Origin of the sequence: Pseudomonas asturiensis, assembly GCF_900143095.1 — a bacterium.
GTDB lineage: Bacteria > Pseudomonadota > Gammaproteobacteria > Pseudomonadales > Pseudomonadaceae > Aquipseudomonas > Aquipseudomonas asturiensis.
The window spans coordinates 1-48,625 of the sequence record NZ_FRDA01000015.1 but is presented as its reverse complement, the minus strand read 5'-3'; the positions used below and the strand labels follow the sequence as shown (position 1 = coordinate 48,625).

The following is a 48,625-nucleotide window of genomic DNA, read 5'->3' as shown; positions in this document are numbered from 1 at the left end:
GAAGCGACATATGGGTGACTGAACGGACGCCATCGCCGGCAAGCCGCCTCCCACGGGGACTGCGTTCAGTCAGATACTCTCCAGTCAGCCCCTTTCGCTCTGGCCCCGTTTTGCGTCTTCCAGGCTTGTGTAGAACGATGAGCGCGGAGCGTAGGCACGATCAGTCGCTGTTCAAATCCCCGACAGGCATCCGCTCAGATCATCCGCCAGCTTCTGCAACACCTGCTCGTAACCCTGTGCGGTCGCGGCCGTGTAACCGCCCAATGCGTCCAGCTCAGCCAGTTTGACCGGCAGTCCGGCGCTCAGGGTTTCCGCCAGGCGCGGCCGCAGCGGGGGTTCGCTGAACACGCAGGTCTTGCCGGCTTCTTTCAAGCGCTCACGCATCGCCGCCACATGCTGTGCGCCGGGCTGGATTTCAGCCGCGATGGCGAACACGCCAGCGTGCTTGAGGCCGTAAGCCTCTTCGAAATAATCGAACGCTTCATGGAACACGAAAAACGGCTTGCCGGACACCGCGCCCAGTTGAGTCTTGAGGCGACTGTCCAGCGCATCCAGACGCTTGGCGAAGGCCTCGGCGTTGCGGGTATAGCGCGCCGCGTTGGCAGGATCGGCTGCGCCGAAATCGGCCGCCATCTTCGCGGCGATCACCCGGGCGTTGACCGTCGAGAGCCACAGGTGGGAATCCAGGCTGCCGGGCATGTGATCGTGGTCGTGCTCATCAGCGCCCTGATCGTCGTCATGATCGTGATCATCGTGAGACGCGTTGTCCTCGCCGAAATGGCGCAAATGCATGCCCGGCAAGGTCTGCACAGCCACCGATGGCAGACTGCGGCCTTGAAGGACACGCGGCAGGAAGGTTTCCATGTCCGGACCGATCCAGTAGAGCAACTGAACGTCCCTCACACGCCGTACGTCGGATGGCCGCAGCGCATAGTTATGGGGCGACGCGCCGGGCGGCAACAGCACCTCGGGCGAACCGACGCCATCCTGCACAGCCGCGGCAATCAGTTGCAGCGGCTTGATGCTGGTGAGGACTTTGACTTCGGCCTGAGCGAAAGGAACGACCAGCAGACTGGCCCACAAAACGACAAAAAGGTTAAGAAGACGGCGCACGTAAAACACTCATATCGGGCGGGAACAGGTAACATAATAACGTCTCTGGCAAATATCGTCGCTGCTCATGCCCAATACTCCCCTGGCTAGTCGCCCCCATGATCACTCCCACTGCGTGCATTCGGCCCTCGCCGAAGCCGATGCATTGTGCACCCGACAAGGCCTGCGCCTGACGGCGTTGCGTCGCCGCGTGCTGGAGCTGGTCTGGCAAAGTCACAAGCCGCTGGGTGCCTATGACATCCTCGCGGTCCTGAGCGAAGAAGATGGTCGTCGCGCTGCACCGCCGACGGTTTACCGCGCCCTGGATTTCCTGCTGGAAAACGGCCTGGTTCATCGTATTGCCTCGCTCAACGCTTTCACCGGCTGCAACCACCCGACCCACGCGCATCAGGGCCAGTTCCTGATCTGCCGCGAATGCCACGCCGCCATCGAGCTGCAGCACCCGGCCATCAGCAATGCCGTCGTCAATGCGGCCGTCGAAGTCGGCTTCGACGTCGAAGGCCAGACGGTCGAAATCGTCGGAATCTGCGCTGGCTGCAAGGCCGCCTGATGAGTGATGCGCTGATTCGTCTGGAACAGGTTGCCGTCACGTTGTCCGGGCAAAACGTGCTGGACAACATCCAGCTGAGCGTCAAACCCGGCGAGATCGTGACCCTGATCGGCCCCAACGGCGCGGGCAAGACCACGCTGGTGCGTGCCGTACTCGGCTTGCTCAAGCCTGACTCCGGCAGCGTGTGGCGCAAGCCTAAACTGCGTATCGGTTACATGCCGCAGAAGCTGCATATCGACCAGACCCTGCCGTTGTCGGTGCTGCGCTTTCTGCGCCTGGTTCCCGGCGTGGACCGCACAGCAGCGTTGGCCGCACTGGAAGAGGTCGGCGCCGAAAAGGTTATCGACAGTCCGCTTCAGGGCATTTCCGGTGGCGAGATGCAGCGTGTTCTGCTGGCGCGCGCGTTACTGCGCGAGCCTGAACTGCTGGTGCTCGACGAGCCGGTGCAGGGCGTCGATGTGGCGGGCCAGGCCGAGCTGTACAGCCTGATCACCCGTTTGCGCGACCGTCATCGATGCGGCGTACTGATGGTGTCTCACGACCTGCATCTGGTGATGAGTACGACCGATCAGGTCGTGTGCCTGAATCGCCATGTCTGCTGTTCCGGGCACCCCGAGCAGGTCAGCCACGACCCGGCGTTCGTCGAACTCTTCGGCAAGAACGCGCAGAGTCTGGCGATCTATCACCACCATCACGACCACGCCCATGATCTGCATGGCGAAGTCGTGAGTGATGCCTCCACCCCGGCCGCGCATTCCCACACTCATGTTCATGGAGACGGCTGCAAGCATGGCTGATTTTCTACTGTATGCCTTGCTCGCAGGCGTTGCCCTGGCCGTGGTCGCTGGCCCCCTGGGGTCGTTCGTGGTCTGGCGGCGCATGGCGTATTTTGGCGACACCCTTTCTCACGCCGCCTTGCTGGGCGTTGCGCTGGGCTTTCTGCTGGATGTCAGCCCGACCATTGCCGTGACCTGTGGCTGCCTGCTGTTGGCGGTGGTGCTGGTTACACTGCAACAGCGCCAGCCACTGGCGTCGGACACCCTGTTGGGGATTCTTGCGCCCAGTACCTTGTCGCTTGGCCTGGTGGTGCTCAGCTTCATGCATGAAGTGCGTATCGACCTGATGGCGTATCTGTTCGGCGACCTGCTGGCGATCAGTCCGACCGATCTGGCCTGGATTCTGGGCGGCAGCGCCCTGGTGCTGGTGATGATCGTGACGCTGTGGCGACCGTTGCTGGCGGTGACCGTGCATGAAGAACTGGCAAAGGTCGAAGGCTTGCCGGTCGCTGCGCTGCGCATGGCGCTGATGCTGTTGATTGCGGTGGTGATCGCCGTGGCGATGAAAATCGTCGGTGTGCTGTTGATTACCTCGCTGCTGATCATCCCGGCGGCTGCGGCACAACGTCACGCACGCTCTCCTGAGCAGATGGCACTGGGCGCGAGCCTGCTGGGCGTGACGGCGGTGTGTATTGGGCTATCGTTATCGTGGTTCAAGGACACCCCGGCCGGACCGTCTATAGTGGTATCCGCTGCGGCGTTGTTCTTGCTCAGCTTTGTTCTCCCCAAGCGAGCGGTGTAGACTTGCTCGTTTTTTGCGCAAACTAGAGAATCGCAGGAATGAAGCCGTTCGCCCCACGCCATCTGCTGCTGATCGCCTTTTCCATCCTGTTGGGTGCCTGTCAGAGTGCGCCAACAGTCGATACGCCTGTGGCCGAGGCACCGCTGAGCGGCTTCGCGCAGCTTGATCAAAGCATCACCAGCAATGAGCTGGCGACCGCCGAAGACCAGCTCGCTGCGTTGCAGGCATCGGCGCCTACCGACATTCGTCTGGAAGCCTTTCAGCGTCGGTTGGCCGAGGCCTATCTGAGCCGCAGCCAGATCGGTCTGCAAAAGGGTGACATGAATGCCGCGGCCAATGCCTTGAGCCGCGCCCGTGCCTTGATGCCAAAAGCGCCAGCGCTTACCAGCGGCGTGAATGGCGCCATCGCGCATGCACGCAAGGCCGAGCTGGAAAAAGCAGAGGCTGAACTGCGCGAAGCCGAAGCGCGTCGCGTAGCGAAATTGATTGATCCGTCGGCACTGAGCACCACCATCGACCTGAAGATCGGCGACATGCCACAGTTGCGTCGGCAACTGGATGACATCGCGGCAGATACCGTAGCGTTCAATTGTCAGGTGCTGCTGGTCGTCCCGCGCACAGATGATTATCCGTGGCTGGCAACGCTGTTGGCCAAGCGCGTGGTGAAGATCAATCCGGATTTCGAACTGGACATGAGCCGCCAGATCAATCGCAAGGAACAGGCCTACATTGTGCTGACACCCGCCAGGTCCTGATCACGCCCTTGAGGCCCTACGCGGAATGCTCCACGTAGGGTCATGAAAAAACCCGCGCTGTGCGCGGGTTTTTTCAGCGGGCTAGATCCTCAAGCCGGAACAGCCTTGGCTTTTGGTTCACGCGCCCAGACACGGTGCTGTGCCATAGCGTCAAAGAACGCTTCGAACGAAGCACTATCCGACACACACAGCAGACCCGCATCTTCTTCCAGGCGCAACAGCTTGAGCAGCTCTTTGGCCTCCGCCGACAGCGAGATGGCCTTGAGGTGCTTGTAAGCTTCCAGGATGAAGTGCAGCGCTACACCGTCGGTGCTCAACGCTTCCACCGATTTAGCCCCGCCCGGCACAAACACGGCGTCGAACGCCACAGATGGCAGGCCTTCGGCTGAGGCGTCGACCGGCAGGTCTTTGCCATCGGCCGTTTTGACCGGTGCAGAGGTCGGACCAAGCACCTTGGCGTGTGCGCCTTTTTTCTCCAGTGCAGCTTTCATGGACTCCACAGCCTTGCCGTCCACGCCATTGGCCACCAGGATTGCAACCTTGCGCGAAACGATATCGCCCGACAGCAAATTGTCCTGGCTCAGTGCTGGCGACTCTTTCAACGACGTCTTGCGCGCAGCAACAGTGCCTTGGGTCGGCGCGTGCAGACCCAGGTTCGCCGCCACTCGGCTGGCCAGCTCAAGATCGATGTTGGCCAGAATCTCGTTTACCTGACGGGCACGGATGTACTCGCGCTCGACCTTGCCCAGCTCGAAGCTGTAAGCCGCGATGATGTGCTCTTTCTCGTGGTGGCTCATGCTGTTGAAGAACAGCGTGGCCTGGGAGAAGTGATCACCGAACGACTCGCTGCGCTCACGCACCTTGTGCGCCTCGACGCGCTCCGGATACGTCTCGAAACCGCCATCCACAGCGGCAGCAGGCGTTTCTTTCGGCCAGCCGCCGTCAATGGAGTTCGGCTCGTAGGAGGCGCGGCCCTTATTGATGGTGGTGCGATGCTGCGCATCACGCTGGCCGTTATGGTTGGGCGAAACCGGGCGGTTGATCGGGATCTCGTGGAAGTTCGGTCCACCCAGACGGCTGATCTGCGTGTCGGTGTAGGAGAACAGACGGCCTTGCAGCAGCGGATCGTTGGAGAAGTCGATGCCTGGCACCACGTGGCCCGGGCAGAACGCGACCTGCTCGGTCTCGGCAAAATAGTTATCCGGGTTGCGGTTGAGCACCATCTTGCCCAGCGGCGTTACTGGCACCAGCTCCTCGGGAATGATCTTGGTCGGGTCCAGCAGGTCGAAGTCGAACTTATGCTCGTCTTCTTCGGACACGATTTGCACGCCCAGTTCCCATTCCGGGTAGTCGCCCATCTCGATGGACTCCCACAGGTCGCGGCGGTGGAAGTCAGTGTCCTTGCCGGCCAGCTTCTGGGCTTCATCCCAGACCAGCGAGCAGACGCCGAACTTGGGCTTCCAGTGGAACTTCACGAAGCTGGATTTGCCTTCGGTATTGATCATGCGGAAGGTGTGAATACCGAAGCCCTGCATGGTGCGCAGGCTTTTCGGAATGGCACGGTCGGACATGGTCCACAGCACCATGTGCGCGGATTCCGGCACCAACGAGACGAAGTCCCAGAAGGTGTCATGCGCCGAGCCACCGGTAGGGATTTCATTGTGCGGTTCAGGTTTCACGGCATGCACGAAGTCCGGGAACTTGATGGCGTCCTGAATGAAGAAGATCGGCATGTTGTTGCCGACCAGGTCGAAGTTGCCTTCGTTGGTGTAGAACTTGACCGCAAAACCGCGCACGTCACGCACGGTATCACCGGAACCGCGCGGCCCCTGCACCGTCGAGAAACGCACGAACACCGGGGTTTTCTGGCCCGGATCACGCAGAAAACCTGCCTTGCTCAGCGCGCTCTGGTCTTCGTACGTCTGGAAATAACCATGCGCCGCTGTACCGCGGGCGTGGACGATACGCTCGGGAATGCGCTCATGGTCAAAGTGCGTGATCTTTTCACGCATGATGAAATCTTCAAGCAGCGATGGGCCACGGCTGCCGACTTTGAGGGTGTTCTGGTTGTCGGCAATCTTCACACCCTGATTAGTGCGCAGTGCCTGTTGGGTTGCGTCGGAACGGAACTGCTCAAGGCTGTCCAGCTTGGCATTGGTGTTGCCACGATCCAGGGTGTCGGTGCCGGCCAGTTCGCTTTTGGGCGTTCCAGTAACCGGTGTTTTCTTGTCAGCCATCAGAAAAAATCCTCATTTTCGACCCAATCATTGAGTTGGGTTCGCTGAATACGACCTCCCTGACGTGCGCGGGAAATCACGGTATCCCTAAAGTGACCGGGGTAAAAAATAGCCGTTCCGTTTATTTTTTGACCTTTGGCACCAGTGGTCGCGTTATGTCCATTAGGCAGGCTGACCCGCAAATTAATGCTAAGCACAGCCGGCCGGACACGCTAAAATGCGCGCCCGGCTCAATCCGGCCGAGGTAACGAAGCAGGCGGGCACTGTCCGCTGCGCTGATTTTTTAACGCGCCCCCACAAGGTTCGCTCCGTGATCGAGTTTCATAACGTCCACAAAACCTATCGGGTGGCAGGCAAGGAAATTCCGGCCCTGCACCCCACCAGCCTGCGCGTCGAAGACGGCCAGGTGTTCGGTCTGATCGGCCATTCCGGTGCGGGTAAAAGCACCCTGCTGCGCCTGATCAACCGTCTGGAAACGCCCAGCGGCGGGCAGATCGTGGTTGACGGTGAAGACGTCACCGCGCTCGACGCCAATGGCCTGCGGCGTTTTCGCCAGCAGGTCGGGATGATCTTCCAGCACTTCAACCTGCTGGCCTCCAAAACCGTGGCCGACAACGTCGCCATGCCGCTGACGCTGGCAGGCGACATGCCGCGCAGCCAGATCGATCAGCGCGTGGCCGAGTTGCTGGAGCGGGTGGGATTGTCCGATCACGCCAGAAAGTACCCGGCACAATTATCAGGCGGCCAGAAACAGCGCGTCGGCATCGCCCGCGCCCTGGCCACCAAGCCGAAGATTCTGTTGTGCGACGAGGCCACCAGCGCGCTGGACCCACAGACCACGGCATCGGTCCTGCAACTGCTGGCCGAGATCAACCGCGAACTGAAACTGACCATTGTGCTGATCACACACGAGATGGACGTGATCCGTCGTGTCTGCGATCAGGTGGCGGTCATGGACGCTGGCGTGATCGTCGAGCAGGGCAACGTGGCCGATGTGTTTCTGCACCCGCAGCATCCCACCACCAAGCGCTTCGTGCAGGAAGACGAACAGATCGATGAAAACGAACAACGCGATGACTTCGCTCATGTCGAGGGCCGCATCGTGCGCCTGACCTTCCAGGGCGAAGCCACCTACGCGCCGCTGCTGGGCACCGTGGCGCGGGAAACCGGCGTCGATTACAGCATCCTGGCCGGTCGTATCGACCGCATCAAGGACACGCCTTACGGGCAATTGACGCTGGCCATCACCGGCGGCGACATGGACGCTGCCTTCGCCCGCTTCACCGCCGCGGATGTTCACATGGAGGTGCTGCGCTGATGGACGCTTTTCTGAACCTGTTCTCCAACGTCGACTGGTACGAGATCTGGGTCGCCACCGGCGACACGCTGATCATGCTGAGTATTTCGCTGGGCTTCACCATCCTGCTCGGCCTGCCGCTGGGCGTGCTGATGTTTCTGACCTCGCCGCGCCAGTTGCTGGAACACAAGCAGCTGTATGCCACGGTGGGGTTGATCGTGAACATGCTGCGCGCCTTGCCCTTCATCATCCTGCTGATCGTGATGATGCCGCTGACCGAGATCATTACCGGCACGTCGCTGGGCATTCTCGGCACGCTGCCGCCGCTGATTGCAGGCGCCACACCGTTCTTTGCGCGGCTGGTGGAAACCGCCCTGCGTGAAGTGGATCGCGGCATCATCGAAGCGACACAGGCGATGGGTGCCACGACCCGACAGATCATCCTCAAGGCGCTGCTGCCTGAAGCGCGGCCTGGCATTTTTGCGGCAATCACGGTGACGGCCATTGCCCTGGTGTCGTTCACGGCCATGGCCGGTGCGGTCGGTGCGGGCGGGCTGGGTGATCTGGCCATTCGTTATGGATACCAGCGTTTTCAGAACGATGTGATGTTTGTGACGGTCGTATTGTTGCTGGTGTTGGTGCAGATCCTGCAAACCGTCGGCGACAGACTGGTCGCGCACTTCACACACCGTTGATCGAATCAGTTGGCATTGGCCTGCCTCAGGCGGGCCTCAAAGGAGTTGTTGCATGAAGAAGCTATTGGCCGTACTGGCCGCTGTAACCGCATTGTCCGCACAGGCCAACGAAACCCTGACCGTTGCGGCCTCGGCCGTGCCGCACGCCGAGATCCTGGAGTTCGTCAAACCGACGCTGGCCAAAGAAGGCGTGGACCTGAACATCAAGGTCTTCAACGATTACATCCAGCCGAACGTGCAGGTGTCGCAGAAGCGCATGGACGCCAACTTCTTCCAGCACCAGCCGTACCTGGATGAGTTCAACAAGGGCAAGGGTACTGATCTGGTGGCCGTGACCAAGGTTCACGTCGAGCCGTTCGGTGCCTACTCGGACAAGTTCAAGAAGCTCGAAGAGCTGCCAAACGGTGCCAACGTTGCGCTGCCCAACGACGCGACCAATGAAGGCCGTGCGCTGTTGCTGCTGGCCAAGGCTGGCCTGATCACCTTGAAAGATCCGACCAGCATTCTGTCCAAGCCGTCGGATGTGGTGAACAACCCCAAAGACCTGAAATTCCGCGAACTGGAAGCCGCCACGCTGCCGCGCGTGCTGACCCAGGTCGATCTGGCGCTGATCAATACCAACTATGCGCTGAGCGCCAAGCTGGATCCGACCAAGGACGCGCTGATCATCGAAGGTGCCGAGTCGCCTTACGCCAACATTCTCGTTGCCCGCCCGGACAACAAGGATTCGGACGCCATGAAGAAACTGGTCGCCGCGCTGAACAGCCCGGAGCTTAAGGCCTTTCTGATCGAGAAATACAAAGGCGCCGTGGTTCCGGCGTTCTGATCCGTACGCCCCCGACCGCTGCATGCCAACGAGCAGTGGGAGATACCGCAGCCTTTTCGGGGCTGCGCTGTCTTGCAGCAAACACGGGGGATGTGGAAGACGGCTTGCCGGCGATACTTTTTCTGAAGCCACCTATCGGTGACTGAACTGACGCCATCGCCGGCAAGCCGCCTCTTATCAAACAGCGTGTAACCCACTGACGAGACTATATTTTGTGGGAGCGGACTTGTCCGCGAATGCTGTCGTTCAGTCGATGAATATTCGTCGGATTTAATGGCCTTTTCGCGGGCAAGCGGAACGCCGCCCGGTCCGCTCCCACTGAGTTTGATGCGCGACAGCGCTACGTCGAAGACGTGGTGAGGCCTCCCACAGGGCATTCACTCACCTCAATCCCGCTCCAGCAACCCCGGTAACTGCGCCACCAGCTTCTGCAAGTTCAGGGGTGAGCGGATGAAACCGCGCTGCCTGCCGTCCGGGCCGATCAGGGCCAGATTGCCGCTGTGATCGACCGTATAACCCGGCTTGCTGGTGTCTGCCGGAATGAACGGGATGCTCAGCGCGCTGGCCAGTTTCTGGATATCCGCCACCGGCGCAGTCAGGCCGATGTAGCGCGGATCGAAATAACCCAGGTATTGCTTGAGCTGCTGCGGCGTGTCGCGGTTGGGGTCGACGCTGACCAGCACCACGCGCATGTTGTCGACGGCCTGCTGAGGTAGCCGGCTCCTGATGTCACGCAACTGCGCCAGCGTGGTCGGGCAGATGTCCGGGCAATAGGTGTAGCCGAAGAACACCAGTGTCCATTTGTCCTTCAACGCATTGACCGCCAGAGGCGCGCCGTTCTGATCGGTCATGCTCAACGCTGGCAGCGTGCGGCTTTGCGGCAACAGGATCACGCCTGCATCGATCAGCGCCGTCTGATCGCCCGGACCTTTGCCGGACAGCACGCGGTTGATGGTCAGGCCCATGATCAGGGCGACGACAGCGACAAGGATAAAAACGGTTTTCTGGGTTCGGGTCATGGCATCAACAGTCAGTAATGATCGGCGAGCAGCGCGATGAACAGCAAAAACAAGTACCACACAGAGTACTTGAACGTGCCGATCGCGGCGTGCGGTCGAGTGCCACGGTACAGTACCCAGCTCCATTGCAGGAAGCGCAACCCCAGCACCAGCGCGCACAGCAGGTAGAGCAGACCGCTCATGTGAATCACATACGGCAGCAGACTGACCGCCAGCAGCATGCAGGTGTACAACACGATGTGTACTTTGGTGTAGTGCTCGCCGTGAGTCACCGGCAGCATCGGGATATCGACGCGGGCGTACTCGGCCTTGCGATGAATGGCCAGCGCCCAGAAGTGCGGCGGCGTCCAGGCGAAGATGATCAGCATCAGCAGCAAGGGCTCGGCGCTGACGTGCCCGGTGACCGCGACCCAGCCTAATAGCGGTGGCGCGGCCCCGGCCAGCCCTCCGATGACGATGTTCTGTGGCGTGGCGCGCTTGAGAAAGCCGGTGTAGACCACCGCGTAACCTAGCAGCGACGCCAGCGTCAGCCAGGCTGTCAGGGCGTTGATAAAGATGAACAGCAGCGCCTGACCCGACAACGCCAGCAGCAACGCAAAGCCGAGTGCCGCAACCGGCGGTACGCGGCCCTGAGCGATGGGCCGATGGTGAGTACGTGCCATCTGCGCGTCGATCCGCCGGTCCACCACATGATTCACCGCAGCCGCGCCCGCCGCGCACAGGCCAATGCCCAGATTACCCAGGATCAACGTGGTCCACGGCACCGCGGTTTCTGTGGCCAGCAGCATGCCGATCATCGACGTGATCAGCATCAGCAGAACCACCTTGGGTTTGGTCAGCTCCAGGTAGTCCTGCCACAGGCTGTAAAGCGACCGCTGGCGCGTCAGTGACGTCATTTCAGTGCATCTCTGGGACTCAGGCCCGTGCTGGCGATCGTCGTCAGCGCGTTGTGCTCGATACGCGGCAATGGCCACGGCCGCGCGACGCGATAATTGATCAGGGTCATGCACAGCATCAGCGCAGCACCGCCCAGGCTATGCGCAACAGCCAGGACCAGCGGCAGGCTCAGCAGCACGTTGCCCAGCCCCAGCGCGATCTGCACGCCCAGCGCCGACACCAGCAGCACTGCCAGCCTGCCGAGACCGGCACGCTTTAGCTGCCAGGCCAGTACGAGCAGGGTCAAAGAGACGACCAGCGCGCCCAGGCGGTGTGCGAGGTGAATCGCGGTGCGCGCCTCGCTGTCGAGATGACCGCCCTGGTAATTGGGACCGATACGCTGGGTCAGATGAAACGCATTACTGAAATCCGCCTCCGGCCACCAGTTGCCCTGGCAGGTCGGCAAATCGGTGCAGGCCATTGCGGCGTAATTGGCACTGACCCAGCCACCGAGCGCGATCTGAATACTCACCAGGATCAGCCCGAGTAGTGCCAGCCGTTTCAGACGCGCAGGCACACATTGTGGAGCAGGACAGGCACCACTCAGGCGCAACGTCAGCAGGAACAGCAGGCTCAACGTCGCAATGCCGCCCAGCAGATGTCCGGCGACAACCTGAGGCCAGAGCTGCAGCGTGACGGTCCACATGCCGAACGCCGCCTGGGCCGCCACGATGCCCAGCAGCCCCGCTGCCAGCTTGAGCGGATGCCCCGAACGATGCCGATGCTGCCAGGCCTGCACTGCCAGCAGCAGAATGATCAGCGTCAGGCCACCGGCAAAATAGCGATGCGTCATCTCGCTCCAGCCTTTGTCCGCCTGCACCGGCATGTCGGGAAAATTAAGTTGCGCATGCTCAACCTGTCGTTCAGTGCCGGGCACGCCGATGAAGCCGTAACAGCCCGGCCAGTCAGGGCAGCCCAGCCCCGCGTGGGTCAGTCGCGTGTAGGCACCGAGCATCACGACCACCAGCGCGAGCACGGTGGCCAGTAATGCGAGACGAAATCCGGGACGGGCCATGGCCTTCTCCCTTCCTAACCGATGTTCGAAAGTTTCAGCAGACGGCGCAGGTCTTCGAGCAGGTCCTTGCCGTTAACGCCTGCGTCGTAACGCAGCACAAGATTGCCGTGCGGGTCGATGATCCACAGATAGGGCGTGCGACGATCAGGTGCGGGCGCGCCATAGCGCGACAGGTCCAGCGAATACCGCAGCAGGCGCGGATACTCGCTGTTCAGTTTCGCGGCATAGTCGCCATCCAGTGGTTGCCCGACCGCCAGCGCATGACTGGCGCGCGCGGCGTCACGCCCCAACCCGATCTGCACCTGCCGCGCCAGATACACCAGGTGCTGACACGCCGTCTCGCAGGGGGCGGGCGCGCTGACCAGCAATTGCCAGCGACGCTCTTGGGCGGTTACGCCAAGGTCGGCGCGGCTCTGTCCATTGCCGATCAGATAACCGTGATAGCTGCGACCCTCCGGCACCCAGAAGCCGAATACGTACATGCACGTCGCCAGCACCATCGGCGCAAAGGCAATCAGCACCACCAGCAGCAATTGCAGACGACCTTTGCGCCGACGCTGCGGATCAGCCATGTCGATGGGGTTCATGGCGGCTCCCATGCTCATTCTCCTGCACTGTTTTACCGAGCGCCCGGCCCCGGTACAGGTAAAGGCCTATCAGCGTGGCGGACAACGCAAACCACTGCACGGCATAGCCCATGTGCTTTTCAGGGCTGATCGCAACCACCGGCCAATCGACCCGATACGCCGCAGGTCCCGGTTCAAGCCTCAGTTCATCGGGATGACCTTCACGCCCCAGTTCGCTCCACACGCGGGCGGCAAAGACCGCGTTCACCAGCCTTGGCCAGGAACCTTGTGACGCATCAGGTTCCAGCTGAAAGGGCGCACGGACAGGCACGTAGACCCACGCATCAAGCTCCAGCACGTCACTGGGCGTATTGAACACCGGCGCTGTACGTCGATCCCGCCAGGGCAGCCAACCACGATTGACCAGCAACCAGAGCCCACTGGCATGATCGATAAACGGCTGGAGCAATTCGACCCCGGCACGCCCGTCACGGATGCTGTTGTCCAGAAGAACGCTGTGCGCGGCATCGAACCGCCCACGCACATGCACGCGTCGCCAGGCGGCATCTTCGTTGTACAACAGCTCGCCAATACTGACCGGAACAGCCGTACGGCGCTCGGTGTACTGGCTGAGCATCGAGCGCTTCTGGTCGCCGCGCTCCAGTTGCCAGAAACCCAGTGACACGAGGACTGGCAGCAACAGCAGCACGATCAGCGTCGGCCACAGCCCCGGTGCGAAGCGCTTCATCACAGCCTCCGGCCTGACCGTGGGGCCAGACCTATACTCCACTGCATCATCACGATTGCTCCTGGAGTCCAGACATGCTCAAAGCGGCGATTGTTTTCATGCTGGCTGCCACCGTCGCCAGCCTGTTCGGCGGCCTGTTCTTTCTGGTCAAGGACGACGATCACTCGACACGCCTGCTCAAAGCCCTTGCGCTGCGTGTCATCCTCGCCGGCCTGACCCTGATACTGATCATCTGGGGTTTCTACAGCGGGCAACTGCCCTCACCCTGACAAAATATCCGCTGCGCAGGCGCAGTCGTGCGCAGCTAAATCACGTACACGAACACAAACAGCCCGACCCACACCACGTCCACGAAATGCCAGTACCAGCTTGCCGCTTCAAAGCCGAATTGATGCTCGGCGTCGAAGTGCCCACGCAGAATACGGATCAGCATCACCAGCAGAATGATCGTGCCCATGGTGACGTGCGCGCCGTGAAATCCGGTCAGCAGGAAGAACGTGGCACCGTAAATGCCGGAGCCCAGTGTCAGGCCCAGTTCCTGATACGCATGGATGTACTCTTCGACCTGAAAGAACAAAAAGGTCCAGCCCAACAGGATGGTCAACGCCAGCCAGCGCTTGAGCGCAACACGATGCCCGTTCTTGAGGGCGTGATGCGCAAAGGTGATCGTCACGCTGGAGCTGACCAGCAGCACCGTGTTGAGCAGCGGCAGCTTCCAGGGATCAACGATGCCACCGGGCGCGGGGTAGCGTTTCGGGTCCGGCGTGTCGAGCATCGGCCAGCGAAACTCGAAATCGGGCCAGAGCATGTGGGAAATTCCGTTGGCGCCTTCACCGCTCAGCCACGGCCCGACCCAGATGCGCACGTAGAACAGCACAAAGAAGAACGCCAGAAAGAAGCTCACCTCGGAAAAGATGAACCAGGCCATGCCCCAGCGAAACGAACGGTCCATCTGCGCGCTGTACAGACCGGCGCGACTCTCCCGGACCACTGTGCCGAACCAGCCATACATCATGTACACCACCAGCAGCGCGCCCATCGAGAAGATCAGCGGGCCGTGGGAGTCGGGCCGGTGCGCTTTCATGTCATTGAACCAGGTGCCCAGACCGAACATCGTGATCAACAGCGCCACGGTGGCAATGATCGGCCATTTGCTCTGAGCCGGAACGTAGTAATGCTCATGGGGCGTTGCCATTTCAATCTCCTCTGACCACCGCTCTTTCCAGCCTTTTGGCCACCGGCACAGCAGGCTTCTGGTGATCGGTGATGTCGAACAGCGTGTAGGCCAGCGTCAGGCTCTTCACTTCCGAGGGCAGGTCGCGATCGACAATGAAACGCACCGGCATCTCGATGCGCTCGCCCGGCTGCAATAGCTGCTGGGTGAAACAGAAGCACTCGGTCTTGTGAAAGTACGATGCGGCCTGGCCCGGCGAAATGCTCGGCACCGCCTGGGCTTTCATCGGCCTGTCGGTCGGATTTTGCGCGATGAAAATCATCTCGTTGATCGCGCCCGGATGAACCTCTACCTGATCATTCATGGGGTAGAACGCCCAGACCATGTCGGCCGCATTGGACGACAGGAACTGCACCTTCACCTGACGTGTGTCATCGATGACTTGCGTGCCCTGGTACTGATCGCCGGTCTTGCCATTGATGCCGAACGCCTTGCACATCACGTCGTACAGAGGCACCAGCGCGAAACCGAACGCAAACATCACTACTACCATCAGCAGAAGGCGGGTGATCAGGCGTTTCTGGGAGACAGGCTGATTCATTCGCGACTCACTCCACGTGCGGTGGCGTACTGAAGGTGTGATAGGGCGCAGGCGAGGGCAGGCTCCATTCCAGTCCCTCGGCACCGTCCCAGGGTTTGGCCGGTGCTGGCGGGCCGCCCCGGATGGTCTTGATCACGATAAACAGAAACAGTAGCTGGGTTGCGCCAAAGGTGAAGGCACCGATCGACGACAGCATGTTGAAATTGGCGAATTGCAGGTTGTAATCCGGAATACGGCGCGGCATGCCCGCCAGACCGACGAAATGCATGGGGAAGAAAGCCAGGTTCATGCCTGCGAAGGACAGCCAGAAATGCAGCTTGGCGAGGGTTTCGTCGTACATGTGCCCGGTCCACTTCGGCAGCCAGTAATACGTCGACGCAAAGATCCCGAAGATCGCTCCCGGCACCAGCACGTAGTGGAAATGCGCCACCACGAAGTAGGTGTCCTGATACTGGAAATCAGCAGGCGCAATCGACAGCATCAGCCCGGAAAATCCACCGATACTGAACAGGACCACGAACGCCACGGCAAACAGCATCGGCGCTTCGAAGGTCAGCGATCCCTTCCACATGGTGCTGACCCAGTTGAACACCTTCACCCCGGTGGGCACCGCGATCAGCATGGTGGCGTACATGAAGAACAGCTCGCCCACCAAGGGCACGCCCACCACGAACATGTGGTGCGCCCAGACGATGAACGACAGAAACGCAATGGCCGCGACTGCGTAGACCATCGAGGTGTAGCCGAACAATGGCTTGCGCGAGAACGCCGGGATGATCGAACTGACCGCGCCGAACGCCGGCAGGATCATGATGTACACCTCAGGATGGCCGAAGAACCAGAACACATGCTGGAACAGCACCGGATCACCGCCGCCTGCCGCATTGAAGAAGCTGGTGCCGAAATGAATGTCCATCAACATCATGGTCACGCAACCGGCCAGCACCGGCATCACGGCGATCAACAGAAAGGCGGTGATCAACCAGGTCCAGACGAACAGCGGCATTTTCATGAGGGTCATGCCGGGCGCACGCAGATTGAGGATGGTGACCACCACATTGATCGCGCCCATGATCGAGCTGATACCCATCATATGGATGGCAAAAATGAAAAAAGTCACGCTTTCGGGTGCATAGGTGGTGGACAGTGGTGCGTAGAAGGTCCAGCCGAAGTTGGGACCGCCGCCGGGCATGAACAGGGTGGACACCAGTAGCAGGAACGCGGCGGGCAGCAGCCAGAAACTGAAGTTGTTCATGCGTGGCAGCGCCATGTCCGGCGCGCCGATCATCAACGGAATCATCCAGTTGGCCAGGCCGACAAAGGCAGGCATCACCGCGCCGAACACCATGATCAGGCCGTGCATGGTCGTCATCTGGTTGAAGAACGCAGGCTCGACAATCTGCAGGCCCGGCTGGAACAGCTCGGCGCGAATCACCATTGCGAACGAGCCGCCCAAGAGGAACATCGTGAAACTGAACCACAGGTACATCGTGCCGATGTCCTTGTGGTTGGTGGTCAACACCCAACGCATCAAGCCCTTGGCAGGACCGTGGGCAGGGTCATGGCCGACGTGGCCTGGGTTATCGATCACTGCACTCATGTCGGCCTCCGGTGGCGAAGGATTTGCTGAATGGACACTGCCTTTGTGGGAGGCGGCTTGCCGGCGATGCGGTCTCTCCAGCCCCTGTCAGCGACTGAACTGACGCCTTCGCCGGCAAGCCGCCTCCCACAGTCATTTGTTTTCTGCAAGACAGCGTCCTGTCGTTGAAGAACGCAGGCTCGACGATCTGCAGGCCTGGCTGGACCAGCTCGGCGCGAAGGTTGAGGGTCAACAATGTCGGCCTCCGATGGCGAAGGATTGGCTGAATGGACACTGCCTTTGTGGGAGGCGGCTTGCCGGCGATGCGGTCTCTCCAGCCCCCTGTCAGCAACTGAACTAACGCCTTCGCCGGCAAGCCGCCTCCCACAGTCATTTGTTTTCTGCAAGACAGCGTCCTGTCGTTGAAGAACGCAGGCTCGACGATCTGCAGGCCTGGCTGGACCAGCTCGGCGCGAAGGTTGAGGGTCAACAATGTCGGCCTCCGATGGCGAAGGATTGGCTGAATGGACACTGCCTTTGTGGGAGGCGGCTTGCCGGCGATGCGGTCTCTCCAGCCCCCTGTCAGCAACTGAACTGACGCCTTCGCCGGCAAGCCGCCTCCCATGGAATTTGCTGCGCGACAGCGCTGCGTCGAAGAGGTGGCGGGGGCATACACCGTCTCGTGTTCGCTGCAAAACAGCACTCGATTCATGGCTGCGCCTGCTTGAGCGTCAGCACGTCTCTGGGCGTAACCATGTCGCCCTGGTTATTGCCCCAAGCGTTGCGTTCGTAGGTCACGACTGCCGCGATATCGACCTCAGACAGCTGCTTGCCGAACGCCGCCATGGCCGTACCCGGTTTGCCGTTGACGACGATATTGAGGTGATCGGCAATCGGTCCGGTGGCGATTTTCGAACCCTTGAGCGCCGGAAACATCGGCGGCAGGCCTTGCCCTTCGGGCTGGTGACAGGCCGCACACACCGTGTGGTAGACCTTGTCGCCCTGAGCAATGAGTTCTTCGCGGGTCCAGTCTTTGCTGGTCAGCTCCTTGAGCCGAGCAGCTTCCTGTTTGCGTTCGGTCAGCCAGTTTTCATAATCGGCAGGCGAACGGGCGTCCACCACAATGGGCATGAAGCCATGGTCCTTGCCGCACAACTCCGTGCATTGGCCGCGATAGATGCCGGGCTTTTCGATGCGGGTCCAGGCCTCGTGGATGAACCCCGGCACGGCGTCGCGCTTGACCGCGAACGCCGGCACCCACCAGGAATGAATGACATCGGCACCGGTGACCAGAAAACGGATCTTCTCGCCCACCGGCAACACCAGCGGCTGATCGACCTCCAGCAGATAATGCTCGCCCTTGTCGTCGCGGTTATGGATCTGGTGGGTGGTGGTCGCCAGGTTGCTGAAGAACTCCACGTCCTGTCCCAGATACTTGTAGTGCCATTTCCACTGGTAGCCGGTGATCTGGATATCGACGTCCGACTCACTGGCGTCATACATGCTGATCAGGGTACGGGTCGCCGGAATCGCCATCGCGACCAGGATCAGAAGCGGAACCACGGTCCAGAGAATCTCGACCGTGGTGTTTTCATGAAAGTGAGCAGCCTTCTGCCCCCTTGAACGTCGATGCGCAAAGATCGACCAGAGCATGGCACCGAACACCACCAGCCCGATTACCACGCAGATCCAGAAGATGGTCATGTGCAGATCGAACACGGCACCGCTGACCACTGACGCGCCGGGTGACATGTTGGTCGTCCAGGCTGCGTGTGCCTGCTCGATCGTCGACCACAGCAACAGGCCTGTCCAGACCCTTGGATGCCGCATCTCGGGTTCTCCCACACACTCTTGTTCTGCGCGGACCGTGCCGCGGGCAAGGAGTGGGCCACCGACTGCAAGACCATGACCATAAGGGTCACAAGCCGACTTCCTCAGAGGTCGAGTATAGACAGCGATCAGGTCACGCAACGTGGCGCCGGATGAATGTCCTTCCGATAACCCGTGTGCCGATTTTCCTGTCAAACCGTCGAAGCAGGCCAAAATGGATGTTTTAAGATCCAATCCATATAAATATGAAACGGTTATGACAAAAACGTCTGAGGCATTTAGTTAATCAAGCTAACGTATGACCTTGATCAATGAATCCTCCCTGGTTATATGCTTTCAGGAGCCCCCACCGTCATGAACACGGCCGCATTGCGCGAGCAGATACAACGAGCACAACAGCACGAGGCCGAGACCGGTCATCTGCTGCAACAGCTGAAAACCCAGCTTCCGCACCTTCACCCTGCCATTCACCTTCCCGAAGTTGACGCACAAGGCGCACTGACACGTTTCGTCACCGCCTACATCGATCTGGTCCCTGACCTGCTGGACGCCGCCCACGAGGTTGCAATCGAGGCGGGTATCGAAGGACAGATCAAACCGGTACTCAGGATTGCCGAGCAGTTTTTCACTGCCCCTCCTGACATCATGCAGGGCCATGAAGGGCTCGACAGCCTGCTGGATGAAGCGTATCTGGCGCATCGTCTGGTCGAGGAAGTCAACGACCTGTACATCAAGCACTTCGGCCAGCCGCTGATTCCGTCCAACACCACGGTGGCCAGCGTGATCGCTCACCAGTTGATCGGCGAACAGTTCGCCAACCAGCTGGACGAGGCCGTCCACCATGCAGTGGATCAATTGCTGGATGATGAGGATTTCGCGCTCGACTCGGTCGAAGCCTATCGCGAGAAACTGAGCAGCCCTGACACGGAAGCCGCCTGGAAGCGCTGGCCAAGCCTGTCACGTCAATTGGGTATCGGTCTGGAACTGGAACGTTCCGTGGTCTGATACGTCGCCGAATTTCATGTCTTCGCCGCAACGGAAGGAGCCGGATGGTGCTCCGCTGCTACGCGAAGACCCATCCGGCCCTTGGGCAACCCATCAACCGCTGATTGAATCAGGCAACGCCTGAGCCGATCCCCGTGTTGGTGTACACCCTTCCTTCGAGTCGACGCTTCAGGCCCCGAGGCTCGATCACCAGCTTCGTACCGTGAGCGGCATTGGCACGTCCCCAGTCTTCCAGCAGCTCCAGACAGGAGTGATCAATGTAAGACAGATTGCTCAGCGGTACATGCAAGGTGCTGCCCACTGGCACAGTGCCCAGAACCTGAGTCAGCGCAGGCACCTTGAGGAAGGTGGCCGCCCCGACCAGACGCAGCTCGTACTCGCCCTTGACCGGCAGCTCGACCAGATTGATCTTCAGACGCGAAGCCTTGAGCGCCAGCTTGACCAGCGTCAGACCGAAGCCGACCAGGACACCGGTCAACAGGTCGGTGAAGATGATCGCGCCGGCCGTTGCCGCGTACGTGAACATCGGCATGCGGCCGTAGCGACCCAGCCCCTTGAAGGTCTTCAGATCGACCAGCTTCAGGCCGGTATACACCAGAACACCTGCAAGGCTCGCAACCGGGATGCTCTGCAGCACGCTGGACAGCAACAGGACGAACGCCAGCAACCACAGACCATGAAAAATCGTCGAGAAGCGCGTCGTGGCACCGGCCTGAACGTTGGCCGAGCTGCGCACAATCACGCCCGTCATCGGCAGGGCGCCCAACAGACCGCACAGCATGTTACCGACGCCCTGGGCACTGAGTTCCTTGTCGAAGTCCGAACGCACGCCGCTGTGCATGCGGTCGACCGCGGCGGCAGAGAGCAATGTTTCGGCACTGGCAATGAAGGCCACGGCAATGGCCGCTATCAGGATCGCAGGATCGGCCAGGTTCATCAGATCGGCAGGGCGCAGCCAGTCGATGGCGTCAGAGAGGTTTTCAGGCACCTGCACACGTTTGACGTCCAGCGCCATGAACAGGCTGACGGCAGTCGCGATACCCACGCCGAGCAGGGCACCCGGCACGAAGCGCAGCGACTTGGGACGAAGCTTGTCCCAACCCCACATGATCAGAATCGTGCCCAGGCCCAACATACCGGCCTGCATGCCTGATCCCGGACCAATGGCCTGAACCAGCGTCGCCGGGAAGCCGACCAGGTTGTCCAGCCCGGAAGGCTTCGGACCGCTGTCGAACATCACATGCACCTGTGACAGAACGATCAGAACGCCGATACCGGCGAGCATGCCGTAGACCACGGCAGGTGCGGTAACGCGGAACCAGCAGCCCAGCTTGAATCGCCCGGCCAACAGTTGAAGCAGGCCGGCCAGCAACAGGATCGGCCCCAACATCGCCATCCCGTGCTCACGCACCACCTCGAACACCAGTACCGCCAGACCTGCCGCCGGACCACTGACTTGCAGGGGCGAACCGGCCAGCCAGCCGACTACAAGACCACCGATGATGCCCGTGATCAAGCCCTTGGCAGGTGGCATGCCGGACGCGATTGCGATTCCCATGCACAACGGCAGGGCCACCAGGAACACGACCACGGAAGCGAGCAGCTCCCGTGGTAAAACGGATTTCAATGCTGTAGCACCCATGACACTTCTCCGGGATTCTTCAGACGAGGCAAAGCTGGCGGCGCGCTCCATGCGCAGCCGCCACCAGCTAAAGAAGGGTGTGCCGTCAGTCGTGACTGGGATCAGTCAGCTGAAAAGCGTGCTTTCGGGGAAGCCATCGGCGTCGGACCTGTGCCATCAAGCGGCACGAAGCGGTCACTTTCAGCGTCGTAGGCCAGAATTTCACTGGTTTCGATGCTGTAGACCCAGCCGTGAATGAACAGCTGACCGCTGGCCATCTTCGCGGCAACCGAAGGGTGGGTACGCAAATGGTGCAACTGGGAAATCACGTTTTCCTGAGTCAGGACCTGCATGGTTTCCAGCTCGCCACTGCAACTGCAGTTCTGTTCCACGACGGTACGGGCAACCTCTGCATGGCGCAGCCAGGCTTTTACCGTCGGCATCTTGTCCAGGCTGTCGGGATTGAGCACCGCTCGCATGGCACCGCAGTCGGAGTGACCGCAGACGATGATGTGTTGCACGCCAAGCGCCACGACCGCGTATTCCAGGGCAGTGGATACACCACCATTCATCTGGCCATACGGCGGAACGACGTTACCGACGTTACGGGTCACGAACAGGTCGCCCGGCGAGCTCTGAGTGATCAGCTCGGGAACGATGCGCGAGTCCGCGCAGGTAATGAACATGGCTCGCGGCGATTGCGCGGTAGCCAGTTTCTTGAAGAGCTCTTCCTGCTGAGGGAAGACTTCATTACGAAAATGTACGAAGCCATCAACGATATGTTTCAACGCTACGTCGGCGCTATCCGAGTGGCTAGGTGTACTGGCCGACGTAGCCGACGGCTGTTTATCCATGTCTCTCATGTCTTCATCCTCTCTGACGGATTGATGTGGATTACTCATGTGTGCTTAACCAGAGCCGGATGTGATCCCTGTTGTTTGGCATCGCGCGCACATCCCTGCGGCGCTACCGCTGGTGTCACTCCGAGTTACAGATTAACGGCCCAAGCTTAAGTGAAACTGAATGAGACCGCTCTGGAATGCGGGTTTGCACGATAGTCCCAAGTTCGTCATAGCAACGACAGCTGACCGCCTGGCGGGCAAAACGCATTGCAATCGAGCACAAAACTCTCTCGCGAGTTCAATCCCAGCCGCTTGATTGAGAGCGCATAACGCTGCGCCAGCAGCTCAGCGAACGGGCCTTCGCCGCGCATGCGTGAGCCAAACTGACTGTCGTACAGCGCACCACCCCGGCTCTGGCGGATCAGGCTCAGCACATGATCGGCGCGCTGGGGGTAATGCGTCTTCAACCACTCGTCGAACAATGGCGCAACTTCCAGCGGCAAACGCAGCATCACATAGCTTGCGCTCAAGGCACCTGCGGCCTTTGCTTCGGTCAGCAGCGCCTCCAGCTCGCTGTCGTTGATCATCGGAATCATTGGCGCGCACAGCACGCCGACCGGCACACCCGCCTGACGCAACACCTTGATCGCCCTCAGCCGCGCCTTGGGCGCGGCGGCTCTGGGCTCGAGAATGCGCTTGAGCTCGTCATCCAGCGTGGTCAGGCTGATGAACACCGACACCAGGCGCAGCTTTGCCATCTCGGCCAGCAGATCCAGATCGCGCAGGATGAGCGAGCCCTTGGTAATGATGCTGACCGGATGACGGTAGCGCAGCAATACTTCCAGCGTGGCGCGAGTAATCCTGTGCTCGCGCTCGATGGGCTGATACGGGTCAGTGTTGGCGCCCAACGTAATCGGCGCGCAGCGGTAGCCGGGTTTTGAAAGCTGTTGCTCCAGCAGCGCCGCCGCGTTGGTCTTGGCGATCAGCCGGGTCTCGAAATCCAGACCGGGCGACATGTCCCAGTATGCGTGGCTGGGCCGGGCGAAGCAGTAAATGCAGCCATGCTCACAGCCACGATACGGGTTGATCGAGCGATCAAACGGAATGTCCGGCGAGCTGTTGCGAGTGATGATGCTCTTGGCCGTCTCGAACGTGACCTGTGTGCCCTGCGTCATCGGGACTTCCTGATACCAGCCGTCGTCTTCTACCACGCTGCGGCTGGGCGCGAAGCGGTTATGCGGATTACTGGCGGTGCCGCGGCCCCGTACCGGAATAGCGCTGGACATCTGGCATCACCCTTTTACTGTTTATTCATACAGTACAGCAGATCGTCTTCTACCTCCCATTAAATGTGCTTGTCGCTGACAGGCGGCGTGACCCCGGCAGCCGTTCAAACACGCCGCCTTGCGACAGTCGTCTAAAGATTGGTAACAAGATGCCATTTCCAAAAATGCGGCCCGTCCTCTATTAATCCTCACCGGGACGCTCAGGGAGAGCGCCTGCCACTTATCAGGGCCTGCACATCAGGTCAGGCCTGCACTGAAAAGGACTTCAGTCATGAACACTGTTTTCGCCATGAGCGCCCTGACGGGCGCATCGCTGTTATCGATTGCCGCGACGGACACACTGGCATCCAGCTTTTCCGACAGGGACAAGCCATTCGACCAGTACCATTGGGTCACCACCCACAATGCCTACGAAAAAATAAACCAGAACCTCAAGGAAATGCCCCAGCAGTTATCCGATGGGGTGCGGGGTTTCATGCTGGATCTTCACACTGACGATACCCAGCATGGCCTGAACCGGATCAAGGTGTGCCACGGCTCGCTGGCCTGCTACGGCCCTTGGGGCAAACAGCTCAAAAATGAATTCATTCCGTTCCTCAAGGAAAATCCGAATGAAGTCATCACGATGTTTCTGGAAAGCCACGTCACCCGAGACGACCTGCGACAGGTATTCGAAGCGTTGCCTGAACTGGCCGAGTACTCGTTCCATCCCGCCAGCTTCAACGGCGACCAGTGGCCCACGCTGGCGCAAATGGCGAGCAGCAATAACCGCCTCATCCTGCTGACTGATCGCTGGGAGCTGGAGGGGAGTTATGTGGTGGGGGAAAAAGCCGTCAGGGTGCTTTATGACCAGAACTGGCTGGTCCAGAACCGCTGGGATACGCTGGGGGCGGTAGCCACGAACCTGCTGGTCTTCCACGACTTCTCCTGCCCGACCCGCTGGCGTGAAGTGCCGCTGAGCACCAGGGCCGTCGCCAGGGAAACGGGCAAGCGCTGGAATCGACTGTTTCTGATGAACCAGTTCCATTCTGCAACCTCCACCGCCATGGACTCGGCCGCCTACGACAACAACCTGACCTACCTGATGCGGCGCACGAAACGGTGCGGTGTCACGCCGAACTTCATAGGCATCAACAATTACCGCAACGGCGACACGCTTTCCTACACTCGCGCACTCAGTCAGGGGGGCATCTATCTATGGGAAGGCCCCCGTGCAGACAAGACGCAGGACACGGTCTGCGTCATTCCCGCTGAAACGAAAACCCTCAGCCTGCCCGCCGAAGGCTGTGAAAACGATGAAGCCCAGTCACTGTCTTTGTCGGGCATCGCAAAAGACACTCGCATCACGGTATTCGACAGCCCGCGTGCAAGCCTTGCGGATGACTACGCTGTTATTGAAGTCAAACGAGACATTGGTATCCGCGAGGACGTGATTGTTCACGAGTTCGAACGCACGCTCGAAACCGATGACTACCGTGTTGATTACTTCAAGTACAACGGCCTGAATGGCAAGGTGTCCCGGGTCGAGATAGCGGTCCCCTGAAAGAGCATTCCTGAATGGGCTCGCCTCGTCGGCGAGCCCTCTTTTGTGCTGCGCGAACATGCCACATCGGCATGGACACGTTGCCACCTGTCATTTCTGTCAGTAGACGGGTTTTCCAGCAAGGACTAGCGTAACTAAACGCCAGACTCGACCCGACGCTGGCAACTTACCTTACAGCGAGGTGGGTAATGGCCAAGTATGAAGTTCGGCTGAAGGCCGAAGACTTCAAAGTAAAGAAGTACCCCGAAATCGTAGCTGAGCTGTACGAGAATGATGAGTTTCTGAGCTCCATTCTGCTGTCATTGGACACCGAGCCGGAAGATGAAATTGATTTTGACGGCGACCTGGAGATGGCCAAACACGTACTTGTGGATCTGGCCTTTTCATTCAGGGAAAAGATTTCAAAACTTTCAGATCCATGAGCACTTGCTGGCTGACCCGCTGACGACATTCTGTTCAACGTGTCAGGCGTCAGGACGGGAAAGACTAATAACACGTTGAAGCAGGAGACAAGAGATGACTAAAAATTCGATCCAGTTGTCGATGGAAGATTTCGAGGGCGATAACATCCCTGAAGTCATTGTGGAGTTTTATAAGGGCACGGAAATACAGTACGTAGCCTATGTCAGCGACCCGGACAAAGACGGGCGTTTTGATAAGGTTTCAGGAAACGTTGATGTGGACAACAAGGAAGGTCATCAAAAAAGAGACGATGACTTACTGATAGCCCTGGCCCGGACGTTCGTAAAACTAAAATTTTAAATGGATACCGATAAAATACAGGGGCGCACCTCTGGTACGCCCTCGTATCGGAGTGTCAGCTCGGATCAACCGGCTTCTTCAACTTCGGGTTCGGAAAGAACTGCACGCCCTGCACCTTCGGATCAGCCGGCTTGACCACCACCTTGTTGACCCGTGTGCCCAGCTCCTTAGGAACCGAAAGCCCTTGCTCGTTGAGTGTGTCGCTGTAACCGCAGTTCACGCACTCGCGGTGCGGGACCTCGTCTTCGCTCCACATCATCAACTTGTCAGGCTCGCTGCACGCCGGGCAGACCGCCCCGGCGATGAAGCGTTTTTTGGTAACGACCGCAGGTGTATCGGTCATGCTGCCGCGTCCTCACTCAAACCGCTGTGGCGCAAGAGTGCGTCAATCGACGGCTCGCGTCCGCGGAAGTCGACGAACAGCACCATCGGTGCCTGCGAGCCGCCACGGGCCAGAATGGCTTCGCGGAAGGCACGACCGGTTTCGGCATTGAGCACGCCGTCTTCTTCGAACTTCGAAAACGCATCGGCCGACAGCACTTCAGCCCACTTGTAGCTGTAGTAACCCGCCGCGTAACCGCCCGCGAAGATGTGCGCGAAGCTGTTGGGGAAGCGGTTGTAGGCGGGCGGGCGCATGACCGAAACTTCGTCGCGGATACCTTCCAGTACCTGCAACACGCTGCGGCCGTCGCCGTGGGTGGCATGCAGCTCGAAGTCGAACAGCGAAAACTCCAGCTGACGCACCATCATCAGACCCGAATGGAAGTTGCGCGCAGCAAGCATCTTCTCCAGCAGGTCCTGCGGCAGGGGTGCGCCGCTTTCGTAATGGCCGGAAATCAGCGCCAGACCTTCCGGCTCCCAGCACCAGTTTTCCATGAACTGACTGGGCAGCTCGACCGCATCCCACGCCACACCATTGATGCCGGAAACGCCAGCGTGTTCGACTCGGGTCAGCAGGTGATGCAGGCCGTGGCCGAATTCGTGGAACAGCGTGGTGACTTCATCGTGGGTCAGCAACGCAGGTTTGCCGCCAACTGCTGGCGTAAAGTTGCACACCAGATTGGCCACCGGGCTCTGCAGGGTGCCTTCGGCCGTGCGACGACGGTCGCGAGCGCCATCCATCCACGCGCCGCCACGCTTGTTCGCGCGAGCGTACAGGTCGAAGAAGAAGCGGCCGACGTGCTGACCGTTTTCCTTGATTTCGAACAGGCGAACGTCCGGATGCCAGGTGTCGAAGCCTGTCTGCTCGGCGATTTCGATGCCGTACAGACGTTGAACGATGGCAAACAGACCGCCCAATACTTTGTCGATCGGGAAGTACACGCGCAGGGCTTCCTGGGAAACGCTGTAGCGCTGCTCACGCAGTTTTTCGCTGTAAAAGCCGCTGTCCCAGCTTTGCAGATCCGGGCAGCCCTGTTCGGCCGCATAAGCCTTGAGCTCTTCCAGGTCCTGAGCGGCAAACGGTTTGCTGCGGGTGGCCAGATCGCGCAGGAAGCTCAACACCTGATCGCTGGACTCGGCCATCTTGGTCGCCAGGCTCAGTTCTGCGAAATTCGCGTAACCCAACAGCTGAGCCAGTTCCTGACGCAGGTCGAGGATCTGCTCCATGACTGGACCGTTATCGTTCTTGCCCGCGTTCGGGCCTTGATCCGAGGCGCGGGTGCAATATGCGGCGTAGAGCTCTTCCCGCAGGGCGCGGTCTTCGGCGTAGGTCATCACCGCGTAGTAGCTCGGGAATTCCAGCGTGATCAGGTAGCCGTCCAGGCCCTTGGCCTTGGCCGCGGCGGCCATCTGCTGCCTGGCCGAGTCGGTCAGGCCAGCAAGGGCGGATTCATCGGTCACCTGCTTGGTCCAGGCCTGAGTGGCGTCCAGCAACTGGTTGGAGAACTGGCTGCCCAGCTCCGACAGCTTGCTCTGCACCTCGGCATAACGCTTCTGCTGCTCGGGCGGCAGGTCGATACCGGACAGGCGGAAGTCGCGCAGCGACTGTTCAAGGATGGTCTTCTGACCGACATCGAAGTTCACGGCTTCCGGGCTGTTGGCCAGAGCTTCATAAGCCTGGAACAATGCGCGGTTCTGGCCCATCTCCGTGGAGTAGGCGCTCAACGCAGGCAGGCACGACTCGTAGGCTTCACGCAGTTCGGCGCTGTTGCACACGGCATTCAGGTGGCTGACCGGACTCCAGGCAGCGCCGAGGCGGTCGTTCAATTCGTCCATGGTCAGTACAAGTCCGGCCCAGGTCGGTGCCGACCCCTGTTTGGCGAGAATGTCGGCGATTGCAGCGCGGTTGTCCGCCAGGATCTGTTCGATGGCAGGTTTGACATGCTCGGCACGGATCGCCGAGAAGGGTGGCAGGTCGTACGATTGCAGAAGCGGGTTGTTCGCGCTCACGGTTTTGCACCTTGGCTGGAAGAAACATTCCTGCATCTTAATTACAATCGACGCCGACCGCAGCATCGAAACCCGCTTCTGACCTCTATCACTGCCAAAGAAGGAGCCTATCGTGGCCATTCGCAAGTTCCACAGTCACACACCGATACTCGGCGAACGGGCGTTCGTCGACCACTCGGCCGTGGTCATCGGCGACGTCGAAATTGGCGCGGACAGCTCCATCTGGCCGCTGACCGTGGTGCGCGGCGACATGCACCGCATCCGCATCGGGGCCCGTACCAGCGTGCAGGATGGCAGCGTGCTGCACATCACTCATGCGGGACCGTTCAACCCCGACGGTTTTCCGCTGCTGATCGGCGACGAAGTGACCATCGGCCACAAGGCCATGCTGCACGGTTGCACCATCGGCAACCGGATCCTGATCGGCATGGGCTCGACCATCATGGACGGCGCGGTGGTGGAGGATCACGTGATCATCGGCGCGGGCAGTCTGGTGCCGCCAGGCAAGGTGCTGGAAAGCGGTTTTCTTTATGTAGGCCGCCCGGTCAAACAAGTCCGGGCACTGACCGAAAAGGAAATCGCGTTCTTCCCTTACAGCGCGACCAATTACGTCAACCTCAAGGACCAGCATCTGGCCGAAGGCTTTGATCAACCTTGCTGACTCATCTGGAATTCAAGGCTCCCATGCATTATCAGAACATCCTTTTCGACCTCGATGGCACGTTGACCGACCCACGCCTGGGCATCACCCGCTCGATCCAGTTCGCACTGGCACAGCTGGGTATCGACGAGCCGGACATCACCCGACTGGAACACTTCATCGGCCCACCCTTGTTGCAGGCGTTCATGCAGTTTTACGACATGGACGAAGCCCGTGCGTGGGAGGCGGTCGGGTTTTATCGCGAGCGCTTCCGTGTGACCGGGCTGTATGAAAATGAAGTGTTCGAAGGTGTGACCGAGTTGCTGGAGACATTGGGCGGGCAGGGCAGACGCCTGTATATCGCCACGTCCAAGCCTTGGGAATTCGCCCGGGAAATCGCCCGGCACTTTGATTTTGCCAGGCACTTCATCGTGATCTACGGCAGCGAACTGGACGGCACCCGCACCGACAAGGTCGAACTCATTGCCCACCTGCTGGCCGAAGAAAAACTCGACCCGGCGCACACCCTGATGATCGGTGACCGCAAACACGACCTGATCGGCGGAATTCGCAACGGTCTGGATGTCGCGGCAGTGGGGTATGGGTTTGGCAGCCATGAAGAACTGACGGCAGAGAATCCGACGTATCACTTTGCGACAGTGGCCGAGTTGCACGAAGCGTTCTTGAACAGCCCTTGATGTGACGCAGAGCGCCACGGCATGCATGCCCACGCGGAGCACTCATCGTTATACACACGTCTTGCGGCAACCAACTGACTGTGGAAGGCATACAGTCAGACACATTCGTTTCGGCCCTGTTTCGCACGTCTTGCGGCAACACAACGTACTGTGGGAGGCGGCTTGCCGGCGATGCTTTTTTTGAAGCGACATATCAATAACTGAACTGACGCCATCGCCAGCAAGCCGCCTCCCACGGGACATGCATCCAGTCAGACACGTTCGTTTCGGCTCTGGTGCGCGCTCACGGCATCAATCGCTGCAACGCCGCCTTGCGTGAATCAGCAGGCAAGCCGCCAAGCGTTTCCACTGCCTGGAAAAACGCTTCCCAGTCGCCATTCACCTGTTTGAACAACGCCTCGAACGCAGGCACCCATTGGTCGTAAAGCCCGAAGGGCAGCAGTTTGGCGTTGTTCATCGGGCTGTTGATCCAGCCGTCGAAGCGCTTGTCGCCGCCCCACTGTGTATCGCGCATTTGCCGATAGTCATGTCGCAGGCGCTCGAACTCGGCGGCCTTGCGTTCGCGCAGGGTGTCGGGTGTCAGTGGCAGACGATAAAGAGCGTTCAGACGCTCCCGCGTATCGAGCACCAACTGGATGAACTGATCACGGCGTCTGGACTGCGAGACACTCTCCGGCGGCAGGCCTCGGGCGGCTCGCCACTGACGCGTACCTTCCTGCTCGACGAAACTGGCATACGATTCGTTGAATGGTGTGTCATCTTTCACGTAGAAACGCTGATGCGCCAGCTCGTGAAAAATCAGTGTGGCCAGTCGTTCATGGCCCCAGCCCAGCATCGAGCTCAGGATCGGGTCATTGAACCAACCGAGCGTCGAATAGGCTTCTACACCACTGAGATAGACGTCCTTGCCGGCCTGGCGCAGCAACGCCGCTTCACCTCGCGCGCCGCCGGGCGTGTAGTAACCGCGGTAGGCGACGCAACCGGCAATCGGAAAACAGTGCGTCACAGGATCAAGAGAGAACTCGTCGGTGGCGAACACGTTCCATACCACGTAAGGACGCCCCAGATCGGCGTACAGGCGATAGCTCTTGTTGTCAGGCAGGTGCAGGTGTTCGCTGGCAAAGGCCCGGGCCTTTTGTGATTGCGCCAGGTGCGCACGCAAAGTGGGGTCGCGTGCAGGGTCGGCGATGACCTCATCGACCGGCTCACGCGCCTGCAACAACTGCCACTGCCCCTGCGCCAGCTGCCCGTAATAGGCCACGCTGGAACAGCCCGCGAGCATCACAACCGCCAGTATCGGAAAAGCCTGCCAAAGGCGTAAAACAGTGAGTCGTGGCATACACAGCCTTCAAATCTGAACACAGTGCTGTTATGCAGGACAGACAACACCGACGCAACTATCATCGTCGTCGGTTCAGAAACGGAGCACAGCATGCGCGTCATGACACTGATCGTTGCCCTCGCAGCCCTCGCCGGATGCGCTGGCCCTCTGCCTGCCGTGGACCCCGACATGGCCTGGGTCGATCTGCGCACCATCACGGGCAAGGTGGTGATGGCCGACAAGCTCGACGGCAAGAACACCTATGACGGGCGCTACTTTCAGGTCACCCCTGGCAGCCATTCGCTGCAAGTGCGTTACGACTACGAATACCGCTACGCAAGCATCGGACTGATGGGCGACAACTACGCGGAAATCACCTGCTTCGTGGAAATCGACTACCCACACTTTGCTGCAGGGCAGCGTTATGTGCTGGAAGTGAGGTCACTGACCAGTGATGTCGATGCTTGGCTGTATGACGCAGACCGCAAGGTGGTCGCAGAGGAAAGGGATGTTCACTGCATCTGATCAGCGATCGTTACGCTGATAAATAATCTTTCTGGTGCCGTTTTCACAGCTGCCCACGACCATGTTCGGGTCCTGAACCTCGTCATTGGTGACGACTTCCAGCGTGTAGGACGTGACATTGTTCGCCTGGATACGCGCCTCGATTTCATCCTTGAGTTCATCGCAGGATTTCGGGGCCGCCACAGCATTTACAGCCAGCAGGGTGCAGGCCGCTGCCAAAGCAAAACGTTTCATGCTTGACCCTCTTCAAGGACACATAACCGGTCGAAAGAACCTTGGCGTGGGAGGCGGCTTGCCGGCGGATCAATAGCCCAGGCAATCTGGAAACCACTGAACTGACGCTATCGCCAGCAAGCCACCTCACACGAAAACCTGAACTACCGGATCAGCTCTCCAGCGTAGCGTCCAGCGTGATCTTGGCGTTCAGAACCTTGGAGACCGGGCAGCCTTCTTTGGCTTTAGTAGTCAGCTCGTCGAACTGGTCCTCGGTGATGTTCGGCACTTTGGCCTTCAGGATCAATTTCACAGCCGTGATCGCGAACCCACCCTCGACCTGGTCCAGTGACACTTCGGCGTGCGTATCGATGCTGTCGGCAGTGAAGCCCGCGTCGCCCAGAATCATCGACAGCGCCATCGAGAAGCAGCCGGCATGGGCCGCGCCGATCAGTTCTTCAGGGTTGGTGCCTTTGCCGCCTTCGAAGCGGGCCTTGAAGCCGTAAGGGTGCTCGCGCAGTGCAGCGGTTTCAGTCGAGATGCTGCCGATACCGGTTTTCAGATCACCCGCCCAATGGGCCGATGCTTTCTTGACGATGCTCATGGTCGCTCCTTAATAAATGGGATTGAGTCTTCTGCACGTGACAGGATTCTGAGGATAGACGGCTGTGGAAAGTTCAACCGGAATAAAGACCTAGTATTTAAGTAGGTTTTTTTAGACACCTCTATTGAAACCCCAGACTTGCGCCCGCACTGTTGTTTCATTGTGGGCAGCTCCTTGAGCCGACCCATCACAATTCGAGGAGCTACCCTGGCCTATGAAACGTCTGGCAGATGTAAAGATTTCCACCCTGGATCTGGTGCCCGTGCGCCACGATAAAGGCCCCGCCGAGTCCCTGCGCAACTCGCTGAATCTGGCGCAACATGTTGAGAAACTGGGCTACAACCGCTTCTGGGTTGCCGAACACCACAACATGGACGGCATCGCCAGCTCGGCGACGTCGGTGCTGCTGGCTTATCTGGCGGGCGGCACGTCAACCATCCGCGTCGGCGCGGGCGGGATCATGCTGCCCAATCACGCACCGTTGGTGGTGGCCGAACAATTCGGCACTCTGGCAAGCCTGTACCCGGACCGCATCGACCTGGGCCTTGGCCGTGCGCCGGGTTCCGATCAGATGACAGCCCGCGCCCTGCGCCGGGAACGCTCGGGCAGCGCGGATGACTTTCCGGATGACGTGACCGAACTGATGGAATATCTGGGGCCGCGCACGCCTGATCAAAAAGTGGTCGCCGTACCGGGCTCGGGCACTAACGTACCGATCTGGCTGCTGGGTTCAAGCCTGTTCAGCGCGCAACTGGCAGGCATGCGTGGCTTGCCCTATGCCTTCGCGTCGCACTTTGCACCGCGCTACATGCACGAAGCGATTCGCGTCTATCGCAACCACTTTCAGCCTTCGGCCGTGCTCGACAAGCCTTACGTGATGCTTGGCGTCCCCCTTTCGGCGGCTGACACCGACGAGCAGGCCGAATACCTGGCCACGTCCGTTTACCAGCGCATTCTGGCGCTGATGCGCGGGCACAGCCTGATGCAGCGTCCGCCTGTGGAGTCCATGGACGGCCTGTGGCTGCCGCACGAACGCGAAGCGGTGGCGAGCTTTCTGGGGCTGGCGATGGTCGGCGGACCGGACAAGATCCGCGCCAAACTGGATGTGCTGCTGGAACAGACCGACGCTGACGAGCTGATCTTCACCTGCGACATGTACGAGCATCAGGATCGCCTACGGTCCTACGAAATCCTCGCTCAGGTCGCACACGGCTGAGGCCGTTCGCGCCGCAATGAAAACGCCCGCGTCACTGGCTGAATCAACATTCAGACGGTGGCGCGGGCGTTTTTTTACAGCCTGCACACGGGGTCGAGCAACGGGCTGGATTTACATCGAGCCTGCCTGACTATCAACCGCGCTTGTAAACGAGTTCCTTGGTGCCGGCGTCGCAAGTGCCAACCACTTGCTGACCGTCTGCACTGCCTTTCTCGACCACTTCAAGCGTGTAGGACGAAACACCCTTGGCCTGAAGCTTGGCGTCGATTTCACTTTTCAGTTCTTCACAAGGCTTGCCTGCCGCCAGAGCGGTGCCCGCGATGCTCAACAAGCCTACAGCCAACAAAAACTTCTTCATGGGTATTCCCTCTCGTCCGGCCAAATGCAGACGCCATCGGAACAGGCGCCCAGTCAACATTCCTACGCCCACGTTCGAGCCACTTGTTTTGAAACGGACGTGGCTCATGAACTGTGTAGCGCAGGTTATGGCAATCAGCCAGCCGAAAGGTTCAGGACTGATCAGCTCGCTTCGATACGAAAGCCGACTTTCAGGGTGACTTGGTAGTGCCCGACCTTGCCGTCCACGATGTGGCCACGGGTCTCGGTCACTTCAAACCACTCAAGGTTCTTGATGCTCTTGCTGGCCTCGGCCAGTGCATTCTGGATGGCGTCTTCGACGGTGGTGGTGGACGAGCCGACGATTTCGACTTTTTTGTACGTGTGGTGATCACTCATGGCAGTTCTCCTGAAGGTCTGTGAACACGTCGTTAAAACCAACGCTCCAGACTTCTGTCAGGAAAAAGCAGGTAAAAGTTCAGACTTTGCAAAATGGCATCGCACTTTCCAAAAAGCCCGGAGTCGGAAACAACACACGCCCACTCATCATTGCAGGAGAAACACCATGGCTAGTACCTCACTTCGCAAGGCCTCGTTGCAGAGTATGGAAGCGGAGATCGAGAGCCTCTTGAAATCTCTCGAAGGTCTGAAAGCCGACGCTACCGACGAGTCGCGCAAGACCCTGAAAAATCTCAAGGCCAATGCTGAAAGTGCTCTGAGCCATTCGCGCAGCCTGCTCAGCGATGTCTACGAGGACGTCAAAGAGAAAACCCGTGAAAACGCACTGGCCACTCGTGACTATGCTCAGGAACACCCTTGGACCACCGCAGGCGTTGCTGTCGGTGCCCTCGGCCTGCTCGCAGCGTACCTGCTGTGCAAGCGCGGTAACTGATCAGATCCTGATCGGGTCTCCAGACCGCAGCAGCTCGTTTTCAAGCCACTGAGCCAATTGCTGCGCACGGCCATCGGCCACACGTCTAGGTACCCACAACGCCAGTTGCGCCGGGGTTTCACTGAAGCCCCATGGCGCAACCAGGCGGCCCGCCTTCAGGTCATCGACCACCAGCGGCTCGGGCGCAATCGCAATACCAAGGCCTGCCACGGCCGCCTCCAGCAAATAATACAAATGCTCAAAACCCTGCCCGAATCGCAGTGACTGCGGATCGATCCCGTTCTGCTGTGCCCAGCTCGGCCAGGCCTGGGGGCGCGATGTGGTTTGCAGCAGGGCCTCGCTCAGCAATACGTCAGCAGGCGCATCGCGCAGGCTGTCGAAACGGGCGAAGCGTGGGCTCAGCACCGGACCGATTCGTTCGCTGGCCAGCTCAAAGACCTGCATGTCGGCAGGCCACGGCGGCTCGGCAAATACCAGCAGGGCATCCAGGCCGGGCCGTCGCGGGTCCAGATCCCCTTCGCCTGCCGACAGGTGCAGACGCAGGTCCGGCAACTCTGCATTCAGACGACTCAGGCGCGGAATGAACCAGCGCGCCAGCAGACTGCCCGAGCACCCCAGCACGAAGGGCGCATCGGCGCTGCCCTGGCTCAGTTCGGCGCACACGCTGCGCAAGCGATCGAAGGCCTCGCCGCTGACGTCACGCAGACGAATGCCCGCATCTGTGAGTTTAAGGCCGCGCCCATCCTTGCTGAACAGATTAACGCCCAGGTGCTCTTCAAGCACCTTCAATTGCCGGCTGACTGCGCCATGGGTGACGTGCAGCTGTTCAGCGGCCTGACTGACGCTGCCCAGTCGGGCGGTGCTTTCAAAGGCGCGCAAGGCGTTCAACGGTGGAAGATCGCGGCTCATGATCTGTGAGTTTTCCTGACAGGTTGCGGCGATCTTATCGGTTTTCATCCGGACGCGCGCTGGTTAAAGTGGACTCATTGCCAAATCGGCTCACCCCATTCGCTTGATACACCTACTGGAGCACTTCATGACCCAGACCCAATTTCGCAATGGCCCCGACGCCAACGGCCTGTTCGGCTCCTTCGGCGGCCGCTACGTCGCTGAAACCCTGATGCCGCTGGTCCTGGACCTCAACCGCGAGTACGAAGCCGCCAAGGCCGACCCTGAATTCGCCAAAGAGATGGCCTACTTCCAGCGCGATTACGTGGGCCGTCCGAACCCGCTGTATTTCGCCGAACGCCTGACCGAGTTCTGCGGCGGCGCGAAGATCTACTTCAAGCGCGAAGAGCTGAACCACACCGGCGCGCACAAGATCAACAACTGCATCGGCCAGGTGCTGCTGGCCAAGCGCATGGGTAAAAAACGCCTGATCGCTGAAACCGGTGCCGGCATGCACGGCGTTGCGACGGCGACCGTTGCTGCACGTTTCGGTCTGCCTTGCGTGATCTACATGGGCGCCACCGACATCGAGCGCCAGCAGGCCAACGTGTTCCGCATGAAGCTGTTGGGCGCCGAGATCGTTCCCGTCACCTCCGGCACCGGCACCTTGAAAGACGCGATGAACGAAGCCCTGCGTGACTGGGTGACCAACGTCGACGACACCTTCTACCTGATCGGCACCGTGGCAGGCCCGCATCCGTACCCGGCGATGGTTCGCGATTTCCAGGCCATCATCGGCAAGGAAACCAAGGAGCAGATGCAGGAGAAAGAAGGTCGTCTGCCGGACAGCCTGATCGCCTGCGTCGGCGGTGGCTCCAACGCGATGGGCCTGTTCCATCCGTTCCTCGATGACGCCAGCGTAGAAATCATCGGTGTGGAAGCGGGCGGCCACGGGGTCGATACCGACAAGCACGCGGCCAGCCTCAACGGCGGTGTGCCGGGCGTGTTGCACGGCAACCGCACTTACCTGCTGCAGGACAACGACGGGCAGATCACCGACGCCCACTCGATTTCCGCCGGTCTGGACTACCCGGGCATCGGCCCGGAACACGCCTTCCTGCACGAAGTGAAGCGTGTGGAGTACGTGAGCATCACCGATGACGAGGCGCTGGACGCCTTCCATCAGTGCTGCCTGCTCGAAGGCATCATCCCGGCGCTGGAAACCGCGCACGCGCTGGCCGAAGCCATGAAGCGCGCCACCAACCTGCGCGATGATCACTTGATGGTCGTGTGCCTGTCCGGGCGTGGCGACAAAGACATGCAGACCGTCATGAACCACATGGCAGCCGCTGAAAAGACTCAGGAGAAGCTGGTATGAGCCGCCTCGAACAACGTTTCGCCCAGCTGAAAACCGAAGGTCGTGCAGCCCTGGTCACCTTCGTCACCGCAGGCGACCCCGGCTACGATACTTCGCTGAAAGTCCTCAAAGGCCTGCCCGCTGCCGGCGCTGATGTGATCGAACTGGGCATGCCCTTCACCGACCCGATGGCTGATGGCGTGGCCATTCAGCTGGCCACCCTGCGGGCACTGGATGCGGGTCAGACCCTGCCGAAAACCCTGCAGATGGTTCGTGAGTTTCGCGTCGAAGACCAGACCACACCGATCGTGCTGATGGGTTACTACAACCCCATTCACCGTTTTGGCGTCGATGCGTTTGTGGCCGAGGCCAGGGAAGCGGGTGTCGATGGCTTGATCATCGTTGACCTGCCGCCTGAGCACGACGCCGAACTGGCAACGCCCGCCCAGGCCTCGGGCATCGACTTCATCCGCCTGACCACACCGACCACCGACGATGCGCGCCTGCCGCGCGTGCTGGAACGCAGCTCCGGCTTCGTTTACTACGTGTCGGTCGCGGGCGTGACGGGGGCGGGCTCGGCAACCACTGAACACGTTACCGAAGCCATCGCGCGCCTGCGTCGTCACACCGACCTGCCGATCAGCGTCGGGTTTGGTATTCGTACTCCAGAACAGGCCGCTGCCATTGCACGTCTGGCCGATGGCGTGGTGGTGGGTTCGGCGCTGGTCGACCAGATCGCCAACGCCCAATCGCCGGAGCAGGCGGTGGACGGCGTACTGACCTTGTGCGCGGCACTGGCCGAGGGCGTACGTAACGCCCGCGTCAGCTGAGGGTAAAGATTCTGATACAGAGGAATCAAAGCGTCAGCAGCGGTTCTATGTAGCAAGACACAAGGGGTTCATGACCAGGTCATGAACCCCTTTTTGCTGCATCGCGTGGAGCTGAGGAGCACCCCATGAAACTGTCGAACCGCTTTATCACTGGCCTGGGCATCTTGATGATCAGCGCCAGCCCGCTGCTTCAGGCTGCGCCGCCAGACCCACGTGGTAATGGCCCGGACGACAACCGTGGTGCTCAGCAGCCAGGCCCGCGCGACAATGACGGCCCTGGCAATCGCGGCAATGGTAGAGGTCCGGGACCCGCTCATCAGGACAATCGTCGCGGCGGCCCACCCCAGGATTTCGGCCCCGTGCGCGAGACGTTCCAGCAACACCGTGACGTCATCGGCCGTGGCCAGCCACTGCCGCCGGGCATTCACATCGCCAAAGGCAAACCGCTGCCACCCGGCTACGGCAAACGCCTGGACAGCCGCTCCCTGCAATACCTGCCGCACTACGACGGCTACGAATGGCGTCGCCTGGGCACAGACGTGGTCCTGATCGCCGTAGGCTCGGGGATTGTCTATGCGATTCTGGACGGGGTGCTGAACTGACCCGGCCACTTCGTGGACAAGTGCGCATCCCAAGCTGAGAACGCCAGGTGGGAGTGGACTTGTCCACGAAGAGGCCCGTACATCCGATCCAGATATAGCGCCTGAAACACAGCCTTCGCGGACAAGTCCGCTCCCACGTGGAGAACGCATCCCACGTGGGAACCGGACGCGGGATGCGCGTTACGCGGTCTTCTGATGCAACCCGGCCAGAAACGCCATCAATGCCCCCGACACAAACTCCGGGTTCTCCAGGTTGGCGATATGACCGGCTTTGGGCACCAACACATAAGGGCAGCCGATCAGGCGAGCCATCTCTCGGGTTTCCTGCGGGGGACGGGGGATGTCAGCGTCGCCGCACATCACCAGCGTCGTGTCCGCATCCAGTTTGTGGAGAAGCCCAAGCCGGTCTTCACGACCAAAGATGATGCGACCCAGCGGCACCACCGTCTGGCGTACCTGCTCTGGGTTCATGCTGGCCAGCGCCGCTCGAAACGCCTGGTACAGCGGTGACTGAGGATCGATCCCGGGCCGGAAGAATATCGGCACCACAATGTCCAGAAGCGGCTCGGGAAACACACCGGCTGCCTGCACCTTATCGAGCAGAGAAAAATAGTACGCCTGCTTGGCCTCGCTTTCCTTGCCCAGATAGGTGTCCATCAGCACCAGCCCGTTGAAGCGCTCAGGCGCTGAAATCGCAGCGATAGCGCCCCACATGCCACCGACCGACAACCCGATGAGGGTGCAACGTTCGATGTTCAAATAATCGAGCAATGCCAGCGCGTGGCGAGCGAGATCATCCAGATTCCGGGTCCCTTCAGGAAACGCACCCGACTCACCATGCCCCCACAGGTCCGGCACAATCACGCGGTACTGACTGGCGAGCAGATCAACCTGCGCGCTCCACATGTTCCGGTCCCACAGGTAACTGTGGCCAAGCAACAGCACCGGCCCGCTGCCCTGATCGGAATAGTGAAGCGTTTTGCCTTCGATGACTGCATTCGGCATGTCTCATGACCCTCTCTGTCTCGATCTCAGCATTCAGTGCACGCCCGCAAAAACACGGCTGCAACTACCCCTGATGCCTGATGCTCAGGCACCTACATGATCACTTTTTGGCTATCTACACCTCAAAGGACCAGCCAGTCACATTTTGGCGCGGGCTATGTTACACCGAACATTTTGCCTGTCAGTCGACATAGCATCGTGGCGAAACAGGCCGGGAGCCTGGCCCGTCAGTCATCAAAAACACTCAAGTCCAACGGCCGCACCGCGCCCATCCAGATGGCATGCTCGGTGTGATCGAGCCGCTCATCGCCCGTCAGCGGATGCGTAAACACCACCAACCCATTGCGATTCAACGCCAGCCAGCGCATGACGTCAGCGAATTGCGCATGCTCAAAAGCCAACTGACAACTCCAGTCCGGATGTGGACCGACACGCTTCTGATGGACGCGTCCCATCTGCACAGCAAATTTCCCGGCCGCGGCTTCGCACAACGCTTGCGCCTGGTCGAGGGTCTGGGCGTCGAAATAGACATGGGCGTGATAGCCGTGGATATCTTGCATGGGAATAGAGACTCCTTTCGCGGCTGAAGACCTGACTGATGCAGGTGTGGGTCCAGCCTTGATCATTTTTCTCGTGTGTGGGCCGATAGTAGGTCCTGCATGATGGTTGATAAAGCGTAGCCGTCTAGCTTTTATCTCTCCATGCTTCGCCGGTTATCCCATAAAACCGATAGCCAAATGGCAACGCTAAAAACTTCACCAGATCAGGACGATGCTCCGCTACATGGTGTGCATGGACGGTCTTAAGCGTCTTGGTATCGCCGTTATACCGGTCTGTGGTTATCCACCAGCCAGACATATGTTCGGGTGACGAATAACGAACGCCCTCAGCAGGATCACCCTCGAGCACACCGTCAGAAATAACGATCAGCTGGTCGTGGCGTGGAACGGAATACTCGACCCCGGCTTTCGCACACATTGCATGCTGCTCGGCCCACATAGTTAGGGTGGTCGTGATGCCGAGTACACAGTCGCCTGTTAAAGGAACCTGTTCAAAAAATATCAGCTCCTTACAATCATTGAGCTGCATTTTTGTTACCCAAGAGCCATAGCCCAGCGTTTCATTTGAAGAAATTTCATGACCCGTGTCGAGATAGTTAGCAACCGTCTCAATAAACGCTATCGCGTGTTCTTCTAAGTCGTCATCATGAATCTGAACAGTTATCTCGTAACCATAATGCTGTAAAAGCCCTTCCGTGTTTAATAGCAACCCACTGTCATTGATGGAAGTTTTTATCTTCACTGTTTGCTCCCTCTAAAGCGGCGCAAACGCCCTCAGATCGTTTACAGGCTAATCAGGCAAGGCGTCTACGCAGACATATACGCTCACTCCCTATGCAAAGGTGAAGCCAACTCCAGACAATCAGAGACTCTCTTCTGAGATCTCTTTGCCTATGGCAACAGCGTATGCCCCATACGAAGGCTCTAACTCCACTACTAAAACAGAGCCATTCCGAAACGCCTCAAGTTTTTTATCCAAGAAGGACGAGTACTTTGGGGACAGCTTGAAATCCGCGTCTTCCAGCGCGTAGGCGTATTTCATCAGGCGCATGACTTCGCTGCTGGCCCCATCATCATTCGGGCTTAATACACGTAAAGAATTGATTATATTTCCCTCCTCGAAATCAGTAACCCTAAGCTTTTCCAGGCCAGAGACTTTGATTTTGGTGGTTTTACCGTCAGCGTAAACCTCCATAAAAAGCGTGTCATCCATAACAGCAATGGACATCATTTTTCCATCATGAAAATTGCTAGATAGCATAGCGCTGATCACCTTCTAGGTTTAGCCTCCTCACGACCTATCTACTTCAGTAAGGCAGACTCAAAGTTAATGCTACTTACCTAAACCGAATCAAAAAAGGTCATCCACCCCACCGCTCTGAATTCTGTATGACCTTCTACATGAAAAAATTTATATTTTGTCAAGCAACTCTAAACTAACGCTTTCCGCCAATGCAATAAACGTTGCACCGCAAACAGCCTCAAGCTCGAACAACACAAGCTTGCCCGTGCGGAAGAGTTCCAATTTTTGTAAAAAGGTAGAGTCCTTTAGCTCTGCTGTTTCAGGATTGCGTCCCCACAACAAAAAAATAAACAATTTGCAGCTTCTGCTTCTTGCTCTTTGCTGAAATCGAAAAAATTGACGCGATCAACAATACTCAAAAGCCCCATATCATTCAGGACTAATCTATCGATACCTTTAACAACTATTTGATAGGAATTCTTACCCTCCCATGGGCTTGTTACGCATACTCGAACTTGCTTTTCAATTGAACATAAATGGATAGATTCAAATGTGGCCTCTACTAAAACACCCCACTGACTCATAAAAACCTCCTCAATTTCTCGGCAAAGGTGAACAAGTATGACCAGGGTGCTCTCGAACGCCGCCCCGCCACTCATGCATATGAGGTGTATTACCCATTAATATCAAGCTGCGAATATAAGGCTATAATTATCTCAGAACCACTACCGAAGTCATGCTAAAAAAGAGCAAAAGTAAACTCGCCCACTTCTGCAAACCATGTAGGAAGTTTCCGTCTAAATTGATAAGTCGCATCTAACCCGTTAGAGATTCGGGCTTATATGTGCTGAAAAATACCTGATCACACCGCAATCGACGGCAGCGGCCTGCCGGCCAGCGAAACCCCGCTCAACGCCTGCTCGCTGGCCAGCCAGTCGACGAATTGCTGGACGATTTGCACGCGGCGTTTGCGCTGTGGCAAGACGACGTAGTAACCGTAACCGGAAACCGCCGAGGCTGAGATGGGGCGGCACAGCAGGCCTTGTTCGAGCAGGTCGTCCACCAGATGCCGCCAGCCGATGGCCACGCCCTGACCGCCGATGGCGGCCTGGATCAGCAGTGTGTAGTTGTCAAAACGCAACTGCCCGGGTGCCGGTGACTGGTGGATGTCGAGGGCCCGGAACACGCCGCTCCAGTCGAACCAGTTGTTGGCGCTTTCGCCACGCAGGTGCAGCAGTGGAAATTCACGCAGCGCATCGTTGGGCAAGGGCAGTTCTCGACCTGCGATCAACTGTGGGCTGCACACCGGAAAGACTTCCTCATTGAACAACCAATGGCTCTGGCCCTGCTTGAAACGCCCATCGCCGAATAACACCGCGACGTCGATATCCGGGCGCAGCATGCTGTGGCTGCGCTCGCTGGTCACCAGGCTGACGTCCACGTCTGGATTGACCTTGTGGAAACGGTGCAATCGGGGCATCAGCCAGTAGGAGGCGAACGCAAAATCCGTCGCGACCTGAAGCACTTCATGCTGGCGCTGATCGGTGATGGCGACCAGTCCGCTTTCGATGGACTGCAAGCCGGTCTGCACATGGCTGAACAGCACCTCACCCGCTTCGGTCAGCTCGATGCCACGGTAGATGCGGTCAAACAACCGGGTCGCCAGTTGCTCTTCAAGCCGCTTGATCTGCTGGCTGACCGCAGGCTGCGTGGTGCCCAGTTCGATGGCCGCAGCGGTAAAGCTGCGCAAACGGGCAGCCGCCTCGAACGCGCGCAACAGATCCAGCGAGAGATCACCAAGCGATTCAAACATAAGCTCTGCTTATCCTAGGTATATCTTCATATGGGCTTTACCACAGCCAGTATGGCCCTCATTCTCGTTGGCAGCACTTTCGCATAACTATTCACTATGGGATGCAGCGATTACATGAAGCGCAAAAATATTCTGTTCATCATGGCCGATCAAATGGCCGCGCCAATGTTGCCGTTCTACGCCCCGTCTCCGATTCTGATGCCGAATCTGTCTCGCCTCGCCGATCAAGGCGTGGTGTTCGAGTCGGCGTACTGCAACAGCCCGTTGTGCGCACCCTCGCGTTTCACTTTGGTCAGCGGTCAGTTGCCCAGCAAGATCGGCGCGTACGACAACGCTGCCGACTTCCCGGCGGATATCCCGACCTACGCTCACTACCTGCGTGCGCTGGGTTACAAGACCGCGCTGTCGGGCAAGATGCATTTCTGCGGCCCCGATCAATTGCATGGCTACGAAGAACGCCTCACCAGCGACATCTACCCGGCCGATTACGGCTGGTCCGTGAACTGGGACGAGCCGGACGTGCGCCCCAGCTGGTATCACAACATGTCGTCGGTGCTGCAGGCCGGGCCGTGTGTGCGCACCAACCAGCTGGACTTCGATGAAGAGGTGGTCTTCAAGGCGCAGCAATACCTGTACGACCATGTGCGCCAGGACGGCGATGCGCCGTTTTGCCTGACGGTCTCGATGACCCATCCCCACGACCCGTACACCATCCCCCGACCATTCTGGGATCTGTACGACGACGTCGAAATACCGATGCCCCCACTGCACGCCAACCAGGAGGCGCTGGACCCGCATTCACAACGCCTGCTCAAGGTCTACGATCTATGGGACAAGCCGTTGCCGACGCACAAGATCCGTGATGCGCGGCGCGCCTACTTCGGTGCCTGCAGCTACATCGACCTGAACGTCGGCAAGCTGATGCAGACACTCTCTGAAGTCGGTCTGGCAGACGACACCATTGTGGTGTTCTCGGGCGATCACGGCGACATGCTGGGCGAGAAAGGGCTCTGGTACAAAATGCATTGGTTCGAAATGGCCGCGCGCGTGCCACTGGTGGTCTATGCGCCAGGCCAGTTCAAGCCGCGCCGCGTGAAAGCGTCGGTGTCCACAGCTGACCTGTTGCCGACCTTCGTCGACCTGGCCAACGGCACGCTGGACAAAGGATTGCCGCTGGATGGGCGGTCCCTGATGCCGCACCTCAAAGGCAAGGCCGGACACGATGAGGTCTTCGGCGAATACATGGCCGAAGGCACGACCAGCCCGTTGATGATGATCCGTCGCGGTGCCTACAAATTCATCTATTCGGAGCAGGACCCTTGCCTGCTGTTCGATGTGAAGAGCGATCCGAAGGAACTGGAGGACCTGAGCCAGTCTCCCGACTATCAGCAACTGTTCAACGACTTCCTGGCCGAAGCACGGGCCAGGTGGGACATACCGGCGATACACCATCAGGTGCTCGCCAGCCAGCGCAGGCGTCGCTTTGTCGCCAGGTCGCTGGCAACCGGCAAGCTGAAGAGTTGGGATCACCAGCCACTGGTCGACGCCAGTCAGCAATACATGCGCAACCACATTGATCTGGACGATCTGGAGCGCAAGGCACGTTATCCACAACCCTGACACTGCCCACACCAAGAAAATCAAAAGGGGTATACCGATGAGAACGTTATTCACCGCACTGGCGGTCAGTGTCATGGCATTGGGCGGCGTCGCGGCACACGCCGATGACGCCAGTTGCAGTACGGTCAAAATGGCCGATCCGGGCTGGAGCGACATTGCCGCCACCAACGCGATCACCAGCCTGGTGCTCGAAGGCATGGGCTACAAGACCAAGATCGACACCCTTGCAGTGCCGATTGCCTATGGCGGGCTGAAGGACGGACAGCTGGACGTATTCCTGGGGAACTGGATGCCTGCGCAGCAGGGTTTCTATGACAAGTTCGTGGCCACGGGAGACGTCACGCAACTGGCCAAGAACCTCGAAGGCACCGAATTCACCCTGGCCGTGCCTGACTACGTCTGGGACGCGGGCGTGCATGACTTTGCCGACCTGAACAAATTCGCTGACAAGTTCAGCAAAAAAATCTACGGCATCGGCTCCGGCGCGCCCGCCAACCTGTCGCTGCAGGAGATCATCAAGAAGAACGAATTCGACCTGGGTGGCTGGAAACTGGTGGAGTCCAGCGAGCAGGCCATGCTCGCCGAGGTCAATCGCAATGTGAAGCGCAAGTCGTTCGTGGTCTTCCTCGGCTGGACCCCGCATCCGATGAACGTGCAGATCAAAGGCATGCACTACCTCAAGGGTGGCGAGAAATACTTCGGTGACACCGGCTCCGTCTTCACCCTGACCCGCAAAGGCTACGCCGACGCCTGTCCGAATGTGGGCAAGCTGCTGACCAACCTGAACTTCACGCTCGACATGGAAAACACCATCATGGCCGACGTGGCGAACAATAAAGTCAGCAACAGCGAAGCCGCCAGGGCCTGGATCAACGCCAACCCGGCCGTGCTGGAAAAATGGCTGGATGGCGTCAAGACCCTCGACGACAAGGACGCGCTGGCGGCCGTGAAAGCGAAGCTTTCGAAGAACTAGGTCTGCTCGGCCTGTGGGGGCGGCTTGCCGCCTCCCACAATCCTGTGTTTGCTGCGAGACAGCGCGCCCCGAACAGGCGGCGGTGTCTCCCACAGGAAAAATGGCGTTTCTTCAGTGAGTTACCAACGGCTTGATGAAAGGCAACTGACTGAAAAAAACCGCTTCTGTGGGAGCGAGCTTGCTCGCGAAAGGGCCAGCGCTGACGCCATAGCCTGTACCTTTCGCTACGCAAGCACGCTCACCCCGCAGGTTCTGCGTTCAAGCCGGAAAAAACCATGTGGAGCGAAATGCACAGATCTCGGTAATCATCAGATCGAGCCACAGCGTGTAACCTTGGCGGCAATCCACCAATCAAGAGGGACTGATGCGCTGGTTAAACCGCCATAAATTCCTGCCTTTTCTCGCCTGGCTGCCTCAGCAGACTCGCGCCAGCGTCGGGCGTGATGCGCTGGTAGGGTTGAGCGGCGCCATTCTGGCGTTGCCGCAATCCATCGCTTACGCGCTGATCGCAGGACTGCCTCCCGAGTACGGGCTGTATGCCGCCATCGTGCCGGTAATCATCGCCTGCCTGTGGGGCTCTTCGTGGCATTTGATCTGCGGCCCGACGGCTGCCATTTCCATTGTGCTGTACGCCAGCGTCAGCCCGCTTGCGGTCCCGGCCAGTCAGGATTACATCACGCTGATTCTGCTGCTGACCTTCATCGCCGGGGTCTTTCAGTTGCTGCTGGGGATGATGCGCTTCGGTGCGCTTGTCAACTTCGTCTCGCATTCCGTGGTGGTCGGCTTCACGCTGGGCGCCGCCGTGGTGATTGCGCTGGGGCAGATGCCCAACCTGATGGGCCTCGACCTGCCCAGTCAGACCACAGCCCTCAACAGCCTGACGGCGATGCTCGAACATCGTGGCGAAATCGACCTGCCGTCCCTCACGCTGGGCCTGATGACGCTGGCGCTGGGCATCCTTCTGAAATTCCTGGTGCCGCGCTGGCCTACATTGCTGATTGCGCTGGTGTCCAGCGGCCTGCTGGTCTGGCTGTGGCCCGCCATGTTCGGCCACATCAGGCTGGTCAGCGCCTTCGTCGGGCACTTGCCGCCGTTCAGTCCGCTGCCGCTGGATGCCGAGCTGATCCTCAAGCTGCTGCCAACGGCGGTAGCGGTGGGCATGCTCGGGCTGGTCAACAGCCTGTCGATTGCGCGCTCGCTGTCGACCCGTTCGCAGCAGATGCTCAACGCCAATCAGGAAGTCCGTGCGCAGGGCCTGTCGAACATGGTGGGCTCGCTGTTTTCCGGCTACCTGTCGGCAGGCTCGTTCACCCGTGCGGCGCTCAATTACGAAGCCGGGGCCAGTTCGCCACTGGCCGGGGTCTTCTCGGCGCTCTGGGTCGCGCTGTTCGCCGTCGCAGGGGCCTCGTTGATTTCGCACATCCCGATCCCGAGCATGGCGGCGTCGATCCTGCTGATTTGTTGGGGGCTGGTGGACCGTCGCGGTATCGCCGCGTTGTTCCGGGTCAGCCGCGCGGAGTTCTTCGTGATGGCGCTGACCTGCCTGGCCACGCTGCTGCTGGAGCTACAGACCGCGATTTACGCGGGCGTGCTGGCTTCGCTGTTCTTTTACCTCAAGCGCACCTCGCAACCTCGCGTGCAGCAATGGCGTGAAGACGACGAAGACATCCTGCGCGTCGGCGGCTCAATCTTTTTCGGCGCCAGTCATTACCTGCAAACCCGCCTGCAACGCACCCAGGGCCAGCGCGTAGTGATCGAGGCGCAGCAGATCAACTTCATCGATTACTCTGGCGTCGAAATGCTGCATCAGGAAGCACGTCGCCTTGCCAGACAGGGCAGGGCGCTGGTGCTGCGCCATGCAAGACCGCAGGTGATCGAAGAATTGCACAAGCTGGAAGGGGCGGGGAAATGCCCGATTGTGTTTGAGGACTGATGGATTGCTCTGATCATCCCCAAGGGTGGGAACGATCAGCGTGTGTGCCTCAGGCCGCCAACTGCCTGCGCAGTTCTGCCAGCACCGGCGCTGAATCCGGGCGCACGCCGCGCCACAGCAGGAACGCTTCGGCGGCCTGTTCGACGAGCATCCCCAGCCCATCGACCGACTGCGCCGCGCCGTGCTCGGTGGCCCATCGGCAGAACGCTGTTGGCTCTTTGCCGTACATCATGTCGTAGCAGAAGGTCTTGCCCGGTTCGATCAGGCCGGGCGAGATCGGCGGCAGTTCGCCTGCAAGGCTGGCGGAGGTAGCGTTGATGATCACGTCCACCGACTCCTGAAGCCAGTCGAAGCTGCTGGCGAACACCGGGCCGAGATCAGCGAATTCCTGTGCCAGTCTTTCGGCTTTTTCCACCGTGCGATTGGCAATCACCAACGCCAGCGGCTGTTGCGCCAGCAGCGGCTCAAGCGCGCCACGTACAGCGCCGCCCGCACCCAGCAACAGGATGCGCTGCCCCCGCAGGTTTACGCCGCAATTGACGGTCAGATCACGGACCAGGCCGGCACCGTCGGTGTTGTCGCCCAGCACCTTGCCGTCGTCGAGCTTGCCCAGCGTATTGACCGCGCCTGCGCGTTGCGCGCGCTCGGTCAGACGATCCGCCAGGCGAAAGGCTTCTTCCTTGAACGGCACCGTGACGTTGGCGCCACGTCCCGTCTCAAAAAACGTCCGAGCGAATGCGGTGAAATCGTCCAGCGGCGCCAGCGACGTCTGGTAATCCAGCGACTGCCCGGTCTGCTCGGCAAACAGACGATGAATCAACGGCGACTTGCTGTGGCCGATGGGGTTACCGAAGACGACGTACTGGTCCATTGGGGTTCCTGTTGATGTATTGCAGCGCCTGCAGCGCTCGGTCTCGCAAACGACGTTCGGTCTGCTGAAGAAACGCTATCTCACGTGGGAGCGGACTTGTCAGCGAAAAGACCGGTGCATACGACGCATAGGCAGTGGTTGAAATACGGCATCCGCGGACCAGTCCGCTTGTATGGTTAGACTTGAAGGGGTGGTGGGACGAACAGTTCGCATCTGACTGCTGTAACAGTACAGACCGTGGGAGACCTCGCCCCACCCCTTCCACCAAAAGCGCCGATAAAGAATGCTTCGTTCAAGCGACGATAGAAACAAGCCTGCGCCTCTGGGTGAAACCCCTTCAAGCCGTAAAACCTTAACGTGGAGAACTGTCCATGGCAATGCGCGTTTCGAAGTCAATCGTGGGCGTGGATGTCGCCAAAGTTGAACTCGTTATTTATGAGCCAGATCAGGATCTGCTCACCTCGATAACCAACGACAAGCCCACCATAAAACGCTGGCTTAAAACGTTGCCGAGGC

52 protein-coding genes are annotated in these 48,625 nt (G+C 59.4%); 23 read left to right on the top strand and 29 right to left on the bottom strand.

What is annotated here, in order from left to right; genetic code table 11:
* Positions 1-171: 171 nt before the first annotated feature.
* A complete protein-coding gene (znuA, locus tag BUB69_RS21965) occupies positions 172-1,113 on the bottom strand; it encodes a zinc ABC transporter substrate-binding protein ZnuA (protein WP_073170429.1) in 942 nt (313 codons plus the stop codon).
* Between the two features lie 67 nt (positions 1,114-1,180).
* Here znuA and BUB69_RS21960 point away from each other — a divergent pair, with 67 nt between their 5' ends.
* From BUB69_RS21960 to BUB69_RS21945, 4 genes are read left to right on the top strand one after another with little or no spacing between them, the layout of a single operon-like run.
* Positions 1,181-1,663 carry a Fur family transcriptional regulator gene (locus tag BUB69_RS21960; protein WP_073170426.1) on the top strand — a complete coding sequence of 161 codons (483 nt, stop codon included), beginning with the start codon at positions 1,181-1,183 and terminating at the stop codon, positions 1,661-1,663.
* Positions 1,663-2,460, top strand: coding sequence for a zinc ABC transporter ATP-binding protein ZnuC (znuC, locus tag BUB69_RS21955; RefSeq protein ID WP_073170422.1), 798 nt, complete (start codon positions 1,663-1,665; stop codon positions 2,458-2,460). The genes BUB69_RS21960 and znuC overlap by 1 nt, the downstream gene beginning before the upstream one ends.
* The gene (znuB, locus tag BUB69_RS21950; RefSeq protein ID WP_073170419.1) at positions 2,453-3,241 is read left to right on the top strand and encodes a zinc ABC transporter permease subunit ZnuB; all 789 of its coding nucleotides are present in this window, start codon (positions 2,453-2,455) and stop codon (positions 3,239-3,241) included. The genes znuC and znuB overlap by 8 nt, the downstream gene beginning before the upstream one ends.
* A gap of 38 nt (positions 3,242-3,279) precedes the next feature.
* Positions 3,280-3,996: a PA5502 family lipoprotein gene (locus BUB69_RS21945; protein ID WP_073170416.1), complete on the top strand. Its 717-nt coding sequence runs from the start codon at positions 3,280-3,282 to the stop codon at positions 3,994-3,996.
* 89 nt (positions 3,997-4,085) lie between these two features.
* On the opposite strand, the gene katE is transcribed toward BUB69_RS21945, so the two are convergent.
* A complete protein-coding gene (gene katE / locus BUB69_RS21940; protein ID WP_073170414.1) occupies positions 4,086-6,233 on the bottom strand; it encodes a catalase HPII in 2,148 nt (715 codons plus the stop codon).
* A gap of 310 nt (positions 6,234-6,543) precedes the next feature.
* Between katE and BUB69_RS21935 the strand changes: the two genes are divergently transcribed.
* The 3 genes from BUB69_RS21935 to BUB69_RS21925 are packed head-to-tail and all read left to right on the top strand — an operon-like array spanning position 6,544 to position 9,051.
* The gene (locus BUB69_RS21935) at positions 6,544-7,551 is read left to right on the top strand and encodes a methionine ABC transporter ATP-binding protein (RefSeq protein WP_073170645.1); all 1,008 of its coding nucleotides are present in this window, start codon (positions 6,544-6,546) and stop codon (positions 7,549-7,551) included.
* Positions 7,551-8,225 carry a methionine ABC transporter permease gene (locus tag BUB69_RS21930; RefSeq protein ID WP_024685629.1) on the top strand — a complete coding sequence of 225 codons (675 nt, stop codon included), beginning with the start codon at positions 7,551-7,553 and terminating at the stop codon, positions 8,223-8,225. The genes BUB69_RS21935 and BUB69_RS21930 overlap by 1 nt, the downstream gene beginning before the upstream one ends.
* Before the next feature lie 52 nt (positions 8,226-8,277).
* Positions 8,278-9,051: a MetQ/NlpA family ABC transporter substrate-binding protein gene (locus tag BUB69_RS21925; RefSeq protein WP_073170411.1), complete on the top strand. Its 774-nt coding sequence runs from the start codon at positions 8,278-8,280 to the stop codon at positions 9,049-9,051.
* Between the two features lie 386 nt (positions 9,052-9,437).
* Here BUB69_RS21925 and BUB69_RS21920 read toward each other — a convergent pair whose 3' ends face one another.
* The 5 genes from BUB69_RS21920 to BUB69_RS21900 are packed head-to-tail and all read right to left on the bottom strand — an operon-like array spanning position 9,438 to position 13,335.
* Positions 9,438-10,070 carry an SCO family protein gene (locus BUB69_RS21920; protein WP_073170409.1) on the bottom strand — a complete coding sequence of 211 codons (633 nt, stop codon included), beginning with the start codon at positions 10,068-10,070 and terminating at the stop codon, positions 9,438-9,440.
* 11 nt (positions 10,071-10,081) lie between these two features.
* Positions 10,082-10,966, bottom strand: coding sequence for a heme o synthase (gene cyoE / locus BUB69_RS21915; protein ID WP_073170406.1), 885 nt, complete (start codon positions 10,964-10,966; stop codon positions 10,082-10,084).
* Positions 10,963-12,021: a COX15/CtaA family protein gene (locus BUB69_RS21910; protein ID WP_073170402.1), complete on the bottom strand. Its 1,059-nt coding sequence runs from the start codon at positions 12,019-12,021 to the stop codon at positions 10,963-10,965. Before BUB69_RS21910 ends, cyoE begins: the two co-directional genes overlap by 4 nt.
* A gap of 14 nt (positions 12,022-12,035) precedes the next feature.
* Positions 12,036-12,620, bottom strand: coding sequence for a hypothetical protein (locus tag BUB69_RS21905; RefSeq protein WP_073170399.1), 585 nt, complete (start codon positions 12,618-12,620; stop codon positions 12,036-12,038).
* A complete protein-coding gene (locus BUB69_RS21900; protein WP_073170396.1) occupies positions 12,586-13,335 on the bottom strand; it encodes an SURF1 family protein in 750 nt (249 codons plus the stop codon). Before BUB69_RS21900 ends, BUB69_RS21905 begins: the two co-directional genes overlap by 35 nt.
* Positions 13,336-13,409: 74 nt before the next feature.
* On the opposite strand from BUB69_RS21900, the gene BUB69_RS21895 reads away from it, so the two are divergent.
* The gene (locus BUB69_RS21895) at positions 13,410-13,604 is read left to right on the top strand and encodes a twin transmembrane helix small protein (RefSeq protein ID WP_073170392.1); all 195 of its coding nucleotides are present in this window, start codon (positions 13,410-13,412) and stop codon (positions 13,602-13,604) included.
* Positions 13,605-13,639: 35 nt separating this feature from the next.
* On the opposite strand, the gene BUB69_RS21890 is transcribed toward BUB69_RS21895, so the two are convergent.
* From BUB69_RS21890 to coxB, 4 genes are all read right to left on the bottom strand, one after another.
* On the bottom strand, positions 13,640-14,530 hold the full coding sequence (locus BUB69_RS21890; protein ID WP_073170389.1) for a cytochrome c oxidase subunit 3: 891 nt from the start codon (positions 14,528-14,530) through the stop codon (positions 13,640-13,642).
* Position 14,531: 1 nt separating this feature from the next.
* On the bottom strand, positions 14,532-15,110 hold the full coding sequence (locus BUB69_RS21885; protein ID WP_073170386.1) for a cytochrome c oxidase assembly protein: 579 nt from the start codon (positions 15,108-15,110) through the stop codon (positions 14,532-14,534).
* Positions 15,111-15,117: 7 nt separating this feature from the next.
* The gene (ctaD, locus tag BUB69_RS21880) at positions 15,118-16,710 is read right to left on the bottom strand and encodes a cytochrome c oxidase subunit I (protein ID WP_073170383.1); all 1,593 of its coding nucleotides are present in this window, start codon (positions 16,708-16,710) and stop codon (positions 15,118-15,120) included.
* 687 nt (positions 16,711-17,397) lie between these two features.
* Entirely contained in the window at positions 17,398-18,519 is a 1,122-nt protein-coding gene (gene coxB, locus BUB69_RS21870) for a cytochrome c oxidase subunit II (RefSeq protein WP_073170377.1), read from the bottom strand.
* 354 nt (positions 18,520-18,873) lie between these two features.
* On the opposite strand from coxB, the gene BUB69_RS21865 reads away from it, so the two are divergent.
* Complete coding sequence (locus tag BUB69_RS21865; RefSeq protein WP_073170374.1) at positions 18,874-19,524, top strand: hypothetical protein; 651 nt, start codon at positions 18,874-18,876, stop codon at positions 19,522-19,524.
* Positions 19,525-19,633: 109 nt separating this feature from the next.
* On the opposite strand, the gene BUB69_RS21860 is transcribed toward BUB69_RS21865, so the two are convergent.
* The 3 genes from BUB69_RS21860 to BUB69_RS21850 all read right to left on the bottom strand — a co-directional run bounded on the left by BUB69_RS21860 (position 19,634) and on the right by BUB69_RS21850 (position 23,273).
* Positions 19,634-21,166, bottom strand: coding sequence for a SulP family inorganic anion transporter (locus tag BUB69_RS21860; RefSeq protein ID WP_073170372.1), 1,533 nt, complete (start codon positions 21,164-21,166; stop codon positions 19,634-19,636).
* A gap of 101 nt (positions 21,167-21,267) precedes the next feature.
* Positions 21,268-22,008: a carbonic anhydrase gene (locus BUB69_RS21855; RefSeq protein ID WP_024685325.1), complete on the bottom strand. Its 741-nt coding sequence runs from the start codon at positions 22,006-22,008 to the stop codon at positions 21,268-21,270.
* Positions 22,009-22,214: 206 nt separating this feature from the next.
* Positions 22,215-23,273 (bottom strand): PA0069 family radical SAM protein, encoded by a 1,059-nt coding sequence (locus BUB69_RS21850; protein WP_073170368.1) that lies wholly within the window; start codon positions 23,271-23,273, stop codon positions 22,215-22,217.
* Between the two features lie 271 nt (positions 23,274-23,544).
* Between BUB69_RS21850 and BUB69_RS21845 the strand changes: the two genes are divergently transcribed.
* The 3 genes from BUB69_RS21845 to BUB69_RS21835 all read left to right on the top strand — a co-directional run bounded on the left by BUB69_RS21845 (position 23,545) and on the right by BUB69_RS21835 (position 25,578).
* Complete coding sequence (locus BUB69_RS21845; protein WP_073170365.1) at positions 23,545-24,816, top strand: phosphoinositide-specific phospholipase C-related protein; 1,272 nt, start codon at positions 23,545-23,547, stop codon at positions 24,814-24,816.
* 188 nt (positions 24,817-25,004) lie between these two features.
* Positions 25,005-25,238 carry a hypothetical protein gene (locus tag BUB69_RS21840; protein ID WP_073170363.1) on the top strand — a complete coding sequence of 78 codons (234 nt, stop codon included), beginning with the start codon at positions 25,005-25,007 and terminating at the stop codon, positions 25,236-25,238.
* Positions 25,239-25,332: 94 nt separating this feature from the next.
* Positions 25,333-25,578: a hypothetical protein gene (locus BUB69_RS21835; protein WP_073170360.1), complete on the top strand. Its 246-nt coding sequence runs from the start codon at positions 25,333-25,335 to the stop codon at positions 25,576-25,578.
* Between the two features lie 55 nt (positions 25,579-25,633).
* Here the strand turns inward: BUB69_RS21835 and BUB69_RS21830 are convergent, their stop codons facing one another.
* Together BUB69_RS21830 and prlC are read right to left on the bottom strand one after the other, a co-directional pair.
* Positions 25,634-25,921 carry a YheV family putative zinc ribbon protein gene (locus BUB69_RS21830; protein WP_073170357.1) on the bottom strand — a complete coding sequence of 96 codons (288 nt, stop codon included), beginning with the start codon at positions 25,919-25,921 and terminating at the stop codon, positions 25,634-25,636.
* Positions 25,918-28,005 carry an oligopeptidase A gene (prlC, locus tag BUB69_RS21825; RefSeq protein WP_175561823.1) on the bottom strand — a complete coding sequence of 696 codons (2,088 nt, stop codon included), beginning with the start codon at positions 28,003-28,005 and terminating at the stop codon, positions 25,918-25,920. Before prlC ends, BUB69_RS21830 begins: the two co-directional genes overlap by 4 nt.
* Positions 28,006-28,081: 76 nt before the next feature.
* On the opposite strand from prlC, the gene BUB69_RS21820 reads away from it, so the two are divergent.
* The gene (locus tag BUB69_RS21820) at positions 28,082-28,630 is read left to right on the top strand and encodes a gamma carbonic anhydrase family protein (RefSeq protein WP_073170349.1); all 549 of its coding nucleotides are present in this window, start codon (positions 28,082-28,084) and stop codon (positions 28,628-28,630) included.
* Between the two features lie 23 nt (positions 28,631-28,653).
* Positions 28,654-29,307: an HAD family hydrolase gene (locus BUB69_RS21815; RefSeq protein WP_073170643.1), complete on the top strand. Its 654-nt coding sequence runs from the start codon at positions 28,654-28,656 to the stop codon at positions 29,305-29,307.
* Between the two features lie 283 nt (positions 29,308-29,590).
* Here the strand turns inward: BUB69_RS21815 and BUB69_RS21810 are convergent, their stop codons facing one another.
* Positions 29,591-30,646: an aminopeptidase gene (locus BUB69_RS21810; RefSeq protein WP_073170347.1), complete on the bottom strand. Its 1,056-nt coding sequence runs from the start codon at positions 30,644-30,646 to the stop codon at positions 29,591-29,593.
* Between the two features lie 93 nt (positions 30,647-30,739).
* On the opposite strand from BUB69_RS21810, the gene BUB69_RS21805 reads away from it, so the two are divergent.
* Positions 30,740-31,153, top strand: a complete 414-nt coding sequence (locus BUB69_RS21805) for a PA0061/PA0062 family lipoprotein (protein WP_073170345.1) — start codon at positions 30,740-30,742, stop codon at positions 31,151-31,153.
* Here BUB69_RS21805 and BUB69_RS21800 read toward each other — a convergent pair whose 3' ends face one another.
* Both BUB69_RS21800 and BUB69_RS21795 read right to left on the bottom strand, forming a co-directional pair.
* On the bottom strand, positions 31,154-31,387 hold the full coding sequence (locus tag BUB69_RS21800; protein ID WP_073170344.1) for a DUF1161 domain-containing protein: 234 nt from the start codon (positions 31,385-31,387) through the stop codon (positions 31,154-31,156).
* A gap of 151 nt (positions 31,388-31,538) precedes the next feature.
* Positions 31,539-31,970: an OsmC family protein gene (locus BUB69_RS21795; protein WP_073170343.1), complete on the bottom strand. Its 432-nt coding sequence runs from the start codon at positions 31,968-31,970 to the stop codon at positions 31,539-31,541.
* Positions 31,971-32,184: 214 nt separating this feature from the next.
* On the opposite strand from BUB69_RS21795, the gene BUB69_RS21790 reads away from it, so the two are divergent.
* Positions 32,185-33,186 (top strand): LLM class flavin-dependent oxidoreductase, encoded by a 1,002-nt coding sequence (locus tag BUB69_RS21790; protein ID WP_073170342.1) that lies wholly within the window; start codon positions 32,185-32,187, stop codon positions 33,184-33,186.
* A 133-nt stretch (positions 33,187-33,319) separates the two neighbouring features.
* On the opposite strand, the gene BUB69_RS21785 is transcribed toward BUB69_RS21790, so the two are convergent.
* Complete coding sequence (locus BUB69_RS21785) at positions 33,320-33,544, bottom strand: DUF1161 domain-containing protein (protein WP_073170341.1); 225 nt, start codon at positions 33,542-33,544, stop codon at positions 33,320-33,322.
* A 161-nt stretch (positions 33,545-33,705) separates the two neighbouring features.
* A complete protein-coding gene (locus BUB69_RS21780; RefSeq protein WP_073170339.1) occupies positions 33,706-33,921 on the bottom strand; it encodes a dodecin in 216 nt (71 codons plus the stop codon).
* 166 nt (positions 33,922-34,087) lie between these two features.
* On the opposite strand from BUB69_RS21780, the gene BUB69_RS21775 reads away from it, so the two are divergent.
* Positions 34,088-34,414 (top strand): ElaB/YgaM/YqjD family protein, encoded by a 327-nt coding sequence (locus tag BUB69_RS21775; protein WP_024685733.1) that lies wholly within the window; start codon positions 34,088-34,090, stop codon positions 34,412-34,414.
* Here the strand turns inward: BUB69_RS21775 and BUB69_RS21770 are convergent, their stop codons facing one another.
* Positions 34,415-35,371: a LysR family transcriptional regulator gene (locus BUB69_RS21770; RefSeq protein ID WP_073170338.1), complete on the bottom strand. Its 957-nt coding sequence runs from the start codon at positions 35,369-35,371 to the stop codon at positions 34,415-34,417.
* A gap of 79 nt (positions 35,372-35,450) precedes the next feature.
* Here BUB69_RS21770 and trpB point away from each other — a divergent pair, with 79 nt between their 5' ends.
* The 3 genes from trpB (at position 35,451) to BUB69_RS21755 (ending at position 38,091) form a co-directional block, all read left to right on the top strand.
* The gene (gene trpB / locus BUB69_RS21765; protein ID WP_073170337.1) at positions 35,451-36,680 is read left to right on the top strand and encodes a tryptophan synthase subunit beta; all 1,230 of its coding nucleotides are present in this window, start codon (positions 35,451-35,453) and stop codon (positions 36,678-36,680) included.
* Positions 36,677-37,489 (top strand): tryptophan synthase subunit alpha, encoded by an 813-nt coding sequence (gene trpA / locus BUB69_RS21760; RefSeq protein ID WP_073170336.1) that lies wholly within the window; start codon positions 36,677-36,679, stop codon positions 37,487-37,489. Before trpB ends, trpA begins: the two co-directional genes overlap by 4 nt.
* 125 nt (positions 37,490-37,614) lie before the next feature.
* The gene (locus BUB69_RS21755) at positions 37,615-38,091 is read left to right on the top strand and encodes an anti-virulence regulator CigR family protein (protein ID WP_073170335.1); all 477 of its coding nucleotides are present in this window, start codon (positions 37,615-37,617) and stop codon (positions 38,089-38,091) included.
* A gap of 180 nt (positions 38,092-38,271) precedes the next feature.
* On the opposite strand, the gene BUB69_RS21750 is transcribed toward BUB69_RS21755, so the two are convergent.
* The 6 genes from BUB69_RS21750 to BUB69_RS21725 all read right to left on the bottom strand — a co-directional run bounded on the left by BUB69_RS21750 (position 38,272) and on the right by BUB69_RS21725 (position 42,712).
* Entirely contained in the window at positions 38,272-39,096 is an 825-nt protein-coding gene (locus BUB69_RS21750; protein WP_073170334.1) for an alpha/beta fold hydrolase, read from the bottom strand.
* 227 nt (positions 39,097-39,323) lie between these two features.
* Positions 39,324-39,656 (bottom strand): DOPA 4,5-dioxygenase family protein, encoded by a 333-nt coding sequence (locus BUB69_RS21745; RefSeq protein WP_073170332.1) that lies wholly within the window; start codon positions 39,654-39,656, stop codon positions 39,324-39,326.
* A gap of 124 nt (positions 39,657-39,780) precedes the next feature.
* A complete protein-coding gene (locus BUB69_RS21740; protein WP_073170331.1) occupies positions 39,781-40,398 on the bottom strand; it encodes an immunity protein Imm33 domain-containing protein in 618 nt (205 codons plus the stop codon).
* Positions 40,399-40,518: 120 nt separating this feature from the next.
* Positions 40,519-40,917: a hypothetical protein gene (locus BUB69_RS21735; protein WP_122696235.1), complete on the bottom strand. Its 399-nt coding sequence runs from the start codon at positions 40,915-40,917 to the stop codon at positions 40,519-40,521.
* Between the two features lie 287 nt (positions 40,918-41,204).
* On the bottom strand, positions 41,205-41,483 hold the full coding sequence (locus tag BUB69_RS21730) for a hypothetical protein (RefSeq protein ID WP_245825318.1): 279 nt from the start codon (positions 41,481-41,483) through the stop codon (positions 41,205-41,207).
* A 278-nt stretch (positions 41,484-41,761) separates the two neighbouring features.
* Positions 41,762-42,712: a choline sulfate utilization transcriptional regulator gene (locus BUB69_RS21725; RefSeq protein ID WP_073170329.1), complete on the bottom strand. Its 951-nt coding sequence runs from the start codon at positions 42,710-42,712 to the stop codon at positions 41,762-41,764.
* Between the two features lie 114 nt (positions 42,713-42,826).
* On the opposite strand from BUB69_RS21725, the gene betC reads away from it, so the two are divergent.
* The 3 genes from betC (at position 42,827) to BUB69_RS21710 (ending at position 47,238) form a co-directional block, all read left to right on the top strand.
* Positions 42,827-44,332 (top strand): choline-sulfatase, encoded by a 1,506-nt coding sequence (gene betC, locus BUB69_RS21720; RefSeq protein ID WP_073170328.1) that lies wholly within the window; start codon positions 42,827-42,829, stop codon positions 44,330-44,332.
* A gap of 37 nt (positions 44,333-44,369) precedes the next feature.
* Positions 44,370-45,305 (top strand): choline ABC transporter substrate-binding protein, encoded by a 936-nt coding sequence (locus BUB69_RS21715; protein WP_073170327.1) that lies wholly within the window; start codon positions 44,370-44,372, stop codon positions 45,303-45,305.
* A gap of 364 nt (positions 45,306-45,669) precedes the next feature.
* Positions 45,670-47,238: a SulP family inorganic anion transporter gene (locus BUB69_RS21710; RefSeq protein ID WP_073170325.1), complete on the top strand. Its 1,569-nt coding sequence runs from the start codon at positions 45,670-45,672 to the stop codon at positions 47,236-47,238.
* A gap of 49 nt (positions 47,239-47,287) precedes the next feature.
* Here the strand turns inward: BUB69_RS21710 and aroE are convergent, their stop codons facing one another.
* Positions 47,288-48,109, bottom strand: a complete 822-nt coding sequence (gene aroE / locus BUB69_RS21705; RefSeq protein ID WP_073170324.1) for a shikimate dehydrogenase — start codon at positions 48,107-48,109, stop codon at positions 47,288-47,290.
* Positions 48,110-48,625: the final 516 nt, after the last annotated feature.

Coding starts and splice junctions, on each gene's coding strand:
- aroE (WP_073170324.1), bottom strand. CDS start 48,109: ATGGACCAGTACGTCGTCTTCGGTAACCCCATCGGCCACAGCAAGTCG.
- BUB69_RS21815 (WP_073170643.1), top strand. CDS start 28,654: ATGCATTATCAGAACATCCTTTTCGACCTCGATGGCACGTTGACCGAC.
- BUB69_RS21780 (WP_073170339.1), bottom strand. CDS start 33,921: ATGAGTGATCACCACACGTACAAAAAAGTCGAAATCGTCGGCTCGTCC.
- BUB69_RS21890 (WP_073170389.1), bottom strand. CDS start 14,530: ATGGCAACGCCCCATGAGCATTACTACGTTCCGGCTCAGAGCAAATGG.
- cyoE (WP_073170406.1), bottom strand. CDS start 10,966: ATGACGTCACTGACGCGCCAGCGGTCGCTTTACAGCCTGTGGCAGGAC.
- trpA (WP_073170336.1), top strand. CDS start 36,677: ATGAGCCGCCTCGAACAACGTTTCGCCCAGCTGAAAACCGAAGGTCGT.
- BUB69_RS21860 (WP_073170372.1), bottom strand. CDS start 21,166: ATGGGTGCTACAGCATTGAAATCCGTTTTACCACGGGAGCTGCTCGCT.
- BUB69_RS21715 (WP_073170327.1), top strand. CDS start 44,370: ATGAGAACGTTATTCACCGCACTGGCGGTCAGTGTCATGGCATTGGGC.
- BUB69_RS21775 (WP_024685733.1), top strand. CDS start 34,088: ATGGCTAGTACCTCACTTCGCAAGGCCTCGTTGCAGAGTATGGAAGCG.
- BUB69_RS21795 (WP_073170343.1), bottom strand. CDS start 31,970: ATGAGCATCGTCAAGAAAGCATCGGCCCATTGGGCGGGTGATCTGAAA.
- BUB69_RS21850 (WP_073170368.1), bottom strand. CDS start 23,273: ATGTCCAGCGCTATTCCGGTACGGGGCCGCGGCACCGCCAGTAATCCG.
- BUB69_RS21725 (WP_073170329.1), bottom strand. CDS start 42,712: ATGTTTGAATCGCTTGGTGATCTCTCGCTGGATCTGTTGCGCGCGTTC.
- BUB69_RS21855 (WP_024685325.1), bottom strand. CDS start 22,008: ATGAGAGACATGGATAAACAGCCGTCGGCTACGTCGGCCAGTACACCT.
- BUB69_RS21930 (WP_024685629.1), top strand. CDS start 7,551: ATGGACGCTTTTCTGAACCTGTTCTCCAACGTCGACTGGTACGAGATC.
- BUB69_RS21805 (WP_073170345.1), top strand. CDS start 30,740: ATGCGCGTCATGACACTGATCGTTGCCCTCGCAGCCCTCGCCGGATGC.
- BUB69_RS21840 (WP_073170363.1), top strand. CDS start 25,005: ATGGCCAAGTATGAAGTTCGGCTGAAGGCCGAAGACTTCAAAGTAAAG.
- ctaD (WP_073170383.1), bottom strand. CDS start 16,710: ATGAGTGCAGTGATCGATAACCCAGGCCACGTCGGCCATGACCCTGCC.
- BUB69_RS21885 (WP_073170386.1), bottom strand. CDS start 15,110: ATGAATCAGCCTGTCTCCCAGAAACGCCTGATCACCCGCCTTCTGCTG.
- BUB69_RS21745 (WP_073170332.1), bottom strand. CDS start 39,656: ATGCAAGATATCCACGGCTATCACGCCCATGTCTATTTCGACGCCCAG.
- prlC (WP_175561823.1), bottom strand. CDS start 28,005: ATGCAGGAATGTTTCTTCCAGCCAAGGTGCAAAACCGTGAGCGCGAAC.
- BUB69_RS21830 (WP_073170357.1), bottom strand. CDS start 25,921: ATGACCGATACACCTGCGGTCGTTACCAAAAAACGCTTCATCGCCGGG.
- BUB69_RS21920 (WP_073170409.1), bottom strand. CDS start 10,070: ATGACCCGAACCCAGAAAACCGTTTTTATCCTTGTCGCTGTCGTCGCC.
- BUB69_RS21865 (WP_073170374.1), top strand. CDS start 18,874: ATGAACACGGCCGCATTGCGCGAGCAGATACAACGAGCACAACAGCAC.
- BUB69_RS21730 (WP_245825318.1), bottom strand. CDS start 41,483: ATGAGTCAGTGGGGTGTTTTAGTAGAGGCCACATTTGAATCTATCCAT.
- BUB69_RS21960 (WP_073170426.1), top strand. CDS start 1,181: ATGCCCAATACTCCCCTGGCTAGTCGCCCCCATGATCACTCCCACTGC.
- BUB69_RS21905 (WP_073170399.1), bottom strand. CDS start 12,620: ATGGGAGCCGCCATGAACCCCATCGACATGGCTGATCCGCAGCGTCGG.
- trpB (WP_073170337.1), top strand. CDS start 35,451: ATGACCCAGACCCAATTTCGCAATGGCCCCGACGCCAACGGCCTGTTC.
- znuC (WP_073170422.1), top strand. CDS start 1,663: ATGAGTGATGCGCTGATTCGTCTGGAACAGGTTGCCGTCACGTTGTCC.
- BUB69_RS21755 (WP_073170335.1), top strand. CDS start 37,615: ATGAAACTGTCGAACCGCTTTATCACTGGCCTGGGCATCTTGATGATC.
- BUB69_RS21735 (WP_122696235.1), bottom strand. CDS start 40,917: ATGCTATCTAGCAATTTTCATGATGGAAAAATGATGTCCATTGCTGTT.
- betC (WP_073170328.1), top strand. CDS start 42,827: ATGAAGCGCAAAAATATTCTGTTCATCATGGCCGATCAAATGGCCGCG.
- BUB69_RS21835 (WP_073170360.1), top strand. CDS start 25,333: ATGACTAAAAATTCGATCCAGTTGTCGATGGAAGATTTCGAGGGCGAT.
- BUB69_RS21710 (WP_073170325.1), top strand. CDS start 45,670: ATGCGCTGGTTAAACCGCCATAAATTCCTGCCTTTTCTCGCCTGGCTG.
- coxB (WP_073170377.1), bottom strand. CDS start 18,519: ATGCGGCATCCAAGGGTCTGGACAGGCCTGTTGCTGTGGTCGACGATC.
- BUB69_RS21925 (WP_073170411.1), top strand. CDS start 8,278: ATGAAGAAGCTATTGGCCGTACTGGCCGCTGTAACCGCATTGTCCGCA.
- BUB69_RS21910 (WP_073170402.1), bottom strand. CDS start 12,021: ATGGCCCGTCCCGGATTTCGTCTCGCATTACTGGCCACCGTGCTCGCG.
- BUB69_RS21790 (WP_073170342.1), top strand. CDS start 32,185: ATGAAACGTCTGGCAGATGTAAAGATTTCCACCCTGGATCTGGTGCCC.
- BUB69_RS21785 (WP_073170341.1), bottom strand. CDS start 33,544: ATGAAGAAGTTTTTGTTGGCTGTAGGCTTGTTGAGCATCGCGGGCACC.
- znuB (WP_073170419.1), top strand. CDS start 2,453: ATGGCTGATTTTCTACTGTATGCCTTGCTCGCAGGCGTTGCCCTGGCC.
- BUB69_RS21810 (WP_073170347.1), bottom strand. CDS start 30,646: ATGCCACGACTCACTGTTTTACGCCTTTGGCAGGCTTTTCCGATACTG.
- BUB69_RS21945 (WP_073170416.1), top strand. CDS start 3,280: ATGAAGCCGTTCGCCCCACGCCATCTGCTGCTGATCGCCTTTTCCATC.
- BUB69_RS21750 (WP_073170334.1), bottom strand. CDS start 39,096: ATGCCGAATGCAGTCATCGAAGGCAAAACGCTTCACTATTCCGATCAG.
- BUB69_RS21900 (WP_073170396.1), bottom strand. CDS start 13,335: ATGAAGCGCTTCGCACCGGGGCTGTGGCCGACGCTGATCGTGCTGCTG.
- BUB69_RS21800 (WP_073170344.1), bottom strand. CDS start 31,387: ATGAAACGTTTTGCTTTGGCAGCGGCCTGCACCCTGCTGGCTGTAAAT.
- BUB69_RS21895 (WP_073170392.1), top strand. CDS start 13,410: ATGCTCAAAGCGGCGATTGTTTTCATGCTGGCTGCCACCGTCGCCAGC.
- BUB69_RS21770 (WP_073170338.1), bottom strand. CDS start 35,371: ATGAAAACCGATAAGATCGCCGCAACCTGTCAGGAAAACTCACAGATC.
- BUB69_RS21845 (WP_073170365.1), top strand. CDS start 23,545: ATGAACACTGTTTTCGCCATGAGCGCCCTGACGGGCGCATCGCTGTTA.
- katE (WP_073170414.1), bottom strand. CDS start 6,233: ATGGCTGACAAGAAAACACCGGTTACTGGAACGCCCAAAAGCGAACTG.